Source organism: Rhizobium nepotum 39/7, assembly GCF_000949865.1.
In the GTDB taxonomy this organism is placed as follows: Bacteria; Pseudomonadota; Alphaproteobacteria; order Rhizobiales; family Rhizobiaceae; genus Agrobacterium; species Agrobacterium nepotum.
This window is the reverse complement of record NZ_JWJH01000010.1, coordinates 114,375-156,618: the sequence shown is the minus strand read 5'-3', so window position 1 is coordinate 156,618 and position 42,244 is coordinate 114,375. Positions and strand designations below refer to the sequence as shown.

Sequence of the window (42,244 nt, the reverse complement as noted above, 5' to 3'; positions counted from 1 at the left end):
CCCCCAACCCGCCCGAAAGACGCCTTCGGTGGTTCAGATGCGAACCGAAAAGCCGGAGCCGGCCGCCAAGCTTGAAAATGCAAGACGTGTTCTGGTCATCGGTGATTTTCTGGCTGGCGGCATGGGGGAAGAACTGGTCAACGCCTTTGCAAGCTCGCCGGCAATTGCCGTCGATGTGCGTGCGAACGGTTCCTCCGGTCTGGTCCGCACGGATTATTACGACTGGTTCGCCAACCTGCCGAAATTCATAACCGAGACCAATCCCGCCACCATCGTCATCATGATGGGATCGAACGATCGCCAGCAGATGCAGATCGGCGATATCAGGGAAAAATTCGGTACCGACGTCTGGTTCAAGGAATATGAGCGGCGGATTGATGAACTGCTGACCCTTGCCGGCCGGCCCAAGGTGCCGCTGCTGTGGGTTGGCCTTCCCGCCTTTCAGTCGTCCTCGCTCACAGCCGATCTCGTCGGTTTCAACCGGCTTTATCGCAGCCATGTCGAAAAATACGGCGGCGAATTCGTCGATGTCTGGGACGGCTTCGTCGATGAGGCCGGAAAATTCGTCATCACCGGCTACGACATGAACGGCCAGCAGGCCCGCCTGCGCGAAGCCGATGGCGTCGGTATGACAAGCGCCGGCAAACGCAAGCTCGCCTTTTACGTCGAAAAATTCGTGCGCAGGCACCTCGACAGCGCCGGGCCGGACCTCGTGAAACTGGACGGCAGCAATTTGCCGGCGCTCACGTCCCTGCCGGCCCTCGGCATCGATGCGGGACAGGTGCGCACGCAGCCGATCAGCCTGACCGATCCGGACCTCGATGGCGGTGACAAGCTGCTTGGCGACGCCTCTGCCGGACCGGCACGCGTCTCGGTGGTGGAATCGCCACGCGAACGGCTGACCAAACGGGGCGAGATGGCAGACGCCCCGGCGGGCCGTATCGATGATTATCGCGTGGTTCCGGATACCGCTCCGGCCAGACAATAGGCGCTTTTCTCTCCGCGTGACGACCGCCCGAACGGGCGTAATGTTCAGGCAATCCGGCAGTGGCAGGGTAGGTATAGCTTCGCAGGAATGTGGGGCGGCTAATTACCTCCTCCTGCCCGGCCTTCCCTGCAGGGTGATATTTATTTAACGCCCAGCGTTCCTTCCCGCCTGGAAGGTGCACGCCAGACATTGCCGAGACGAGTTCATGCGCCTGCTGCTTGTTGAAGACGAACGCGAAATGGCAGCAGCCCTGTCCGCCGCTCTCCACCGCTTCGATATCATCGTAGACAATGTCGGCACGCTTGATCTCGCGCGACACGCGATCATGGACGGTGTCCACGATCTCGTCGTGCTCGACCGGCAATTGCCGGACGGCGACGGCATCCGGCTCATACAGGATTTGCGCCTGCTGCCAGTCACCCCGCCCGTCATCGTGTTGACGGCGCAAGGCACGCTTGCGGATCGGGTGAATGGGCTGAACCTCGGCGCGGACGATTATCTGGCCAAGCCGTTCGCCGTCGAAGAGCTTCTCGCCCGCATCCGCGCCCTGTTGCGCCGGCCGGTCGGGGCCGTGACGATGACGGCGAAACTGGGCAAGCTGGAATTTTGCTTCGAAACCCGCGAAGTGCGCATCAGAGGTGAATTTCTCGCCCTGACCAGACGCGAACTGCTTATTCTCGAAGCCCTGTTGCGGCGGCAAGGCAGAACGGTGCTGCGCGCGCTGCTTGAGGATGCCGTCTACAACTTCGACGACGAAATCCAGTCCAATGCGCTCGATTCCCATATTTCCCGTTTGCGCCGCAAATTGCTGGCAGTGGATGCGGGTGTCGAGGTCCACGGTATTCGCGGTGTTGGCTATCTTTTGAGGGCGACAGCATGAAGCTGGCGCAAAGGAAATCGCTGAAGCGCCGGCTGACGCTGCAAATGCTGGCGTTTCAAATCGGTAGCCTCTTCATACTCAGCGTATCCCTGGTCAGCTATATTCTTCCCAAGGGTGCTGAAAGCGCCATGCTTGACCCGCAATCCGCCCAGATCGTAGCAAGCGCCCTCGAGAGAGACGAAAACGGTCATATAAGCCTGAAGGTGACAGAGGAGCTAGCCGCACTGCGCGACAAAACACCTGATTTCTGGTTCGTCGCGATCAGTGAAAAAGGCGAGATCATAGAAGATGGCCGTGTGCCTGAAGCATTTCTCAACATGGACCAACAGTTGAGTGACGTCAAAGTCTCCGACCTTCGCGATGCACCGCTCTCCTATTCCTATCTCGCAAATCTGCGCATGATCGTTGTCAGACGTGCGTCAGGGCCCGCAGGCGAATTTGCCATGGTGGGCCGCGGCGGCCTCTACAGCATGACCATTCCGGTACTCATATTCTCGAATCTACTGATGTTGCCCGTTTTTCTGTTGATGTCGGTCGTCACGATCATCGCCATTTCCTGGATCATTCGCAGAGAGTTCAAGCCGTTGTCCAATATCGTACGGCAGGCGGAGACGATCGATATCGACAAGCGAGGCAACCGGCTGCCGGAAACCAACATACCGAGAGAGGTGACGCCTCTCGTGCAGGCCGTCAACGGCGCGTTGAGACGTCTTGACGATGGATACGAGCGCCACAAAAGATTTATCCTCGATGCCGCTCATGAGTTGCGCACACCGGTCGCCATTTTGCAGACCCGGATAGAAGCGCTTGTCCATGGACCGGAGCGCGCACGTATTTTGGCCGACGCCGCCCGTATTGCCCTGCTGGCTGAACAATTGCTCGATTTGCAGCGATTGAGCGGACAAAAACTGTCTCTGGTGCCACTCGATCTTGTCAGGCTGTGCAGAGCAGTGGTCGCGGATATAGCGCCACTCGCGATCTCGCAGGGCTATGCGCTGGCGTTCGAAGCGGACGAGGAACCGATCCTCGCCCTTGCGGATGAGGCCTCCTTACAACGCGCCATCATGAATATCGTGCAAAATGCCATCGAGCACGGTGGCAATCGCGGAACGATCACCCTTAGGGTGGCGTGTAACCGCGTGATCGAAATATCCGATGAAGGGAACGGAATTCCGCAAGAAGACCGGGAAGCCGTGTTCGACGCCTTCCACCGGCTGAGGCCGAAGGATCGCGGCACCGGGCTCGGTCTCAACCTCGTGCAGGAAATCGTCCGGTACCATGGCGGCGAGATATCCATCAGCGATTCTTCCACTGGCGGTGCGTCTTTCCGCATCAGCCTTCCCTATTGCTGAAACGCGGCACGGGAGGAATCCGATAGGCACCGCCTATGAACCGAAGACAGTCCTGCGGTTTTCGCAGCTGTTTCCTGTCAAACAGAAGGCCTGTGGCAAAACACAACAGGCCTTTCTGTTTTCGTTACGACGGCTTGCGCCGCATGAGCTCGCTCAGCGCGGCAGGAGGGTTGCGCCCATCAGCTCTTCGTCGATCGCACGCGCCGCCTGACGGCCTTCGCGGATCGCCCAGACCACCAGCGACTGACCACGACGAACGTCGCCCGCCGCCCACAGCTTATCGACCGAGGTCTTGTAGTCCGTTTCGTTGGCGATCACGTTAGTGGAACCGCGACGATCGGTGTTAAGCGACAGCTTGCCATCCATTTCCTTCAGCACGCTGTCGGTGAAAGGACCGGAGAAGCCGATGGCGATGAAGGCGAGATCGGCTTTGATGATGAACTCCGTGCCAGCGATAGGCTTGCGCCGGTCGTCCACCTGACAGCACTTCACACCTGTCAAAACGCCATCTTCGCCGACGAATTCGAGCGTAGCGACCTGGAATTCACGAACAGCGCCTTCGGCCTGCGAGGAAGACGTGCGCATCTTCGTCGCCCAAAAGGGCCATACGGCGAGCTTGTCTTCCTTTTCCGGCGGCATCGGGCGGATGTCGAGCTGGGTGACTTTCACCGCGCCCTGACGAAATGCCGTACCGACGCAGTCGGAAGCCGTATCACCACCGCCAACGACGACGACATGCTTGCCGCCAGCGAGGATCGGATCGGCCGGCCAGCCGATGCTGTCGATATTTTCGCGGCCGACGCGGCGGTTCTGCTGCACGAGGTAGGGCATGGCGTCGTAAACGCCATTAAAATCAGCACCACCGATACCGGCTGGGCGCGGGGTTTCCGAACCGCCGCAATAAAGAACGGCATCGTGATCGGCCAGAAGCGCTTCGACCGTCACATCCACACCGACATTGACGCCGCAATGGAAGGTGACGCCTTCGCCCTTGATCTGTTCGACACGGCGATCGATGAAGTTCTTCTCCATCTTGAAATCCGGAATGCCGTAACGCAGCAACCCGCCGGGCTTCGATTCACGCTCGTAGACATGCACTTCATGGCCGGCGCGGCCAAGCTGCTGTGCTGCCGCCATGCCCGAAGGGCCGGAACCGATGATGGCAACCTTTTTGCCGGTATGGATCGTCGCCGGCTTCGGCACGATGAAGCCCAGCTCATAGGCCTTGTCGGCAATCGCCTGTTCGACCGTCTTGATGGCGACCGGTGCATCCTCGAGGTTCAGCGTGCACGCTTCCTCGCAGGGCGCGGGACAGACGCGTCCGGTGAATTCCGGGAAGTTGTTGGTGGAGTGCAGATTGCCGATCGCCTCTTCCCAATTGTTGTTATAGACCAGATCGTTCCAGTCGGGGATCTGGTTGTGCACGGGACAGCCCGTCGGGCCATGACAATAGGGAATGCCGCAATCCATGCAGCGTGCCGCCTGCTTCTGCACCTCGGCATCCGACATCGGAATGGTGAATTCGCGGAAATGGCGGATACGATCCGATGCGGGCTGATACTTGCCCACCTGCCGGTCGATCTCAAGAAAACCTGTTACCTTGCCCACGGTATATGTCCTCACATCAAAGCGGAGCGCCTGTCGGGCCCCAGTACCAGGTGGCGAAACCGAAAGCCGCCCCCAATACGATGAATTCAAATCCGGTCTCGCCGCTTGTCCAATAGATCGCCGTGGGAACGGCGACCGCGATCGTCAGCGAGACCAGTTGGTGTAGTGTTCTCACGCGGCGGATTACTCCGCCGCCACGCCCAGACGCATGCGCTCCATTTCCTCAAGCGCACGGCGGTATTCAACCGGCATGACCTTGCGGAACTTCGGACGGAATTCGCTCCAGCGATCGAGTATATCCTTGGCACGCGCCGAATTCGTGTAGTGGAAGTGGTTGGAAATCAGCTGGTAGAGACGCTCCTCGTCGTGGCGCGTCATGTCTTCGGAGACGTCCACACGTCCCTTGTGCATGAGGTCGCCACCGTGATGGTGCAGCTTTTCCAGCATGTCGTCCTCTTCCGGAACCGGCTCCAGCTCGACCATGGCCATGTTGCACCGGGTCGCGAAATCACCCTTCTCATCCAGAACATAAGCAACGCCGCCGGACATGCCGGCCGCGAAGTTACGGCCCGTCTCGCCCAGAACGACGACGATACCGCCCGTCATATATTCGCAGCCATGGTCGCCGACACCCTCGACGACAGCCAGCGCGCCGGAGTTGCGCACCGCGAAACGCTCACCCGCCACACCGCGGAAATAGCACTCGCCGGTGATCGCGCCGTAAAGAACGGTGTTGCCGACGATGATGGAGTTTTCCGCAATGATGCGGGTGTTTTCCGGCGGGCGCACGATGATGCGGCCACCTGAGAGACCCTTGCCGACATAGTCGTTGCCGTCACCCACCAGATCGAAGGTGATGCCACGGGCCAGGAACGCGCCGAAGGACTGACCCGCCGTGCCGCGCAGCGTCACGTGGATCGTATCGTCCTTCAGCCCCTTATGGCCCCAGCGCTTGGCGAGTGCACCTGATAGCATGGCGCCTGCGGAACGGTCGACGTTCTTGATCGGTACTTCGAAGACAACCGGCTCGCGGTTCTCCAGCGACGGCAGCGACTTTTCAATCAGCTTGCGGTCGAGAATATCGTCGATCGGGTGCTTCTGGCGCTCGGTCCAGAAGGTTGCTTCCTTCGGAGCCTCGACCTTGTGGAAGATGCGGCTGAAATCCAGACCCTTGGCCTTCCAGTGCGCCAGCATCTCATCCTTTTCGAGCAGTTCGGAAGCGCCGATGATCTCGTCCAGCCTGGTAACGCCAAGCGAAGCGAGGATCTCGCGCACTTCTTCGGCCACGAAGAAGAAGTAGTTGATGACGTGTTCCGGCGTGCCCTTGAAGCGCTTGCGCAGAACCGGGTCCTGCGTTGCGACGCCGACGGGGCAGGTATTGAGGTGGCATTTGCGCATCATGATGCAGCCGGCCGCAATCAGCGGCGCGGTGGCGAAGCCGAATTCATCCGCACCGAGCAGCGCGCCGACGATGACGTCGCGGCCGGTTTTCAGACCGCCATCCACCTGCAGCGCGATACGCGAACGAAGACCGTTCAGCACCAGCGTCTGCTGGGTTTCGGCAAGGCCGATTTCCCAGGGCGAACCGGCATGCTTGAGCGAAGTCAGCGGCGAGGCACCTGTGCCGCCGTCGAAACCAGCAATGGTGATATGGTCGGCGCGCGCCTTGGCGACACCCGCCGCAACCGTGCCCACGCCCACTTCCGACACCAGCTTCACCGAAACATCGGCTTCCGGGTTGACGTTCTTCAGGTCGTAGATCAGCTGCGCCAGATCTTCGATGGAATAGATATCGTGGTGCGGCGGCGGCGAGATGAGGCCGACGCCCGGCGTCGAGTGACGGGTTTTGGCAACCGTCGCATCCACCTTGTGGCCGGGCAATTGTCCGCCTTCGCCGGGCTTGGCACCCTGCGCCACCTTGATCTGCAACATATCGGCGTTGACGAGATATTCCGTCGTCACACCGAAGCGGCCGGATGCGATCTGCTTGATGGCAGAACGCTCGGGGTTCGGTTTGCCGTTCAGAAGCGGCATATAGCGGTCGGATTCTTCGCCGCCTTCGCCGGTGTTGGACTTGCCGCCGATGCGGTTCATGGCGACGGCGAGCGTGGTATGCGCCTCGCGGCTGATTGAGCCGAAAGACATGGCACCCGTCGAGAAGCGCTTGACGATATCGACCGCCGGCTCGACGTCATCGATGGTAACCGGCTTGCGGCCAAGCGCTTCCGCCGACTTGACCTTGAACAGACCGCGAATGGTGTTCATCCGCAGCGCCGTCTCATTCACCATGCTCGCGAATTCGCGGTAGCGTTCCTTGCTGTTGCCGCGAACGGCATGTTGCAGCGAGGCGATGGCATCCGGCGTCCAGGCGTGGCTTTCGCCGCGCATGCGATAGGCGTATTCACCGCCGATATCGAGCGTATTGGCAAGGATCGGATCCTTGCCGAAAGCCGCCGTGTGACGCGTTACGGTTTCTTCGGCGATTTCCGTCAGGCCGACGCCTTCGATAGAGGTAGCCGTGCCGAAGAAGTACTTCTCGACGAATTCCGAGGACAGGCCGATGGCGTCGAAAATCTGCGCGCCGCAATAGGACTGATAGGTGGAAATGCCCATCTTGGACATGACCTTGAGGATGCCCTTGCCGACCGCCTTGATGTAGCGATAGACGACTTCGTCATCGGACACTTCCTTCGGGAACGCGCCGTGCTTGTGCATGTCGAGCAGCGTGTCAAAGGCGAGATAGGGGTTGATCGCCTCCGCACCATAACCGGCGAGCAGACAGAAATGGTGGATTTCGCGCGGTTCTCCGGTTTCCACGACGAGACCGACCGAGGTGCGCAGACCCTTGCGGATCAGGTGATGGTGCACTGCGGCGGTCGCCAGAAGTGCCGGGATCGCGATGCGGTCCGGGCCGAGCTGACGGTCGGAAAGAACGATGATGTTGTAACCGCCGCGAACGGCGGATTCAGCCCGCTCGCACAGACGCTCGAGCATGTCCGGCATGCCTTCGGCGCCGCGCTCCACATCATAGGTGAAGTCGAGGGTCTTGGTGTCGAAGCGGTCTTCCGTGTGGCCGATGGAGCGGATCTTTTCCAGATCGCCATTGGTCAGGATCGGCTGGCGCACTTCCAGTCGCTTGGCGCGGGCCGCACCTTCGTGGTCGAGAAGGTTCGGGCGTGGACCGATGAACGAAACGAGGCTCATCACCAGTTCTTCGCGGATCGGGTCGATCGGCGGGTTGGTGACCTGCGCGAAGTTCTGCTTGAAATAGGTATAAAGCAGCTTGGATTTGTCCGACATGGCCGAAATCGGCGTATCGGTACCCATCGAGCCGATGGCTTCCTGACCCGTCGTCGCCATCGGCGACATCAGGAGCTTTGTATCTTCGCTGGTGTAACCGAAGGCCTGCTGACGGTCGAGCAGCGACACGTCGCGACGCAGCGCCCGTGGCTCCACCGGCTTCAGGTCTTCGAGAATGAGCTGGGTGCGGTTAAGCCAGGTGCGGTAGGGATGCTTGGCGGCAAGTTCGTGCTTCACATCCTCGTCGGAAATGATCGCGCCCTTTTCCATGTCGATCAGCAGCATTTTGCCCGGCTGCAAACGCCACTTCTTGATGATGCGCTCCTCCGGCACCGGCAGCGTGCCGGCCTCCGACGCCATGATGACGCGATCGTCGTCGGTGACGAGATAACGCGCCGGGCGCAGACCGTTACGGTCGAGGGTCGCACCAATCTGCTTGCCATCGGTGAAGGCGACAGCGGCGGGACCGTCCCACGGCTCCATCAGCGCGGCATGATATTCGTAGAACGCCTTGCGTTCCGCCGACATGGACAGGTTGCCCGACCAGGCTTCCGGGATCAGCATCATCACGGCATGCGCCATGGAATAACCGCCGCGCACGAGGAATTCGAGCGCATTGTCGAAACAGGCGGTATCCGACTGGCCCTCATAGGAAATCGGCCAGAGCTTGGAGATATCGTCACCGAACAGCACCGACGAAACGGAGGCCTGACGTGCAGCCATCCAGTTGACGTTGCCGCGCAACGTGTTGATCTCGCCATTGTGGGCAACCATACGGTAGGGATGCGCCAGCTTCCACGACGGGAAGGTGTTGGTGGAGAAACGCTGATGCACCAGCGCAACCGCGGATTCGAAACGCGGGTCCGCCAGATCCTTGTAATAAGCGCCGACCTGATAGGCGAGGAACATGCCCTTGTAGACGATGGTCGAGGAGGAGAGCGAGACAGGATAGAAATCCTGCGCTTCCTTGCCGCCACCCTCGTCATAGATGCGGTTGGAGATGACCTTGCGGATCAGGAACAGTTTACGCTCGAAATCGGCATTGGTGGCGGCATCGCGGCCGGCACCGATGAAGACCTGAACGTGATGCGGTTCTGTCCCGGCAATGTCCGGAGCCCTGGAGAGCGAGGAATTGTCGACCGGCACGTCGCGGAAGCCGAGGAACTGCTGTCCCTCCTCACCGATCAGATCGATGATGACCTGCTTGTAGTGCTCGATACGGGCAGGATCGCGCGGCATGAAGATGTGACCGACGGCATATTCGCCAGCCTTCGGCAGCGTAACGCCCTGCGCCGCCATTTCCTCACGGAAGAAACGGTCGGGGATCTGCACGAGAATGCCGGCGCCATCGCCCATCAGCGGATCGGCACCGACCGCACCGCGATGCGTCAGGTTTTCGAGAATGAACAGGCCATCCTTGACGATCTGGTGTGACTTGACGCCCTTCATATGGGCGACAAAGCCGACACCACAGGCATCGTGCTCATTGCGCGGATCGTAAAGACCCTGCTTTTCCGGCAAGCCGCCCGCGAAACGCCCCTTCGCAGAAACGGGTGCGGCCACAGCCGCGGTGGGACAGTCTGTGGTCTGGGTTGCGGCGGCGATCTCTGCCTGCGGCTTGTGCGTCATTTTTGTCCCTCCTGCAAAATTACTTGCATGGTTTCATGCGAAGATCCGGCTCGACACGAATTTTCGCTCCCGAAAAATCCGCATACAAACCGGTTCGATCAAATTTAGGACAGCAAAGCTGTCTCAATTCGCAAGAATTTTGGCAGAAACCAGTGGATTTAGCAAGGGTGCGAATCCAATTAGTGGGGCCGCCGATTTGCCGCGAAATTTCGATACTGACCTATTATGCGAAACTTTCTTGTCGCAAAGCGATCCGACCCTTTGCTTTCATTGCCGGATTTGCCAATCGCCAAGTTAGGTCCTAGAACTTTGCCGCAGATCGTCCCCGTGCATTCGCAAACTAAAAACCCCAGCCATCGGAAAGCCTCCAGAGATGTTTTTTGCTTCAGACAATTGGGCTGGCGCCCACCCTGCCATCAACGAACGGCTTTCGCGGGAATCCACCCGGTTTGCCGCCGCTTACGGCAGCAGCGCACTCGATCTTTCCATCGAAGCCCGCTTTAACGAGATATTCGAACGCGAAGTGGCGGTGTTCTTCGTCGCAACGGGTACGGCGGCCAATTCGCTTTCGCTGGCAAGTATCGCCCGCCCCGGCGGCCTGACCTTCTGTCACTCCGAAGCCCATGTGATCGAGGATGAATGCGGCGCGCCGGATTTCTTCAGCGGCATGCGCATGGTCGCCGTGGAGGGACCGAACGGCAAGATGCTGCCGGAAAACCTGATCGAACGTATTGCGCGCTACCCCCAGGATGCCGTTCACCACGGGCGCGCAGCAGCCATCACCATGACGCAGGCAACCGAAGCCGGAACGGTCTATACGCTCGATGAAATCGACGCGATTGCCAAGATCGCCAGGGAGAACGGCCTGCCGCTGCACATGGACGGCGCGCGTTTTGCCAATGCGCTTGCCGCACTCGGCGCGACGCCCGCCGAAATGACCTGGAAACGCGGTGTCGACGTCCTGTCTTTCGGCGGCACGAAAAACGGCTGCTGGTGCGCAGAAGCGATCGTGTTTTTCGATCCTGCGCTCGCCAAAGACTTCGCCTTCCTGCGCAAGCGTACCGCCCAGCTTTTTTCGAAGTCGCGCTTCATCGCCGCGCAATTCGAAGCCTATTTGCAGGACGATCTCTGGATGGGTCTCGCAAATCACGCCAATGCCATGGCCACCCGGCTGCGTGCCGGTTTCGCCTCGCTCAACAGCGCGCGCTTAGCGTGGCCGACCACGGCGAACGAGGTTTTCGCCATTCTGCCGAAGGCCGCAGCTGAAGCGGCAACTGCAAAAGGCGCGAAGTTCTACGATTGGCTGGTGCCGCGTGATATGCCCGAAAAGGTCGGCAAGGACGAGGTGCTGATCCGTATGGTCACCAGCTTTGCGACGACAGAAGCCGATGTGGACGAATTCCTGTCGATCTGCGCCGCCGTCTGACGAAACCTCTGAGGGCGTCGTATTAAAACGACGCCCTCAAACGTCCTGCAACCGGTAACCGACACCGGTTTCCGTCAGGATGTAGCGCGGTTGATCCGGGGTCTTCTCGATCTTCTGGCGAAGCTGGCGCACGTAGACCCGCAAATATTGCACGTCGGTCAGTTCATCCCACGCATGCTCCAGCAGGAAACGGTGCGTCAGCACCTTGCCCGCATGCTGCACCAGAACCCTGAGGATGTCATATTCCTTGGGCGAAAGTTTTACCTCCCTGTCCTCCACCTTGACGATGCGCCTGACGAGATCGACCGACAGGTCGCCGGTCTGGAACACCGGCCTTTCGCCTTGGCTTTGAAGGCGATGGCGCAGGGCGACGCGGATGCGGGCGACGAGTTCGTTCATGCCGAAAGGCTTGGTGATATAATCGTCGGCCCCCAGCTCCAGTGCCTTGACGATGCCCGCTTCGTCCGTTCGGCTGGAAAGGATGATGACCGGCAGGGCCAGCCCCTCCCCCCGCCATTTCGCCAGAAGATCATGGCCCGACATATCCGGCAGGCCGAGATCGAGAACCGCGAGATCGGGCTTGTCCTCGTTCATCAGTTCCATCGCGACCCTGGCATTCATCGCCTCGCTGACCGCATATCCTTGAGTCGACAAACCTACCCGCAAAAGCTTGCGGATCGGCGGTTCGTCGTCAACGATCAGAATGCGAACGGCGGAACTGGTCATTCCCGATCTCCTTCAGCGGCATGGCGAAACGCGTGAACGGTTGTCGTCTGGAATCGCGCCCTAATCATGATCTAGCACAGGCGCCTCGGCGGGAACCGGCAAGCTTATGGTAAATTGCGCGCCTGAGCGATCCGGCCTGTTTTCCGCCCGGATCGACCCGCCCATGGCCTCAACGAACCCCTTGCAGATGGACAGCCCGAGACCTGTCCCGGCCTGCACATGATCCGTCTTGCGCACCCGGTAGAAACTGTCGAAAACCCGCTGCGTATCGTCGGGGGGAATGCCCGGCCCCTCATCCGCAACGGACAGGAAGACATGCCCGCCCAGCAGCCGCCCGCGAATGTCAATTGCGGTATGTTCGGGCGCGTATTTGGCTGCATTGTCGATGAGATTGAACAGCACCTGTTCGAAAAGCACCGGATCGACCTTCAGCATCGGCAGGTCGGAGGGAATATCCAGAGCGATCTCGTGCCTCACAATGATTTTTGCCGCGCGTGAGAGTGCTGTCCCGATCATATCGCCAACGAAATGCAACCCGTAATTCGGCTCCATCGCACCCGAACCGATCCTCGTCATGTCGAGCAGGTTGGAGATGAAGCGATTCAGCCGTTCGGATTCCTCGACGATGGTTGAAAGCAGCTCGTTGCGTGCATCGGAAGGGATGTCGTCGGCAAAATCCTTGAGCGTTCCTGCGGAGCCGAGAATAGCGGCGAGCGGCGTCTTGAGATCATGGGATATGGAGGTCAAAAGCGCCGTGCGCAACCTATCGGTTTCTGCCGCCAGCTTCGCCCGGTCGACATCCGAGACGAGCTGGATGCGCTCGATCGCGAGTGCCGCCTGATCGGACAGCGCATCGAACATACGCTGCTGTTCCGGCGTGAGAAGCGGGCCGAGCCGGTCGTCGTCCAGCCCCACGACACCGACAGCACCGCTGCCGGTGCGCAGCGGCAGATAAAGACGTTTGGCGCCAGGAAGAGTGTCCGCGCCCCGGCCCGCGGCCTTGTCGTGTTCCCAGGCCCATTGGGCAGCCGCAATATCCGCATCCACCAGCGTATCATCCGGGGGATAACCTGCCTTGACCGCTATCGTATTGTTTTCCGGCAGCAGCAGGACGACCCGGACATTCAGCATCGAAGCCATCTGGAAAGCGGTTGCCCACAACACGTCGTCCAACGTGCCGGTGCCAGCCAGCTTTTTGGAAAAAAGATACAGGTCCTCGGTAATTCGCGCCCTTGCCCGCGCAGACGCCGCCTGCCGCTGCACGGCGACCGTCAGATTGGAGGCAACCAACGCCACGCCGAAATAAAACAGCAGGGCAACGACACTATCCGGCGCGCTTACCGTCAGCGTGTAGCGCGGCTCCAGAAAGAAGAAGTTGAACGCGACAGCGCCGAGCACCGAGGCATACAGCGCCGGTCCCAACCCACCGCGCACGGCGGCGGCCAGAACCGCCATCAGGAAGACGAGCGCCAGATTTTGAACGTCGAGCGTCTGATCGAGCACGATGCCGGCCACGATCGCCAGTCCGACGAACAGGGTGCTGTTGAGATAAGCCCGCAGAGACTGGCGTGACGGCGGCGACGCAAGCCTCGCGCTCTGCGCCGGCTTTTCCTCGCTCTTGTCACCGGAAATGACATGCACGCTGATATCGCCGGCGTGGTCGATCAGATCATGCGTCAAAGAACGCTGCAAAATCCGCTGCCACCACGATTTTCTTGGACGGCCGATAATGATGTGGGTGAAATTGTTGGCATTGGCATAGGAGATGATTTCGCGCGTCAGGTCGAGCGCCGGCAAGGTCACGGTCTCGCCGCCGAGCTGCTGGGCAAGCCGCATGGTGCTGGCCAGCCGGTCCTTCTCCGCTTCCGACAATTGCTGCGAGCGGGGCGTGTCCAGATGCAGCGCCGTCCATGGCGCGCGCAGGCGATCCGCCTGCCTTCGGGCATAACGCACCAGACCGGGACCGTTGCCGCCGTGGTCGAGACAGACCAGCACCCTGTCTCCTGCGGCCCATGGGCCGGAAATGGCGTGCGACTGCATGTGGTTGAGCAATTGCTCATCGACCCGCTGGGCGGTGCGCCGCAGCGCAAGCTCACGCAAGGCCGTCAGATTGCCGCGCGAAAAATAGTTCTCGATGGCGCGCCGCGCGGTGCGGGGCATATAGACCTTGCCGTCCTGCAGGCGCTTTATCAGATCGTCGGGGGTAATATCGATGATTTCGACATCGTCGGCGCGGTCGATGATGCTGTCCGGCACCGTTTCGCGCACGCGGATACGGGTGATCTGCGCCACCACATCATTGAGGCTTTCGACATGCTGGATGTTCAGCGTCGTATAGACATCGATGCCCTGCGCCAGAATTTCCTGAACATCCATATAGCGCTTGGGGTGGCGGCTGCCGGCGGCATTGGTGTGTGCGAGTTCATCGACCAGAACCAGAGACGGACGGCGAGCGAGAATGGCGTCGAGGTCCATCTCTTCCAGCACCTGACCGCGATAATCGATGCGCCTGCGCGCAATGATTTCGAAGCCCTGCACCAGCATTTCGGTTTCCTTGCGGCCATGCGTTTCCACGACACCGATAATGGTGTCGACGCCATCCGCAAGCTTTGCCCGGCCGGACATCAGCATTTCATAGGTCTTGCCGACACCAGGCGCTGCGCCCAGAAAAATCTTCAGCCGGCCGCGCGCTTCGCGCCGGGCGTTTTCCAGCAGCGCATCCGGCGACGGTCTGCTCGGCATATCGCGATTATCGTCAGGCATGGAACCGATCACCAGTCGTCAGGGCTATGGCGCTTCTTAAAAAACGCCATAGCCATTTCAGTTTACGAGCCGGCCGCGTCAAGGGCCATGTTGAGCGCCAGCACGTTTACGACGGGTTCGCCCATGAAACCGAGTTCCGGTCCCTCGACGTGGGCGTCAACGATGGCGCGCAGCGACGCCTCATCAATGCCCCTTGCCCTGGCGACGCGCGACACCTGAAAATAGGCGGCCTGCGGCGAAACATGCGGGTCAAGACCGCTGCCGGACGCCGTCACCAGATCGGCCGGAACCTCGGCTACGGGATTTTCGGCCTTTGCAGCCTCGTAGTCCTGCTTGACCCGGTCGATGAGCTTGGCGCTCGTCGGTCCGAGATTGGAGCCGGAAGACGAAGCGGCATTATAGCCGTCACCGGCGGCGGAAGGCCTGCCATGGAAATACTTTTCGCCGGTGAAGGACTGCCCGATCAATTGCGACCCGATAACGGTGCCGCCCTTCTCGATGAGGCTGCCATTTGCCTGAAAGGGAAAGATCGCCTGCGCGAGGCCCGTCATGCCCAGAGGATAGGCAAGGCCGGTGATGACGGTGGTGGCGAGGATCAAGACCAGTGCCGGACGTAGCTGTTTCAACATTTTCTTTACTCCTCAGACGAGACCGAGCGCCGTGATGGCAAGGTCGATGGCCTTGATGCCGATGAAGGGCACGATGATGCCGCCGAAACCATAGATGACCAGATTGCGCGACAGCAGCGCCCCGGCGCCGATCGGGCGATATTTGACGCCCTTCAGCGACAGCGGGATGAGTGCGACGATGATGAGCGCGTTGAAGATGATGGCGGAGAGGATCGCGCTTTGCGGCGTCGAAAGGCCCATGACATTCAGCACGCCGAGTTGCGGATAGAGGGTCAGAAACATCGCCGGGATGATGGCGAAATATTTGGCGATGTCGTTGGCGATGGAGAATGTGGTCAGCGCGCCGCGGGTCATCAGCAATTGCTTGCCGATTTCGACGATCTCGATGAGTTTGGTCGGGTCGCTGTCGAGATCGATCATATTACCGGCTTCACGCGCCGCGACGGTGCCGGTGTTCATGGCAACGCCGACATCCGCCTGCGCCAGCGCCGGAGCGTCGTTCGTGCCATCGCCGCACATGGCGACGAGTTTGCCCTTGGCCTGTTCCTCGCGGATGAGGTCCAGCTTGTTTTCCGGCGTCGCCTGGGCGAGGAAATCGTCCACACCGGCCTCGGCCGCAATGGCGGCAGCCGTCATCGGATTGTCGCCGGTGATCATCACCGTGCGAATGCCCATGCGGCGAAGTTCCGCGAAGCGCTCGCGAATGCCGCCCTTGACGATGTCTTTCAGCTGCACGACGCCGAGCAGCTTTCCGTCCCGCACCACGGCGAGCGGTGTGCCGCCAGTCTTGGCGATCTCTTCCGCAATCGTGCGGATGTCGCGCGTGGCATCCGTTTCGTTTTTAACGGCAAGCGCCGCATTACCGTGTTGCGCAACGCCGCCATCGACATAGGAAAGAACCGCATCGACAGCGCCTTTGCGAATGGAGGCGCCTTCGAAATCCACCCCGCTCATGCGGGTCTGGGCAGTGAAGGGCACGAAAGTGGCGTGCAGTTTCTGCATGTCGCGGGCGCGGATACCGTATTTTTCCTTCGCAAGAACGACGATGGAACGGCCTTCCGGTGTTTCGTCGGCAAGCGATGCAAGCTGCGCCGCATCGGCCAGATCCTGTTCGGACACGCCGGTGACGGGGCGGAATTCGGTTGCCTGCCGGTTGCCGAGCGTGATGGTGCCGGTCTTGTCGAGCAGAAGCGTATCGACGTCACCGGCAGCTTCCACGGCGCGGCCCGACATGGCAAGCACGTTGAAGCGCACGAGCCTGTCCATGCCGGCAATACCGATGGCCGACAGAAGAGCACCGATCGTCGTCGGGATAAGCGTCACGAAAAGCGCCACCAGCACGATGATTGGGATCGAGCCACCGGCATAGGCCGCGAAACTCGGAATGGTCGCGGTGGCCAGAACGAAGATCAGCGTCATGCCCGCGAGCAGAATGTTGAGCGCGATCTCGTTCGGCGTCTTCTGGCGTTCAGCGCCTTCGACGAGCGAAATCATCCGGTCGAGGAAGGTGGAGCCGGCAGCAGCGGTAATGCGAACCCTTATCCAGTCCGACAGAACCTGCGTACCGCCGGTGACGGCCGAGCGGTCACCGCCGGATTCGCGGATGACGGGGGCGGATTCGCCGGTTATCGCCGCCTCGTTGACGGAGGCAACACCTTCGATGACTTCACCGTCGGAGGGAATGATATCTCCGGCCTCGACCAGAACGACATCGTTCACCTTCAGGCTGGTGCCTGCCACCATCTTATACTGGCTGCGATCATCGCCGGTCAAAAGTTTCGCCTGGGTTTCCGTGCGGGCTTTGCGCAGCGAATCCGCCTGCGCCTTGCCGCGCCCTTCGGCGACGGCCTCGGCGAAATTGGCAAACAGCACGGTGAACCATAACCAGAGATTGATCTGGAAGGAAAAGCCGAGGCCGGCGCTGCCGGCAATGATATCCCGAATGAACAGTACGGTCGTCAGCACCGATACTGTCGCCACGACGAACATGACCGGATTGCGCGCAAGGGTGCGCGGATTGAGCTTTTTGAATGCGTCGGCAATGGCCGGCACGAGAATGCGAGAATCGAGGATGCTCGCTTGTTTGGACTGGCTCATGAAGAGGCTCCAGTGTTTGAAACAGGGCGACCGATGAGGGTCGATCAGCCCGTGAGAACTTCGAGAGCGCAGACGGCGGCGAACAGAGCCGCCATCATCGCAAGAATGAGATTGGATGCGCACCAGCCGCCGGGACCGGCGCTCCTGTTGACAGGAGCACCAGTGCGGACAGAAAGGGTGCGGTTGCGTCGGGGATTGTCTCTGGTCATGGCGCCACCTCAGAAAACCTGACCCGCAGCCATCACCAGATGTTCCACGACCGGACCGAGCGCCAGAGCCGGCAGAAAGGTAAGACCGCCGACGATGAGGATCGTGCCGACGAGCAGACCGACAAAGAGCGGACCATCCGTTGGGAAGGTGCCGGCCGATGCCGGAACCGTCTTCTTGGCAACCAGCGAGCCGGCAATCGCCAGTGCGGGAATGATGACCAGAAAACGCCCCATCAACATGGCAAGGCCAAGGGTGATGTTGTACCAGGGGGTATTGCCCGTAAGCCCGCCGAAGGCTGAACCGTTATTGGCGGCCGCCGACGTATAGGCATAGAGGATCTCGGAAAACCCGTGCGGTCCGGCCGTGCCGACCGACGCGACCGCCGAGGGCAGAATGGTGGCCGTGGCGGTGAAGGCAAGCATGGCGAGCGGCAGGCAGAGAATGGCCAGAACCGCCATCTTCATTTCCTTGGCTTCGATCTTCTTGCCGAGATATTCCGGTGTGCGCCCGACCATCAGCCCCGCCACGAAGATGGCGATGATGATGAACAGGAGAATACCGTAGAAACCCGCACCGACGCCGCCGACGATCACCTCGCCCAGCTGCATGTTGATGAGCGGAATGAGACCGCCGAGCGCCGTGAAGCTGCCATGCATGGCGTTGACCGCGCCGCAGGATGCAGCGGTGGTGATGACCGCAAAGAGCGACGAGAGCGCCACGCCGAAACGAGCCTCCTTGCCTTCCATGTTACCGCCGGCAAGACCGAAGCTGTGCATCAGCGGATTTCCGGCCGCTTCCGCCCAATAGGTGACCGCAACGCCGGCGATGAACAGAACGCCCATGGCGGCAAGGATCGCCCAGCCCTGACGGGCATTGCCGACCATGCGACCAAAAACGTTGGTGAAGGCAGCACCGATCGCGAAGATCGACACCATCTGGATCAGGTTGGAAATGGCATCAGGATTTTCGAACGGATGCGCGGAATTGGCGTTGAAGAAGCCGCCACCATTGGTGCCGAGCATCTTGATCGCCAACTGCGATGCGACGGGGCCGACAGCAATCGTCTGTCGCGCGCCTTCCAATGTCTGCGCCGACACATAAGCGCCCAGCGTCTGCGGCACGCCGAGCCATACATAAACCAGGGTCAGCACGATGCAGATGGGCAAGAGCACGTAGAGCGTCGCGCGGACCATATCCACCCAGAAATTGCCGATGGCCTTGCCGGAGGCGCGCGCGAAGGCGCGGATAAGCCCGATGGCGATCGCAATGCCGGTCGCGGCGGAAACGAAGTTCTGCACGGTGAAACCGGCCATCTGGGTCAGATAGGACATGGTGCTTTCGCCGCCATAATTCTGCCAGTTGGTGTTGGTGACGAAGCTGACTGCCGTGTTGAAGGACAGTTCCGGCCCGACTGCCGCCATTCCTTGCGGATTATACGGCAGCGCGCCCTGAAAACGCATCAGGGCATAAAGCAGGGCAAAACCGAAGAGGTTGAAGAGGAGCATGGAAACCGCATAGGTCGTCCAGTGCTGCTCTTCGCGTTCGCTTGTCCCGGCAAGGGCATAAAGGCCGCGCTCGACGGGGACGAGAACCGGCGAAAGCAGGGTGCGTTCGCCACTAAAGACACGCGCCATATAGAAGCCAAGCGGCTTCACCAGCGCGACAACGATCCCGCAGAAAAGCAGGACCTGAAACCATCCATTGAGGGTCATGGTATTGAACTTTCAATAAAGCATCGGACCGAAAAGTGTCATGCGGTTTTCGGAAAATCCGATGCTCAAACGGCCGCTTCCCGATCAGAAGCGTTCGGGGCGAATGAGAGCATATGTGAGATAGGCGGCGACAAAGACGGTGACAGCACCGCTCAAAACATAGTCGAATATCATCGCAGCCTCCCCCTAAAGCCGGTCACAGGCACGCGTATAGGCAAAGCAGAGTGCGAAAAACACCATGGCCGCGCCGATCAGAATAATGTCCATCATCGATGGGGACTCCCTTTTGAACCGAGGAGCCGGACAGGAAGAAAAGCGCCGTCATGTGGGACGTCGCTTTTCACTCTTTCTGGCTTAAGAAGGGAACACCATCCCTTCTCGCACAGAAGAATGCACCCGAACCGCATAAAGGTTCGAGACGGGCGAAGATGGAATAAAATAGGAATCCTATAGGAATTTCGATGCCCGCCAGCACGGGCACCGCTGCCGCTGCTTAATGAGAATGCGGCTCGCCGAACGCGGAAAGGATGGTTTCCGCCGGGCTGTTGTTGGCCAAAAGCGCCGCCAGCAGAATGCGGGCCTGTCCCGGCCGAAGCGTGGATGAATGAACGCCGCCCGCCGCGACAAGATCGTAACCGCCGCCGCCACCGCCATAACTCGCCACCAGCAGACCTTCCGGCACCCTGCTGGAAACGACGACGGGAACGCCGCGCTCAGCACAGCGCTTCACGGCCACGGCAATGCCCGGATTGGCGTTGCCGGAGCCAAGTGCCGCAAGCACGATGCCATCAGCACCGGCCTGCAGGCTCGCCGCGATATGCGTAGCGTCGCAGCCGGGATAAATCGCAACAATATCGATCCTCAGATCGGCGACAGGAGCGACAAGATTCAGCGCTGCGGCACGAGCCACCGGCCGTGCGGAGCGGAAGGCATCCGCCTCGTCCGCGCTTAGCTTGTAAAGACCCCATGCCGGCAGACAGCGACCACCGAAGGACAGGAGCACGCCTTTTGCGGCATTCTCCCGATCAAGCGCGGTTTCTATGGCCTTCGCCAGATTGGCCGGCCCATCCGCATCCGGATGGTCCGCTGTAAACTGCGCGCCGGTGAAGACAACTGGCTTCGTAATGACGTGCTGCAAATGCACGAGCAGCGAGGATTCTTCCATGGCGTCGGTTCCATGCAGAACGATGACGCCCGCCACAGCTGGATCGTTGAGCTCCACGCCCACCGCATCGCTGATGCGCTGCATGTCGGCCAATGTCAGGCTAGACGAATCCTTCGCCATCAGATCGACCGGTTTCAGCCGGGCGGTGACCTGCGGAACCAAGGACAGCAGGTCCTCGCCTGAAAGGCTGGGTGTGCTGACGCCATCGACGCCGCGCCTGCTGGCGATGGTACCACCGGTGGCGATGACCGCCACCAGTGGAGCTTTATCCTGCCCGCTCAACGCGACGCTCCCGCGCCCGCCACGCGCTCGTCCGCCAGACGGTGGATACGGTCACGCAGCAGGTACCAGCCGATGACCAGCGCCGGGATGATGATCAGCAATGAAGCGATGGTCCACGAGCCGACGGGATAGTCAAACGCCATCAGCACCAACACGCCGAACAGGAAAACAAGCGTGAGGATGCCGGTGTAAGGCGCACCGAACATGCGGAAATCCGGGCGAACCAGTTCGCCACGGCGGGAAAGATGCCACAGTTTAAGCTGGCAGAGCACGATGACCGCCCAAGCGCAGATGATGCCGAGCGCCGAGAGATTAAGTGCGATCTCGAAGGCAGCAGCCGGCACGACGGCGTTCAGCGCCACGCCGAGAACGGTGACGGCGGCCGTCACCGCAATACCGCCATAGGGCACGCCGGCCTTGTTCATCTTCGCAAGCGCCGCCGGGGCCGATCCGGAGACCGCCATGGAGTGGAGAATACGGCCAGTGGAATAAAGACCGGCATTGAGCGAGGACAACACGGCAGTCAGAACGACGAGATTCATAATCACATCCGCCCCCTGAACGCCGATGGAACCGAAAAAGGTGACGAAGGGGCTCTCGCCCGCCTTGTAGGCGGTATAGGGCAGAAGCAGGGTGAACAACAGCACCGAGCCGACATAAAAGACCACGAGACGCAGGACCACGGCGCGGATGGCGCGGGGCATGACCTTGCGCGGATCTTCGGTTTCCCCAGCCGCCGTGCCGATCAGTTCGATCGAGGCATAAGCGAACACCACGCCCTGAATGATGACAAAGGCGGGAAGAATACCGTTCGGGAAGAAGCCGCCATTGTCGGTGATGATGCTGAAGCCGGTAACATGGCCTTCGATGGGCGTGCCGAAGATGACGAAATAAACGCCGACGACGAGGAAAACGGCAAGCGCCAGCACCTTGATCAGGCTGAACCAGAATTCAAGCTCGCCAAACACCTTCACCGAAAGCATATTCATCGCCAGCACGACCAGAAGTGCGGTCAGTGCGAACACCCACTGGTCGATACCGGCCAGCCAGGGAACATAATTCTTGAAGAAATTCATGTAGAGCGCAACGGCGGTCACGTCCGCCACCGAAGTCATCGCCCAGTTCAGCCAGTACATCCAGCCGGCAGCGAAAGCCATTTTTTCGCCGTAGAACTCGCGGGCATAGGAAACGAAAGAGCCGGAACTCGGACGATGCATGATAAGCTCGCCGAGCGCGCGCAGAACGAGAAACGCGAAAAATCCGCAAAGCGCATAAACAAACACCAGCGCAGGACCCGCCTGCGCCAGCCGGCCACCGGCGCCGAGGAACAGCCCGGTACCGATCGCGCCGCCGATGGCGATCATCTGGATCTGCCGCGGTTTGAGAGCCTTGTGGTAGCCGAGGTCTTCTTCGACGAAGACCTCACGTTCGGCAGACGCCGTTTTCACAGATTTCATTGATATTTCTCCTCCCAATGAATTTGCTTTGCAGTCGGCGCAACGCCGAAAATCAAAATAGGAACTGGCACGGTCCTCGCTGGAAATGTGGCCGGCATGCCCATGCACGCTGTAAAGCTGCATGACAGATTTTCGCTTCTCATAATCGCAGAGAAAGCTGTTCGTCAAGGGGATGTGATCATTATTGACCTCCGCACAAGGAGTGACTAAGGTCAGAAAATCTGTAAGACAGCTTTACAGATTTAGATAAAGCTTTGAGCCATTGGAGGAAAAAGTGGGCGTGATGCGCAGGGAGCAGGATTTGCTCGGAACGAAAGAAATTCCGGCAGATGTTTATTGGGGCGTACATACCGCGCGTGCGGTGGAAAACTTTCAGATCACGGGCGTGACCATCGGCCATAACCCCTATCTCATCAGGGGATTGGCCTATGTGAAGGAAGCTGCGGCCCTCGCAAATCACGAGCTGGGACTGCTCGACCGCGAGCGCATGGAGGCAATCGTCAAGGCATGCCGGGAAATCCGCGCCGGTGCGCTTCATGAGCAATTCGTGGTGGATGAGATCCAGGGTGGAGCCGGCACCTCCACCAACATGAATGCCAACGAGGTCATCGCCAACCGCGCGCTTGAACTACTTGGCCACCAAAAGGGCGACTATGCCCACCTTCACCCGAACGACCATGTCAATCTCAGCCAGTCGACCAACGACGCCTATCCGACGGCGATCAATGTCGGGCTGATCGAGGCGATCGACGATCTCGCGACCTCCATGGGTGTGTTGAAAGACGCCTTCGACCGCAAGGCGCAGGAGTTTTCCGGCTTCATCAAGCTGGGGCGCACACAGTTGCAGGACGCCGTGCCGATGACGCTCGGCCAAGAATTCCGCACTTTCGTGGTGATGCTGGGCGAAGATCAGGCCCGCCTCATCGAATCCGCAGCACTGCTGCACGAGATCAATCTCGGCGCCACCGCCATCGGCACGGGGCTGAATGCGCCGCGCGGTTATGCGGCGCTCGCCTGCCAGCATCTGGCGCGACTGACCGGGCGACCACTGGAGACGGCGGCCGATCTGATTGAAGCGACGCAGGATCCCGGCGCTTTCGTGCATCTGTCCGGCGTGTTGAAACGCGTCGCCGTCAAACTGTCGAAAACCTGCAACGACCTGCGCCTGCTCTCTTCCGGCCCACGCGCCGGCATCGGCGAGATCACCCTGCCATCCGTTCAGGCGGGCTCCAGCATCATGCCGGGCAAGATCAATCCGGTCATTCCCGAAGTGGTCAACCAGGTGGCCTATGCGGTGATCGGCAACGACATCACCATCACCATGGCGGCCGAAGCCGGACAGCTTCAGCTGAACGCCTTCGAGCCGATCATCGTGCGCGCGCTTTCCCAGAGCATCAGCCAGCTGAGCGCGGCCTGCCGGACTTTGGCGGAACGTTGTGTCGATGGCATCGTCGCCAATCCCGCAATCATGGCGCAGCGTGTTGAAGAATCGATCGGGCTGGCAACCGCGCTCAATCCGATCATCGGCTATTACGCGGCGACCGAAGTCGCGAAGGAAGCGCTTGCCAGCGGACGCACCGTGCCGCAGGTGGTTCTGGAGCGCGGATATCTGACGGAGGCGCAACTCCAGCAGGCGCTTAGCCCCCGCCACCTCGCCAATCTGCCTACCCTTATGGCTGGCGAACCCGATCTTCTCCAATGATCGTCGTCACCACCTGCTTCACCTGCCCCAGGTGAAGCTCCATCGCCTCGCGCGCCTCAGGCGCGGAACCCCGCCGGATCGCCTCAACGATCCGGCGGTGCTCTAAATTCGACGCGACGCGACGGCCCGCCATCAGGTTCACCATTTCGGACTGCTGGGAAAGTGCCTCGCGGGCATCGGCGACGACCTTGGCAAACAAAGCGTTTGCCGAGGCTTCCGCGATCGCGCAATGGAATTGGCCGTCCAGCAGCACCCAGGGATGCGGCCTCTCTTCGGCTTCCATCCGGCCGCATAGTTCCAGCAATATCCCCAATTGCGCATCCGTGCGCCGCAGCGCCGCCCACCCGGCCGCCGGCACTTCGATGAAGGGGCGGGCCTCGATCAGATCGCGGGCGGAATAGGCCCCATAACTCAACTCGGATGGTGGCGTTCCCGTCATGACATAGGTGCCGCTTCCGGTGCGGGTCTGGGTCAAACCCAAAGTCTGGAGAGAGCGCAGCGCCTCGCGGACGATCGGCCGGCTGACACCATATCGTACCGCCAGATGAGCCTCCGACGGCAGCCGGGTTCCAACCGCAAGCTGCCCTGAGGTAATCGCCGAACGGATATCATCGAACACAACTTCCGCAGCATTCTTGCGATTGATCGGCTGTGCGTCCGCAAGCCAATCCGACAATCCGCCCATCTTTCAACCTCCTACACCCTTGATCGCCCACAACATGGGAACAGACGCCCGTCTGTAGAAGGGCAGCGCCGCTCCCGCAGCTAAGCCGATCTTCCTAACACCATCCGGACCGGAGGAACAACGATGGCGGCCATTTTTAGGGAATTTAGGCGAGAGGGCGACCTTGCCGCCCCTGCACGGACACACCCTCGCGATCACGAGGGTGTGTCCGTTTGTCGTCGGATATCACGCCTTGATTTCCTGTTCTTCCGGCTGGTCATCCTCACGCGGAATGCGGAACCACGCGACGTAGAGCGCCGGAAGGAAAAGCAGCGTGAGCGCCGTGCCGACCACAATGCCGCCCATCATCGCATAGGCCATCGGGCCCCAGAAAATCTCCCGCGATATGGGGATGAGGGCCAGCGTCGCCGCCGCCGCCGTCAGCATGATCGGCCGCATGCGGTGCTCGGTCGCCTCGATGACCGCGCGCCAGGCCGAAACCCCCTCGTTTCTCAGATGTTCGATCTGGACGACGAGAATGACCGAGTTGCGGATCAGGATGCCTATCAACGCAAGTACGCCGAGAATGGCGACGAAGCCCATCGGTGCATTGGAAAGCAGCAGCGCCACCACCACGCCGATCAATGCCGTGGGCGCCACGGCGAAGACCAGAAACAGCCGGCTGAAGCTTTGCAGCTGGAGCATCAGGATTGTCGCCATCGCAAACAGCATCAAGGGCACCACAGCGACGATTGGCGCTTGCGAATCCGCGCTGGATTCCACTGAGCCGCCTGTCTCCAGCTTGTAACCCACGGGGAGCGCCTTTGCGAAAGCCTCAAGTTTCGGTTTCAACTGCTCCACGATTGTCGCCGGCTGTGTCGGACCGATGATGGCAGCCTTGACGGTGACTGTCGGGATCCTGTCGCGACGCCAGATGGTCGGCTGCTCCAGCTCGTAGCGGAAATTGGCGATTGCCGACAGCGGCACGGCCTTGCCGTTCGTCGCCGGCAATTGCAGGTTCTGCAATGTCTCGATGGAGCCGCGTTCCGCCAACTGCGCACGCGCCACCACATTGACGAGGTAAATGCCATCCTTGACCTGCGTCACGGTGGAACCCTCGACAATGCTGTTCATGGTATTGGCAATGTCTTCCGACGAGACGCCGAGCTGCCGGGCCTTGTCCTGCAACACATCCACCTTGACCACGCGCGTCGGCTCGTTCCAGTCCATGACCATGTTGGAAAGAAGCTTATGCTCGCCGACGACGCCCGCCAGCTGCTGGCCTAGTTCGCGAACATGCTGGATATCCGGACCGCTCAAGCGGTATTGCACCGGTTTGCCGACCGGAGGGCCGATATCGAGCAATTTCACAAAGGCGTCGGTGCCGGTGAATGTCCGGTTCAGATAATCCTGCAACTCAGCGCGGACCTTGTCGCGCACATCAAGCCCCTTGGTGACGATGATCGTCTGACCGAAGGTGACATCCGGCGTCTGCACATCGAAGGAGAGGATGAAACGCGGTGCGCCTTCGCCGACATAGGTTGTCCAGTGGTCGATATCCGGGTTCTTCGCTAGCGCTTCCTGCTCGAACTGCGCCATCTGCCGGTTGGTTTCGGCAATCGAACTGTTCTGCGGCAGGTTCCAGTCGACGATAAGCTCCACGCGGTCCGACGAAGGAAAGAACTGTTGCTGCACGAGGCTCATGCCGCCGACGGAAAGGCCGAACAGCGCAATGGTGAGGATGATCGTCACCCAGCGCCAGCGCAGGGCACGGCCCAGAAGCCAGGAAAAGCCGGAGGCAAATCGACCCTTCTTCCCGTGGTGCGATTTCATCGTCTTCGGCAATATCGTCACGCCGAGCAGCGGCGTGAACAGGACCGCGACGATCCACGAGACGATCAGCGAAACGGCGATCACCACGAAGAGGGTGAACGTGAATTCGCCCGCCGCGCTGTTGTTGAGGCCGACAGGAATGAAGCCGGCGACGGTGACCAGCGTGCCGGTCAGCATCGGAAAAGCGGTGGAGGTATAAACATAGGTCGCCGCTTTTCTGAGATCGTCTCCGACCTCGAGCCGCGCGACCATCATCTCGACGGCAATCATCGCATCGTCGACGAGAAGTCCGAGCGCGATGATGAGGGCGCCCAGAGAGATTCGTTGCAGCGAAATTCCGGTATATTCCATGTAGACGAAAGTGATCGCCAGCACGAGCGGGATGGACACGGCAACGACCATGCCCGCCCGCAATCCGAGGCTGATGAAGCTGATGACGAGAACGATGGCGATCGCCTCGAACAGGGCCGAGGTGAAGCCGGAAACCGCCTCATCCACCACGGCCGGCTGATCGGATACCCGGTGCACATCGACGCCAACAGGCAAGTCCGTCACGATACGCTTCATCTGTGCGTCCAGCGCCTCGCCGAAATGCACGAGGTTGGCACCGGTCTTCATGCCGATGGCAAGGCCGATGGCCGGTTGCCCGTTAAAGCGGAAAAGCGAAGACGGCGGATCGGCGTAGCCGCGCCTGATCGTTGCCACCTCCGTCAGCGGGAAGAACCGGTTGTTGACGCGCAAGTTGATGGCCCGCAGGCTGTCTTCCGTGGTGAACTGGCCGCTGACGCGCAGCGCGACACGCTCGGGACCGGCGTTAACAAAACCGGACTGGGTAACGGCATTCTGGGATTGCAGCGTCTTGATGATCGACTGCTGATCAATGCCGAGCGCCGCGATCTGCCGCGTGGAAAACTCCAGATAGATCGCTTCGTCCTGCGCGCCGATGACATCGACCTTGCCGATATTGTCGACGGTCAGAACCTTCGCGCGCGCATCTTCCACCAGATCGCGCAATTGCCGCTGGCTGAGACCATCGCTAGTGAAGGCGTAGATGTTGCCGTACACATCACCGAAACGGTCGTTGAAGAACGGACCCACGACGCCCGAGGGGAAATCACCCTTGATGTCGCCGATCATGTTGCGCACCCGCACCCAAGTCGGCTCAACGTTCCTCGCCTTGGTTTCAGGCACGAGTTCCACGAAAATCGTCGTCCGGCCGGCCACCGTCTGGCTGCGCAGATGGTCGAGATTGTCGAGTTCTTCGAGCTTCTTTTCGATCCGGTCGGTCACCTGCCGGGCCACTTCCTCCGCCGAGGCGCCGGGCCATTGCGCGCTGATCACCATGGTCTTGATGGTGAAATTCGGGTCTTCCTCACGTCCGAGGTTGAGATAGGAGAAAACGCCGGCGAGAACGAAGACCAGCATGAAGTACCAGACGAGCGAACGGTGCTCGAGCGCCCAGTCGGAGAGGTTGAATTTCTTCACTGATGGACCTCCTGATCGATCCTGATGGCTTGTCCATCCGTAAACTTGTGAACGCCGGCGCTGGCGACGCGTTCGCCGGGCTTGAGGCCGCCGGTGACGCGCGCATTGCCGCCTTCAGCGGGTTCGCCCTCCACCGTGACCGGCCGGTAGGTGACCGTCGCGGTATCGGTATTGACGATCCAGACGCCCCATCCACCATCCTTGTGCAGCAGCGCCGACGACGGGAGCATGATCCGCGGGTCGGATGCGGTAAGCACCGAAGCCGTGACGACGGATCCGAGCCGGAATGTCGGCGGCGCGTCCTGCAGGCTGATTTTCGTGCGGCGCGTCCGTGTCGCGGTTTCGGCTTCCGGAGCAATCTCGCGCACCACGCCGGTGGTGCGTATTTTCGGATCGAGCTGCAAGGCGATCTCGAAGGTCGATCCGATCTCAAGCCGCTGTGCCGCAAATTGCGGAACGTCGACCACCACATCGCGCACTTCCGGGCGGGCGATGGTCACGACCGTCTGGCCGGCCGAGACGACCTGACCGATTTCGCCCGACGTCGCGGTTACCACGCCATCGAATTCCGCATGCAGCTGCGTATAACCCAGCTGCTCTTCAGCCTTGTCCAAATTTGCGCGGGCTTTGGCGACGGCGGCATTGGCGGTTCGCGAGGCCTGTTCGGCCTCTTCCAATGCAGCTTCCGTGCCGCTGCGGGCTTCCGCCAGCACACGCTGACGCTGCTCGGTCGTCACCGCATTCGCCAATTGCGCTTCGGCATTGGAAAGATCGGATTGCGCACTCTTCACTGAAAGTTCGAGCGCGAGCGGATCGATCGACGCTACGACGTCGCCTTTCTTGACCAGATCCGCCACGTCGACATTGCGGGCGATGATCCGGCCGAGAATACGAAAGCCGAGGTCGGTCTGAATTCTCGATTCCACCGTGCCGGTCAGCCGCAATACATCGGCCGACTTCTCCTCCACGACGATGGAGAGGACCGGGCGCGGCGCCTCAGCGGGGGCTTCCTGCTTTTCCTGGCAGGACGAGACCGCGATCGCTGGGAGCAGCAAAAACAAGCTTCTGTTTATCTTGAACATTATTGTGCCTGCCCCTTTTCATAGGCGACCTTTTCACCCTTGCGGAGAAATTTGGTCCCGCTGGTCACCACGAGGTCGCCGGGAAGAAGCCCTTCCGCGACAACAAATTGACCCGTCTCGTAATCGGCAACCCCGATCCGGCGCATCGCGATTTCCGAGGATTGCGGATCGATTACCCAGACGGCGGGAAGACCGTTCTGAGACGTCATCGCTGACCAGGGAAGCTCGATCGCATCGACCTGCTGGAAGCGGAAATGGCCTGAAACGGGCGCTCCGAGCGGCATCGTCAGATCGCCATTCAGGCCGACCTTGACCCTGATCGTTCCATTGTCCGGATCGATCGTCGGGGAAATCTCCCGCACCGGCGCCTCCACGCTGCGGGCGGGATCGGACAGGAGGCTGACATTGACGAGATTATCGATGTCGCGCTCGAGGAACAGGGATTCGTAGACATCGAAAACCGCATCGCGCGGACCGTCATGCGCCAACGTGAAGACGAGCTGGGCGGCCTGCGCCACCTGGCCGACTTCGACATTGCGCGCCGTGATCACGCCGTCAGCATCGGCCTTGAGCTCGGTGTAGGACAGCGCATCGCGCGCCGTGTCCAGCTGCGCCTGCGCCGATCTCACCGCCCCTTGCGTGGTGAGCAGGGTTTCCTGCGCCTTGTCGACCGCAGAGCGCGAGGTTACCTGCGTCTTGAAAAGACTTTGCTGGCGGTCAAACGCCAGCTTCGCCTGCGTCATCTGCGCTTCAGCGGATTGCAGATTGGCCAAGGCGACATCGATATCCGCCTTCTGCTCCTCCGGATCGATGCGGGCGAGCAATTGCCCGGTCTTTACCGCCGCGCCGACATCCACCAGCCGCTCGGTGATCTTGCCGCTCACACGGAAAGACAGGTCCGTCTGAACCCGCGCCCTTACTTCGCCTGTGATGACGCTGCCGCGACCGACCGGCTTTTTCGCCGCCGTGACCACCTCGACGATGCGCAGTGGTTTTTCAGCCGGTGGTTCTTCATTGCTGCAGGACGACAAAGCGAAAATGCTGCCAATCGCCACTGCTAAAAGAATGCTTTTCATGGTGACCTCTTGATCTTCGCCCCATCCTATAATATTTGACTGACTGAATAGTCAATGAAATTCTTATGCCACCGATTGGAACCTGCATGGACGTCAAATCGGGCTTCCCGCATGATCATTCCGACAGTGTCCGATGATCCCTTTCGGATGCATCGGGAGTGCGCCGACATATTGACTGAACCACGCACTGCGTCTTGCAAAAATCGATTCCGGTTTTTGTGCCGGTGCAATAGGCAAGCTGCCTATCATTTCCGCCGATCGAGACGGACAGAAGGGCACGCGCCGAAAAAATAAGCAAGGATCCGGGTTATGGCGAAAGCAAAACTGTCACGTGCAGAACAGAAGATACAACGTCCATTGGAAATTCTCGACGCCGCATTCGAGGAATTCACCAAAAGGGGATTTACGGCGACGCGGGTCGAGGACATCGCGGGACGGGTGGGGGTCACGAAAGGTACGGTCTACGTTTATTTCGAAACCAAGGAAGCCCTTTTCGAGGCGATGATCGAGCATGTCTCTGTACCGTTTCAAGAGGCGTTTCGGGCCTATGCCCGCACGTCCGACGACCCCGTCGAAGAGCTTCGCCTGCTGCTCGAATTTCTGTTCGACGCCTTCGTCGACAATAGAAGAATGCGGGAGCTTTTCCGTTTCGTTGTCGCGGAGGGCGCAAAGTTCCCCGATCTCATCGACCGGCATCACGACGCCTTGATGGCGCCGGTGCTGGAGCGCATTCACACGATCCTTGAGGAGGGCGTGGCCAAGAAAAGGTTCCGGGCCAACCCCCCCGAACTCGCCAAGGTCGTCATGTCGCCCATGATCGGGACATTGGTCTTCCGGCTGATTTTCAACGACCGACGCAGCTTGGACAGGCAGGCCGTCCTGAAGATTCACCTCGAATTGATCCTGCGCGGGCTACAGGCGTAATTAGTGCCCTCTTGCCAAACAAGAGGAGCGGAGGTCCCTCACGGACCGGGAACCCTCCGTTTCTCCAGCCCTTTGCCAAATTTCAACAACGAAACCGTCTGCGCGAATTTTTCAAAGAAGACGTCACGGACGCCGCTCTCAATATAAATTCGGCTGGCGCGAGATTGGTGGAGAGCGCGGGTGCCCGGTACCAAGCCGCATTTTTCCGGCTGCATGTCGCAGGCCAACGTGGCTCGGCGCAGATTCTTTTCAATCACCGACCTTGACTCCCCTAAATCCAACAGATATGTCAAAACACTATCTGATATCTCAGTTTGGTAATTGATATGTCTAGCCCCATCGAATTCCCATCGTTGCCGCTGTCTGAACTCGTAACGTCGCGAGATTTGCCGACCGATGGAAACATGACCAACCGGATTCATGCCCTGCTGCGCAAGCTGATTGTCGAGGTAAAGCTGCTTCCCGGGCGGGCGCTGTCGGAAAAAGAGATCGCGGCATTGCTGCATGTCAGCAAGACACCGGTGCGCGAGGCGATCATTCGCCTTTCCGAAGAGGGTTTTGTGACCGTAGTGCCGCAAGGCGGCACCTATATCTCGCCGATCGACGTACAGCGTTACATGGAAGCCTGCTTTATCCGGTTCAAGCTGGAAGAAGGCGCTGTCATCGAGGCGACCAAGCGGCATTCGCTGGAAGACATCGCCCGTCTGAAAACCTGCATTTCCCAGCAGCGCATCGCCGCCGAGGACGAGGAGTTCACTAACTTCTTCCTGCTGGACGAGGAATTCCACCGCACCATATTTGCGGCTGCACGCCTTCCCGGCGCATGGAGCGTCGTTAACCAGGCGAAAGGTGAAATGGACCGGATGCGCCACCTGAAGCGCGTTTTTGCGGTCCGCCGCACCGAAAAGGTGATCGAGGAACACGAAGCGATCGTGGATGCCATCGAGTCGGGCAATGTCGAGGCGGCACGCGAAGCCGTCCAGCGCCATCTCGGATCACTCGAAACCAAAATCGCAGAACTCTCCAAGAACCCGAAGATCTGGACCTTCATCGAGCAGGTCAACACGCGTGTCACGAGGAAGCGCGTTTCACGGGGGGCGAAGACGCCTGACTGAACATTCAAGGCTTTTGAGGAGGGGCCTTTCATGTCTGCAGTTCAAATCAACGATGTCGTCAAGCGTTACGGCGCTTTCGAAGTCGTCCACGGTATCAATCTTTCCATACAGCCGCAGGAATTCGTTGTCCTTGTCGGTCCTTCGGGATGCGGAAAATCCACCACGCTGCGTATGCTCGCTGGGCTGGAAGACATTTCAGACGGCACGGTTTCGATGGACGGTCGGGTGGTCAACAAAATTGCCCCCAAAGACCGCGATGTCGCAATGGTGTTCCAGAACTACGCGCTTTACCCGCATCTGAGCGTGGCCGATAACATCGCCTTCGGCCTGCGCGTCAGGGGAGAGAAGCGAGCCGTCATCGACAAGGCCGTTGCGGAAGCTGCACAGATCCTCGGACTCACCGAATATCTGGCCCGCAAGCCGGCTGATCTTTCCGGCGGCCAGCGTCAGCGCGTCGCCATGGGCCGTGCCATCGTGCGCAGACCAAAAATCTTCCTGTTTGATGAACCGCTCTCGAACCTCGACGCCAAGCTGCGCACCCACATGCGCGCCGAGATAAAGCTATTGCACAAGCGGATGCATGCCACCAGCATCTATGTCACCCATGATCAGGTCGAGGCGATGACGCTGGCCGACCGCATCGTCATCATGAATGGCGGCCATATCGAGCAGGTCGGCTCACCGATGGAGGTTTTCCTCGAACCGGCCAACATATTTGTCGCAAGCTTCATCGGCTCGCCGCCGATGAACCTTCTGGACGGGACCATCGAAAAGCGGGATGGCGTTGTGAAGGTCGCGCTTACAGGCGGCTCCGGCCAGCGCTTCAGCATTCCCGAAGCCTTCGCGAAAAATGCGACGGAGGGGCAATCGGTCAAACTTGGCCTGCGGCCGGAAATCATGTCGGTGGAAGCTGACGACGGCCGTGAAATTTTAAATTGCAGCATTGACCTCGTGGAGCCCTTGGGCGCCGAGGCGCTGCTGCACGGCAAGGCCGATGGCCAGCCATTTATCGCCAAGGCCGAAACGCTCTATGGCGATCATGCCCTCAACGGCATTAGCCGGCTCAGTATCGATACTACACGCATCCATGTCTTCGACGCGGCGACCGGCAGGTCGCTGAAAACCAAAGGCGACATGCGACCATGAAACAGAGTTTTCAGGAACGCTTTCACGATCTTCAGGAAGATCTGCGCAGGGACTGGCAACTCTACCTGCTGCTTGCGCCGATGATTATCTGGTTTGCGGTTTTCCTCTATAAACCCATGTACGGGCTGGTCATCGCATTCCAGGATTTCTCGATTTTTCGCGGCATCGAAAAAAGCCCATGGGTCGGTTTTGCGAATTTCGTTGAACTCTTCCACAATGACATGTTCGTGCGCTCCTTCTGGAACACCATCAAAATCAGTGGCCTTGGTCTGATCTTCGCCTTTCCGGTCCCCATTATTCTGGCCCTGATGTTCAACGAAGTTCAAAGTGGCGTTGCCCGCCGCTGGGCTCAGACGATCGTTTACCTGCCGCACTTCATTTCGGTGGTGATCGTCGCCGGCATCGTCATCAACTTCCTGTCGCCATCGATCGGCATCGTCAATCTCCTGCTGAAAGGCCTTGGATTCGAGCCGATCTACTTCCTGACCCAGCCGGAATGGTTCCGCCCTATTTATATCGGCTCGTCGGTCTGGAAGGAGGCAGGCTTCGAATCCATCGTCTATCTCGCCGCCATCGCCGGCGTGAGCCCGACGCTTTATGAATCCGCCCGGGTGGACGGGGCATCGCGCTGGCAGATGATGTGGCGGATTACCCTGCCCTGCATCCTGCCGACAATCGTGATCATGCTGATCATCCGCATCGGTAATCTGGTCGAGGTCGGGTTCGAATACATCATTCTGCTCTACCGCCCATCCACCTATGAGACGGCGGACGTCGTTTCCACCTTTATCTACCGCACCGGTCTCCAGGGCACCCAATACGATCTCGCGACGGCCGCCGGACTATTCAATGCGGTCATCGCTTTCGTCCTTGTCTATTCGGCAAATCGCATCAGCCGAAAAGTCTCGTCGACATCGCTTTGGTGAGGAGCTGAAAGATGGCAAACTTCAATCTGTATTCTCGCGGCGACAGAATTTTTGGCTGGGCAAATGCCATTCTTCTGGGCCTGTTCGTCCTGTCGACGCTTTATCCCTTCCTCTATGTGCTGTCGGTCTCGCTGTCTTCGGGTGCCGCCGTCACGGCTGGCCGCGTCACGTTCTGGCCGGTCGATGTCACGCTTGCCGCTTACGACAGGGTATTGTCCGACAGGATGTTCTGGGTCGCCTATGGCAACACGTTCATCTACACCTTCGGCGGCACGCTGATGAGCCTGCTGATCATGATCCCCGGCGCCTACGCACTTTCGCGCAGACGCCTGCGCGGCCGCACTTTCTTCAACATCGCCATCGCCTTCACGCTGTGGTTCAACGCCGGCATGATCCCCTTCTTTCTGAACATGCGCGATCTTGGACTTCTCGACAGCCGCTTGGGCATCATTCTTGGGTTCGCGGCAAACGCCTTCAACGTCATTCTGCTGCGCAATTTCTTCGAGGCCGTTCCGAAGTCCTTTGAAGAGGCCGCCAAGATGGATGGTGCCAGCGAATTGCAGCTACTGTGGAAGGTGTTCATTCCGCTTTCCAAACCGGCAATCGTCACCGTTGCGCTGTTCTGCATCGTTTCGCGCTGGAACGGTTATTTCTGGGCCATGGTGTTGCTACGTGGCGAGGAAAAGATCCCGCTTCAGGTCTATCTGAAGCGCGTGATCGTCGATCTGAACTCGAACGACGAATTCGCCTCGAGCCTGCTCACTGCCCACTATTCGTTCGAGACGGTGACATCAGCGATCATGATCGCTTCCATCATTCCCGTCCTCATCATTTACCCCTACGCGCAGAAGTATTTCACCAAAGGAATTCTGCTGGGCGGAGTGAAAGAGTAGCAGCACAAGGGAGGAGAACCTGTGAGAGCACTACGAAAAGGCGCGCCCCTACTGGCGTTGATGACAGCCGCGACCCTGGCCTTGCCGGCATCGGCACAGGATTCAGGCAAGATTTCAAAGGATCCGCTGGAGCTTACGATCCATTTCCACTTCCGCGACAAATACGTCTATTCGGAAAAATGGCCGGTGGAGCAGAAGGCTGCGGAAATCACCAACATCCACGTCCGCAATGTGGCGTCGCTGGCGACCACCAGCAGCCGCGATGCCTTCAATCTTCTGATCGCCTCGGGCAACCTTCCCGATATCGTCGGCGGCGATGCCACCGGCGGGCTTAAGGAGGACTTCATTCGTTACGGGCTGGAGGGCGCGTTCATTCCACTCGATGACCTGATCGAGGAAAACGCCCCCAACCTCAAGGCATTCTTCGACAGCCATAAGGATATTCGCAATGCCATCTCCGGACCGGACGGCAAGCTTTATTTCATTCCCTATGTGCCGGACGGCAAGTTCTCACGCGGCTGGTTCATCCGTCAGGATTGGCTCGACAAGCTTGGCCTGAAGCAGCCTGAAACACCGGAAGAGGTCTACGAGGTTCTGAAAGCCTTCCGCGACAAGGACCCGAACGGCAACGGCCTCAAGGATGAAGTTCCTTATTTTGCCCGCGAGGAAATCGATGCCGTCCGCCTCATCAACCTGTGGGATGCGCGCGTGTCCGGATCCGAGCGGTATGGTGACTTTGCCGTTTATGACGGACAGCTGCGTCATCCCTGGGCGGAAGAAAACTACAAGACCGGCATTTCCAATGTGGCCAAGTGGTACAAGGAAGGTCTGATCGACAAGGAGATTTTCACCCGCGGCGCCCGTTCGCGCGAATATCTTCTGGGCAACAATCTCGGCGGCATGACGCATGACTGGTTCGCCAGCACTTCGACCTACAACGACGCCCTGACACCGAAGATCGACGGTTTCGCACTGAAGCCGATGCTCCCGCCAAGGACGGTTTCGGGCCAACGGTTCGAGGATTCCCGCCGGCTACGTGTCCAGCCCGTTGGCTGGGCCATTTCGGCAACCAACGAACACCCGGTCGAAACCATCAAATATTTCGATTTCTGGTTCTCGCAACAGGGACGCATCCTGTCGAATTTCGGCGTCGAAGGCCTGACCTACGAGATGGTCGACGGCAAGCCGCAGTTCAAGAAGGAAATCCTCGACAACAAGGATCCGGTGAATGCCCAGCTTTGGGCGGTCGGTGCGGCGATCCCGCGTGGATACTGGATGGACTACGAATATGAACGCCAGTGGACGAACAAGATCGCGCTTGAAGGCATCGATATGTACGACAAGTGCAATTGCCTCAAGGACGAGTTCATGGGTGTTTCCCTGAACGCCGAGGAAAAGGCGACCTTCGACCGCTACTGGCCAAGCATCCTCACCTACATGACCGAGATGCAGCAGACTTGGGTGCTGGGCGCCCAGGACGTTGATACCGGCTGGGATGCCTACAAGAAGCGCCTGACCGCGCTCGGTTACGACGAGGTCCTCAAGATCATGCAATCGGCCTACGACCGTCAGTACAAGGCCGCGCAATAAACCCTTCGACCGTGATGGCGGCTTCGCCGCCGCCATCCTTTCCCTTCTGCTTTCATAGGAGTTAGAGCGCAATGCGTCCCTCTGCCCCGGCCATATCCAGACAAGCTCTTCTCGATGAACCCCGGCCGGGTTCGTTGACCATTGGCTACGAGCCGAGCGAAGAAGCGTTACCGACGGAAAACCCTCCGCGTTTTTCATGGCTACCCGATATCGATGACGGCGCGCGTTACGTGCTGCGCATTTCCACCGATCCCGGCTTTGCAGACAAAAAGACGCTCGTCTTTGAAGATCTCGCTTGGAATTTCTTCACGCCGGACGAAGCTCTGCCGGAAGGCCGTTATCACTGGTGTTATGCGCTGTGGGACCAGAAGTCCGGAACACCGGATTCCAACTGGAGTACCGTGCGTAGTTTCGAGATCGGCGCTTCGCTGTCGAAAACACCGCTGCCCGGCAGGCAGGCCCGTCATGCAGCCGCCCATGCCAGCCATCCGCGGCTCTGGCTCAATCCAGAACAATTGAGCTCCTTCTCCCAGGCCGTGGCAAAGGACCCCAACCATTGCGGGTGGTCCGAATTCTACGAAAAATCGGCAAAACCCTGGCTGGAGCGGCCGGTGATGCCGGAGCCACAGCCCTATCCCAACAATATGCGCGTCGCGTCGCTCTGGCGGCAGATGTATATCGACTGCCAGGAAGTGATCTATGCGATCCGGCACCTGGCTATTGCCGGCCGCGTGCTCGGACGCGACGATCTGCTGGATGCATCCCGTAAGTGGCTGCTGGCAGTCGCCGGCTGGGATCCGAAAGGCGCGACTTCCCGGGCCTATAATGACGAGGCAGGGTTCCGTGTCGTCGTAGCACTCGCCTGGGGTTATGACTGGCTATACGACCATCTGAGCGAGGACGAGCGCGAGACCGTGCGGTCGGTTCTTCTTGAGCGGACGCGGGAGGTTGCCGACCATGTCATTGCGCATGCCCGCATCCACGTGTTTCCCTATGACAGTCATGCCGTACGTTCGCTTTCGGCAGTCCTGACACCGGCCTGTATCGCGCTTCAGGGCGAAAGCGACGAGGCAGGCGAATGGCTGGATTACACCGTTGAATTCCTTGCCACCCTCTATTCTCCCTGGGCTGGAACCGACGGCGGCTGGGCGGAAGGGCCGCATTACTGGATGACCGGCATGGCCTATCTCATAGAGGCAGCCAATCTGATCCGCTCCTATATCGGTTACGATCTCTATCAGCGGCCATTTTTCCAGAACACGGGACGCTTCCCGCTTTATACCAAGGCGCCGGGAACCCGCCGCGCCAACTTTGGTGACGACTCCACGCTTGGCGATCTTCCCGGCCTGAAACTGGGCTACAATGTGCGTCAGTTCGCCGGTGTTACGGGCAACGGCCACTATCAATGGTATTTCGATCGCATCAAGGCCGATGCGACTGGCACGGAAATGGCCTTCTACAATTACGGCTGGTGGGACCTGAACTTCGACGATCTCGTCTATCGTCACGATTATCAGCAGGTAGAAGCCGTCTCGCCTGCCGACCTGCCGGCGCTCGCCGTTTTCGATGATATCGGTTGGGCGACCATCCAGAAACATATGGAAGACCCGGAACGGCATCTGCAATTCGTCTTCAAATCCAGCCCTTACGGTTCGCTGAGCCACAGCCATGGCGACCAGAATGCCTTTGTCCTCTATGCCTATGGCGAGGATCTGGCGATCCAGTCCGGTTATTACGTGGCGTTCAATTCGCAGATGCATCTGAACTGGCGACGTCAGACACGTTCGAAAAACGCCGTCCTGATCGGCGGCAAGGGCCAATATGCGGAAAAGGACAAGGCGCTCGCGCGCCGTGCCGCCGGCCGCATCGTCTCGGTTGAGAAAAAGCCCGGACATGTCCGGATTGTCGGGGATGCAACGGCTGCCTATCGGGTCGCGAACCCGCTGGTTCAGAAAGCACAGCGCGAAATTCACTTCGTCAACGACAGCTATTTCGTGATTGTCGACGAGGTGGAATGCTCCGAACCCCAGGAGCTGCAATGGCTTTGCCACACGACCGGGGCACCGCAGACCGGCAGGTCGAGCTTTCGCTACAATGGCGAAAAGGCGGGCTTTTACGGCCAGTTTGTCTTCTCGTCAGCCGGCACACCGCAAATTGCGGCCGTCGAAGGTTTTCCCGACATCGATCCCAAGGAGTTCGAGGGTCTCGATATCCACCATCACGTCTGCGCCACGGTTCCGGCGGCCACCCGGCATCGGCTGGTCACCCTTCTGGTGCCTTACAGCCTGAAGGAGCCGAAACGCATCTTCAGCTTCATCGATGACCAGGGGTTTTCGACCGACATCTATTTCAGCGACGTCGACGACGAGCGTTTCAAGCTCTCCCTTCCCAAGCAATTCTAACCATACGAGGTTCTTCAAATGCAGCGTTTTACCAACAGGACCGTTGTTGTCGCCGGCGCCGGCCGGGATATCGGCCGGGCATGCGCCATTCGTTTTGCGCAGGAAGGCGCCAATGTCGTTCTCACCTATAATGGTGCGGCCGAGGGTGCGGCCACGGCCGTTGCCGAAATCGAAAAGCTTGGCCGCCAGGCTCTGGCGATCAAGGCGGATCTGACAAATGCAAGCGAAGTCGAAGCTGCGATTTCTGCCGCCGTGGACAAATTCGGCGAGATCCATGGCCTCGTCCATGTGGCCGGTGGCCTTATCGCCCGCAAGACAATCGCGGATATGAACGAAGCCTTCTGGCATCAGGTCCTCGACGTCAACCTGACGTCACTCTTCCTGACAGCCAAGTCCGCACTGCCGAAAATGGCGAAGAATGGCGCGATCGTCACCTTCTCGTCGCAGGCGGGCCGTGACGGCGGCGGTCCGGGCGCGCTCGCCTATGCCACCTCCAAAGGTGCCGTGATGACTTTCACCCGCGGACTTGCCAAGGAAGTCGGCCCGAATATTCGCGTGAATGCCGTCTGCCCCGGCATGATCTCGACAACCTTCCACGACACCTTCACCAAACCCGAAGTGCGTGAAAGGGTAGCAGGCGCCACATCGCTGAAGCGGGAAGGTTCGAGTGAAGACGTTGCGGGTCTGGTGGCTTTCCTTGCGTCCGACGATGCCGCTTATATCACCGGCGCCTGCTACGACATCAATGGCGGCGTCCTGTTCTCCTGATATCCGGTAAAAACCATGTCCGTATCGTTACCAAGGGCGAGCCGGATTGCCGTTCTCGGCACTTCGCTCGTCCAGCAGAACCATATTGGCGACGCGGCCTCGCTTGCCACATCGGCACGCGGCTGGATGAGCTGGGCCGAGGTATTGTCGCATGGCAAGCTTTGCTGCCCTGTCCACCATGATCCATCCGCACCACCCGGCTGGGAACCGAGCAATCGGCCGGGTGTCAGCCGGTTCTTTTCCGGCCTCAATTTCGGGGTTTCCGGCCAGAAGGCAATCGAGATTGAACGACGGCTGCCGCGACTGCTGCAATCGGCTTTCGATCTGATCATCGTCGATGCCGGCACCAACGACATGATGGTGGAAACACGCCAGACGATTGCGGATACACGAGCGCGGATTGTTTCGGCTTTGCTCGACGCGGGCAAGACCGTCATCCTGCTCCCGATCCTTGCCCGTGGCATTGGGAAATGGCCGGCTGGCGGTGCGGAGCGGGCAAAGGCGCATTGGATCAACCGGCAGAGCATCGAATTTGCCGCAGATCACGCCAATTGCCATGTCTTCGACTGGAACTCGGCTTGGGTCGATCCCGCAAGTGAAATCGGCGAGCCCTATCCCGGCTATTCCGACGACGGCACCCATTTTGCGGTGACCGGCGCCTTTGCCGTCGGAAAGCTGCTTGCGACCTATCTGGAGACGATCGTGCCGCGCGCGCCGGCCCGTATCCTGGCGAGAGACGATCGTTTTGACCCGGTGAACAATCCGGCAGGCAATCTGGCATCGGATTTTTCAGCCCTGACAGTCACGGAAACGAGTGAGCAGAGCCACCGTCTCGGCGGGCGGCTTGTCCACCCGGGCACAGGCTTCTGGGTGGAGGCCATATGCGATGTAGAGGTGCCGGCACATAGGGACGTGCTCGGAATATCGCTCCGTCTGAAAGATGCTGCAGCCGAAGGGCAGGAGGCAGTTGCACTTGCGCCTTTCCGTTCGGAAGACGGCAGATTTTTTCCTTTCCCTGCCACCCAATGGCGCGGAGCGCTCAGAACCCCTCCCCTGAAACTCAGGTTAGGTGAAGCCCCTCCCGAACTTTTTCTCGATGTGATCCTGCGGCCCGGTTCTCGACCGATCGAAATCGACGTCACCCGCATAGAGGTTCGCCCTGTTTCAAGTCCGGTACGCCCATGAGACAATCTCAAGTCAAGCCACGGCTGTTGATTGCAATGCGGAACGAGCTTCCCGAAGGTTTCTTCGGTTCGCGCGAATGGGCACGGTTGAATGTCGTAACCGACATCATACCGGGTTTCCCCTATACGGATTTCGACACGGAAGCGGGTGCAGAAGCGTTGGCCGCGGCGGATATTCTGTTCGCCGCCTGGGGCACGCCATCCCTGACACGCGAGCGCCTCGTCCGTGCACCAAAGCTCAGGATGGTGGCCTATGCCGCGTCCTCGGTGCGCACGGTTGCCCCCGCCGAATTCTGGGAAACATCCGATATTCTTGTCACCACGGCGGCATCGGCCATGGCCGTGCCGGTTGCCGAGTTTACCTATGCGGCAATCATCATGTGCGGCAAGGATGTGTTTCGTCTGAGAGACGAGCATCGGGCAGAGCGCGGCACCGGCGGTTTTGGCAGCAGACGTGGCATGAGCCTGCCCTATCTCGGCAATCATTCCCGCAAAGTCGGCATCGTCGGCGCGTCACGGATTGGTCGGCTTGTCATGGAGATGCTGACGCGCGGAAAATTCGAGATCGCCGCCTACGACCCTTTTCTTTCGGTGGAAGACGCGGCCGCACTTGGTGCTACGAAAATGGAGCTCGACGAGCTTCTCGCCTGGTCCGATGTGGTCTCCCTGCACGCGCCGATCCTGCCTGAAACCCGCCACATGATTGGTGCCCGCGAACTGGCGCTGATGGCTGATCATGCGATCTTCATCAATACGGCACGCGGCTGGCTGGTCGATCATGACGCATTGCTGGCGGAAGCGCTTTCGGGGCGGCTGCGTATTCTGATCGATACGCCGGAACCGGAACCCCTGCCGACGGATAGCCCATTCTACGATTTGCCCAATGTCGTGCTCACCCCCCATATTGCCGGGGCGCTGGGCAATGAATTGCGGGCGCTTTCCGATTTGGCCATTACCGAGATCGAACGTTTCGTCGCGGGGCTTGCCCCGCTTCATCCGGTTCAGAAGCGGGATATGGAGCGTATGGCATGAGCGCTTTCGATTATTGTTTTTCAACGCTTGGCTGCTCCGAACTCAATCTGCACGAGACGAGCGATCTGGCGCAACGACATGGTATCGCGAGTGTGGAACTGCGCGCACTATCCGGTACGGTCGATCTGATCCCGGCGCTCTCTGCCGAGTTTGGCACCCCTGCGGAGTTTGCAGCCTTCCTCGCCGAACGATATCTCA

Annotated in this window: 33 protein-coding genes (1 of these 33 running past the window's edge); 16 read left to right on the top strand and 17 right to left on the bottom strand. The window is 59.7% G+C overall.

What is annotated here, in order from left to right:
* The 3 genes from RS75_RS12535 to RS75_RS12525 form a co-directional block, all read left to right on the top strand.
* Window positions 1-988: SGNH/GDSL hydrolase family protein (locus RS75_RS12535; RefSeq protein ID WP_045020889.1), on the top strand; the 988-nt coding region annotated here is incomplete at its 5' end.
* 205 nt (window positions 989-1,193) lie between these two features.
* Window positions 1,194-1,868, top strand: coding sequence for a response regulator transcription factor (locus tag RS75_RS12530; RefSeq protein ID WP_045020860.1), 675 nt, complete (start codon window positions 1,194-1,196; stop codon window positions 1,866-1,868).
* Entirely contained in the window at window positions 1,865-3,220 is a 1,356-nt protein-coding gene (locus RS75_RS12525; RefSeq protein ID WP_045020858.1) for an ATP-binding protein, read from the top strand. The genes RS75_RS12530 and RS75_RS12525 overlap by 4 nt, the downstream gene beginning before the upstream one ends.
* Window positions 3,221-3,373: 153 nt before the next feature.
* On the opposite strand, the gene RS75_RS12520 is transcribed toward RS75_RS12525, so the two are convergent.
* From RS75_RS12520 to gltB, 3 genes are read right to left on the bottom strand one after another with little or no spacing between them, the layout of a single operon-like run.
* On the bottom strand, window positions 3,374-4,828 hold the full coding sequence (locus tag RS75_RS12520) for a glutamate synthase subunit beta (RefSeq protein WP_045020856.1): 1,455 nt from the start codon (window positions 4,826-4,828) through the stop codon (window positions 3,374-3,376).
* Window positions 4,829-4,844: 16 nt separating this feature from the next.
* Entirely contained in the window at window positions 4,845-5,003 is a 159-nt protein-coding gene (locus RS75_RS26895) for a hypothetical protein (RefSeq protein WP_167341584.1), read from the bottom strand.
* An 8-nt stretch (window positions 5,004-5,011) separates the two neighbouring features.
* Window positions 5,012-9,757, bottom strand: coding sequence for a glutamate synthase large subunit (gene gltB, locus RS75_RS12515; RefSeq protein WP_045020854.1), 4,746 nt, complete (start codon window positions 9,755-9,757; stop codon window positions 5,012-5,014).
* A gap of 373 nt (window positions 9,758-10,130) precedes the next feature.
* Between gltB and RS75_RS12510 the strand changes: the two genes are divergently transcribed.
* The gene (locus RS75_RS12510; RefSeq protein ID WP_045020852.1) at window positions 10,131-11,183 is read left to right on the top strand and encodes a threonine aldolase family protein; all 1,053 of its coding nucleotides are present in this window, start codon (window positions 10,131-10,133) and stop codon (window positions 11,181-11,183) included.
* A 36-nt stretch (window positions 11,184-11,219) separates the two neighbouring features.
* On the opposite strand, the gene RS75_RS12505 is transcribed toward RS75_RS12510, so the two are convergent.
* The 9 genes from RS75_RS12505 to RS75_RS12470 form a co-directional block, all read right to left on the bottom strand.
* The gene (locus tag RS75_RS12505) at window positions 11,220-11,909 is read right to left on the bottom strand and encodes a response regulator transcription factor (protein WP_045020849.1); all 690 of its coding nucleotides are present in this window, start codon (window positions 11,907-11,909) and stop codon (window positions 11,220-11,222) included.
* 60 nt (window positions 11,910-11,969) lie between these two features.
* Window positions 11,970-14,672: a sensor histidine kinase gene (locus RS75_RS12500; RefSeq protein WP_045020887.1), complete on the bottom strand. Its 2,703-nt coding sequence runs from the start codon at window positions 14,670-14,672 to the stop codon at window positions 11,970-11,972.
* A 62-nt stretch (window positions 14,673-14,734) separates the two neighbouring features.
* The gene (kdpC, locus tag RS75_RS12495; protein WP_045020848.1) at window positions 14,735-15,301 is read right to left on the bottom strand and encodes a potassium-transporting ATPase subunit KdpC; all 567 of its coding nucleotides are present in this window, start codon (window positions 15,299-15,301) and stop codon (window positions 14,735-14,737) included.
* 12 nt (window positions 15,302-15,313) lie between these two features.
* The gene (gene kdpB, locus RS75_RS12490; protein ID WP_045020847.1) at window positions 15,314-17,398 is read right to left on the bottom strand and encodes a potassium-transporting ATPase subunit KdpB; all 2,085 of its coding nucleotides are present in this window, start codon (window positions 17,396-17,398) and stop codon (window positions 15,314-15,316) included.
* Window positions 17,399-17,442: 44 nt separating this feature from the next.
* Window positions 17,443-17,607: a hypothetical protein gene (locus tag RS75_RS26890; protein WP_167341583.1), complete on the bottom strand. Its 165-nt coding sequence runs from the start codon at window positions 17,605-17,607 to the stop codon at window positions 17,443-17,445.
* Window positions 17,608-17,616: 9 nt separating this feature from the next.
* Complete coding sequence (gene kdpA, locus RS75_RS12485) at window positions 17,617-19,320, bottom strand: potassium-transporting ATPase subunit KdpA (protein ID WP_045020846.1); 1,704 nt, start codon at window positions 19,318-19,320, stop codon at window positions 17,617-17,619.
* 84 nt (window positions 19,321-19,404) lie between these two features.
* A complete protein-coding gene (gene kdpF / locus RS75_RS12480; RefSeq protein ID WP_006313429.1) occupies window positions 19,405-19,494 on the bottom strand; it encodes a K(+)-transporting ATPase subunit F in 90 nt (29 codons plus the stop codon).
* 319 nt (window positions 19,495-19,813) lie between these two features.
* Complete coding sequence (locus RS75_RS12475; RefSeq protein ID WP_045020845.1) at window positions 19,814-20,767, bottom strand: asparaginase; 954 nt, start codon at window positions 20,765-20,767, stop codon at window positions 19,814-19,816.
* The gene (locus RS75_RS12470; protein WP_045020844.1) at window positions 20,764-22,224 is read right to left on the bottom strand and encodes an amino acid permease; all 1,461 of its coding nucleotides are present in this window, start codon (window positions 22,222-22,224) and stop codon (window positions 20,764-20,766) included. The genes RS75_RS12475 and RS75_RS12470 overlap by 4 nt, the downstream gene beginning before the upstream one ends.
* A 283-nt stretch (window positions 22,225-22,507) precedes the next feature.
* On the opposite strand from RS75_RS12470, the gene RS75_RS12465 reads away from it, so the two are divergent.
* Window positions 22,508-23,926: an aspartate ammonia-lyase gene (locus tag RS75_RS12465; protein ID WP_045020843.1), complete on the top strand. Its 1,419-nt coding sequence runs from the start codon at window positions 22,508-22,510 to the stop codon at window positions 23,924-23,926.
* Here the strand turns inward: RS75_RS12465 and RS75_RS12460 are convergent.
* The 4 genes from RS75_RS12460 to RS75_RS12445 form a co-directional block, all read right to left on the bottom strand.
* Window positions 23,895-24,611: a FadR/GntR family transcriptional regulator gene (locus RS75_RS12460; protein WP_045020842.1), complete on the bottom strand. Its 717-nt coding sequence runs from the start codon at window positions 24,609-24,611 to the stop codon at window positions 23,895-23,897. The genes RS75_RS12465 and RS75_RS12460 overlap by 32 nt on opposite strands.
* 225 nt (window positions 24,612-24,836) lie before the next feature.
* Entirely contained in the window at window positions 24,837-27,908 is a 3,072-nt protein-coding gene (locus RS75_RS12455; protein WP_045020841.1) for an efflux RND transporter permease subunit, read from the bottom strand.
* The gene (locus RS75_RS12450; RefSeq protein ID WP_045020840.1) at window positions 27,905-28,990 is read right to left on the bottom strand and encodes an efflux RND transporter periplasmic adaptor subunit; all 1,086 of its coding nucleotides are present in this window, start codon (window positions 28,988-28,990) and stop codon (window positions 27,905-27,907) included. The genes RS75_RS12455 and RS75_RS12450 overlap by 4 nt, the downstream gene beginning before the upstream one ends.
* Window positions 28,990-30,066 (bottom strand): efflux RND transporter periplasmic adaptor subunit, encoded by a 1,077-nt coding sequence (locus tag RS75_RS12445; RefSeq protein ID WP_045020839.1) that lies wholly within the window; start codon window positions 30,064-30,066, stop codon window positions 28,990-28,992. Before RS75_RS12445 ends, RS75_RS12450 begins: the two co-directional genes overlap by 1 nt.
* Window positions 30,067-30,375: 309 nt before the next feature.
* On the opposite strand from RS75_RS12445, the gene RS75_RS12440 reads away from it, so the two are divergent.
* Window positions 30,376-30,990 carry a TetR/AcrR family transcriptional regulator gene (locus RS75_RS12440; protein WP_045020837.1) on the top strand — a complete coding sequence of 205 codons (615 nt, stop codon included), beginning with the start codon at window positions 30,376-30,378 and terminating at the stop codon, window positions 30,988-30,990.
* Between the two features lie 38 nt (window positions 30,991-31,028).
* On the opposite strand, the gene RS75_RS26275 is transcribed toward RS75_RS12440, so the two are convergent.
* Window positions 31,029-31,247 (bottom strand): hypothetical protein, encoded by a 219-nt coding sequence (locus RS75_RS26275; RefSeq protein ID WP_152643127.1) that lies wholly within the window; start codon window positions 31,245-31,247, stop codon window positions 31,029-31,031.
* Window positions 31,248-31,394: 147 nt separating this feature from the next.
* Here RS75_RS26275 and RS75_RS12435 point away from each other — a divergent pair, with 147 nt between their 5' ends.
* The 10 genes from RS75_RS12435 to RS75_RS12390 all read left to right on the top strand — a co-directional run.
* On the top strand, window positions 31,395-32,105 hold the full coding sequence (locus RS75_RS12435) for a GntR family transcriptional regulator (RefSeq protein WP_045020835.1): 711 nt from the start codon (window positions 31,395-31,397) through the stop codon (window positions 32,103-32,105).
* Window positions 32,106-32,135: 30 nt separating this feature from the next.
* Window positions 32,136-33,251: an ABC transporter ATP-binding protein gene (locus RS75_RS12430; RefSeq protein ID WP_045020833.1), complete on the top strand. Its 1,116-nt coding sequence runs from the start codon at window positions 32,136-32,138 to the stop codon at window positions 33,249-33,251.
* Window positions 33,248-34,177, top strand: coding sequence for an ABC transporter permease (locus RS75_RS12425; RefSeq protein ID WP_045020831.1), 930 nt, complete (start codon window positions 33,248-33,250; stop codon window positions 34,175-34,177). Before RS75_RS12430 ends, RS75_RS12425 begins: the two co-directional genes overlap by 4 nt.
* A gap of 11 nt (window positions 34,178-34,188) precedes the next feature.
* Window positions 34,189-35,070: a carbohydrate ABC transporter permease gene (locus tag RS75_RS12420; protein ID WP_045020829.1), complete on the top strand. Its 882-nt coding sequence runs from the start codon at window positions 34,189-34,191 to the stop codon at window positions 35,068-35,070.
* Between the two features lie 60 nt (window positions 35,071-35,130).
* Window positions 35,131-36,660 (top strand): extracellular solute-binding protein, encoded by a 1,530-nt coding sequence (locus RS75_RS12415; protein WP_045020827.1) that lies wholly within the window; start codon window positions 35,131-35,133, stop codon window positions 36,658-36,660.
* Window positions 36,661-36,731: 71 nt separating this feature from the next.
* Window positions 36,732-39,062 (top strand): alginate lyase, encoded by a 2,331-nt coding sequence (locus tag RS75_RS12410; RefSeq protein WP_045020825.1) that lies wholly within the window; start codon window positions 36,732-36,734, stop codon window positions 39,060-39,062.
* Window positions 39,063-39,080: 18 nt separating this feature from the next.
* Window positions 39,081-39,830, top strand: a complete 750-nt coding sequence (locus tag RS75_RS12405) for an SDR family NAD(P)-dependent oxidoreductase (RefSeq protein ID WP_045020823.1) — start codon at window positions 39,081-39,083, stop codon at window positions 39,828-39,830.
* Window positions 39,831-39,845: 15 nt separating this feature from the next.
* Window positions 39,846-41,015: an SGNH/GDSL hydrolase family protein gene (locus tag RS75_RS12400; RefSeq protein ID WP_045020821.1), complete on the top strand. Its 1,170-nt coding sequence runs from the start codon at window positions 39,846-39,848 to the stop codon at window positions 41,013-41,015.
* Entirely contained in the window at window positions 41,012-42,046 is a 1,035-nt protein-coding gene (locus tag RS75_RS12395; protein ID WP_045020819.1) for a hydroxyacid dehydrogenase, read from the top strand. The genes RS75_RS12400 and RS75_RS12395 overlap by 4 nt, the downstream gene beginning before the upstream one ends.
* Window positions 42,043-42,244, top strand: partial view of a sugar phosphate isomerase/epimerase family protein gene (locus RS75_RS12390; RefSeq protein ID WP_045020817.1) — the beginning only. 584 nt of this gene lie beyond the right edge of the window; only the first 202 of its 786 coding nucleotides appear in the window; the start codon lies at window positions 42,043-42,045; the stop codon falls past the right edge of the window. The genes RS75_RS12395 and RS75_RS12390 overlap by 4 nt, the downstream gene beginning before the upstream one ends.

Bases quoted from the DNA above. Each gene is read 5' to 3' on its own strand.
- RS75_RS12530 (WP_045020860.1), top strand. From the start codon at position 1,194: ATGCGCCTGCTGCTTGTTGAAGACGAACGCGAAATGGCAGCAGCCCTG.
- RS75_RS12525 (WP_045020858.1), top strand. From the start codon at position 1,865: ATGAAGCTGGCGCAAAGGAAATCGCTGAAGCGCCGGCTGACGCTGCAA.
- gltB (WP_045020854.1), bottom strand. From the start codon at position 9,757: ATGACGCACAAGCCGCAGGCAGAGATCGCCGCCGCAACCCAGACCACA.
- RS75_RS12510 (WP_045020852.1), top strand. From the start codon at position 10,131: ATGTTTTTTGCTTCAGACAATTGGGCTGGCGCCCACCCTGCCATCAAC.
- RS75_RS12505 (WP_045020849.1), bottom strand. From the start codon at position 11,909: ATGACCAGTTCCGCCGTTCGCATTCTGATCGTTGACGACGAACCGCCG.
- RS75_RS12500 (WP_045020887.1), bottom strand. From the start codon at position 14,672: ATGCCTGACGATAATCGCGATATGCCGAGCAGACCGTCGCCGGATGCG.
- kdpC (WP_045020848.1), bottom strand. From the start codon at position 15,301: ATGTTGAAACAGCTACGTCCGGCACTGGTCTTGATCCTCGCCACCACC.
- kdpB (WP_045020847.1), bottom strand. From the start codon at position 17,398: ATGAGCCAGTCCAAACAAGCGAGCATCCTCGATTCTCGCATTCTCGTG.
- RS75_RS26890 (WP_167341583.1), bottom strand. From the start codon at position 17,607: ATGACCAGAGACAATCCCCGACGCAACCGCACCCTTTCTGTCCGCACT.
- kdpA (WP_045020846.1), bottom strand. From the start codon at position 19,320: ATGACCCTCAATGGATGGTTTCAGGTCCTGCTTTTCTGCGGGATCGTT.
- kdpF (WP_006313429.1), bottom strand. From the start codon at position 19,494: ATGATATTCGACTATGTTTTGAGCGGTGCTGTCACCGTCTTTGTCGCC.
- RS75_RS12470 (WP_045020844.1), bottom strand. From the start codon at position 22,224: ATGAAATCTGTGAAAACGGCGTCTGCCGAACGTGAGGTCTTCGTCGAA.
- RS75_RS12465 (WP_045020843.1), top strand. From the start codon at position 22,508: ATGCGCAGGGAGCAGGATTTGCTCGGAACGAAAGAAATTCCGGCAGAT.
- RS75_RS12460 (WP_045020842.1), bottom strand. From the start codon at position 24,611: ATGGGCGGATTGTCGGATTGGCTTGCGGACGCACAGCCGATCAATCGC.
- RS75_RS12450 (WP_045020840.1), bottom strand. From the start codon at position 28,990: ATGTTCAAGATAAACAGAAGCTTGTTTTTGCTGCTCCCAGCGATCGCG.
- RS75_RS12445 (WP_045020839.1), bottom strand. From the start codon at position 30,066: ATGAAAAGCATTCTTTTAGCAGTGGCGATTGGCAGCATTTTCGCTTTG.
- RS75_RS12440 (WP_045020837.1), top strand. From the start codon at position 30,376: ATGGCGAAAGCAAAACTGTCACGTGCAGAACAGAAGATACAACGTCCA.
- RS75_RS12435 (WP_045020835.1), top strand. From the start codon at position 31,395: ATGACCAACCGGATTCATGCCCTGCTGCGCAAGCTGATTGTCGAGGTA.
- RS75_RS12430 (WP_045020833.1), top strand. From the start codon at position 32,136: ATGTCTGCAGTTCAAATCAACGATGTCGTCAAGCGTTACGGCGCTTTC.
- RS75_RS12425 (WP_045020831.1), top strand. From the start codon at position 33,248: ATGAAACAGAGTTTTCAGGAACGCTTTCACGATCTTCAGGAAGATCTG.
- RS75_RS12420 (WP_045020829.1), top strand. From the start codon at position 34,189: ATGGCAAACTTCAATCTGTATTCTCGCGGCGACAGAATTTTTGGCTGG.
- RS75_RS12415 (WP_045020827.1), top strand. From the start codon at position 35,131: ATGACAGCCGCGACCCTGGCCTTGCCGGCATCGGCACAGGATTCAGGC.
- RS75_RS12410 (WP_045020825.1), top strand. From the start codon at position 36,732: ATGCGTCCCTCTGCCCCGGCCATATCCAGACAAGCTCTTCTCGATGAA.
- RS75_RS12405 (WP_045020823.1), top strand. From the start codon at position 39,081: ATGCAGCGTTTTACCAACAGGACCGTTGTTGTCGCCGGCGCCGGCCGG.
- RS75_RS12400 (WP_045020821.1), top strand. From the start codon at position 39,846: ATGTCCGTATCGTTACCAAGGGCGAGCCGGATTGCCGTTCTCGGCACT.
- RS75_RS12395 (WP_045020819.1), top strand. From the start codon at position 41,012: ATGAGACAATCTCAAGTCAAGCCACGGCTGTTGATTGCAATGCGGAAC.